Origin of the sequence: Pantoea sp. EKM103V (assembly GCF_011800365.1) — a bacterium.
Taxonomy (GTDB): Bacteria; Pseudomonadota; Gammaproteobacteria; order Enterobacterales; family Enterobacteriaceae; genus Pantoea; species Pantoea anthophila.
In genome coordinates this window covers 112652-169851 of the sequence record NZ_JAALFQ010000001.1, presented here as the reverse complement: position 1 = coordinate 169851, position 57200 = coordinate 112652, and the positions used below count along the sequence as shown (strand labels likewise).

Genomic DNA, 57200 nt, shown 5'->3' with positions numbered 1-57200 from the left:
GTCGATTCTCAAACTCCCGATCGAGCAATATCCCAATGTTGCGCCGCCGGCGATTGAGATTCAGGCCTCTTACCCTGGTGCGGATGCGAAAACGCTGCAGGACACGGTGACCCAGGTCATTGAGCAGAATATGAACGGTATCGATGGACTGATGTATATGTCCTCGAGCAGTGACTCATCCGGTACCCTGACCCTGACCATCTCCTTTGAGTCAGGCACGGATGCAGACATCGCGCAGGTTCAGGTGCAGAACAAACTGCAGCTGGCGATGCCACTGCTGCCGCAGGAAGTTCAGCAACAGGGGATTCAGGTTAAAAAATCCTCCAGCAGCTTCCTGATGGTCGCCGGCTTCATCAGCGACGATGACAATATGACTCAGAATGATATTTCTGATTATATTTCCTCGACCATTAAAGATCCGCTGAGCCGTACCAAAGGTGTCGGTGATACCCAGGTGTTTGGTGCGCAGTATGCGATGCGTATCTGGATGGACCCGCACAAGCTCAATAACTACAACCTGACGCCGGTTGACGTGATCAGCGCGCTGAACACGCAGAACGCCCAGGTTGCCGCCGGTCAGTTAGGCGGGACACCGCCGGTGCCGGGACAGCAGCTTAACGCCTCTATCATTGCGCAGACCCGCCTGACCTCGACCGATGAGTTCGGCAAAATCCTGCTGAAAGTGAATGAGGATGGTTCACAGGTTCGCCTGCGTGACGTGGCAAAAATCGAACTCGGTGCAGAAAACTACGAGATCATTGCCCGTTATAACGGCCGGCCCGCGTCCGGTATCGGTATCAAACTGGCAACCGGCGCCAACGCCCTGGATACCGCGAATGCGGTGAAAGCGGAACTGGCGAAGATGCAGTCTACCTTCCCGGCCGGAATGAAAGTGGTTTATCCGTATGACACCACCCCATTCGTTAAGATCTCTATTTTCGAAGTGGTGAAAACGCTGGCTGAAGCCATCGTGCTGGTGTTCCTGGTCATGTACCTGTTCCTGCAGAACTTCCGCGCGACGCTGATTCCGACTATCGCCGTGCCGGTGGTGTTGCTCGGCACCTTCGCCATCATCAGCATTTTTGGCTACTCGATAAACACCCTGACGCTGTTCGGGATGGTGCTGGCTATCGGCCTGCTGGTGGATGACGCCATCGTGGTAGTGGAGAACGTTGAGCGCGTAATGCAGGAAGAGGGCTTGCCGCCAAAAGAGGCGACCAGGCGTTCTATGGAGCAGATTCAGGGTGCGCTGGTCGGTATCGCGCTGGTGCTGGCCGCGGTATTTATCCCGATGGCGTTCTTTGGTGGTTCGACCGGTGTGATTTACCGCCAGTTCTCGATCACCATTGTGTCAGCCATGGCACTGTCGGTGCTGGTTGCCCTGATTCTGACCCCGGCACTCTGCGCCACCATACTTAAGCCGGTGAAAAAAGACGGTCACGGTAAAACGACCGGCTTCTTCGGCTGGTTTAACCGGATGTTCGACAAAAGTACCAATCACTATGTCGACAGCGTTGGCCACATCATTCGCAGCACCGGCCGTTATATGGTGATCTACCTGGTCATCGTGGTCGGCATGGCGTATCTGTTCATGCGTCTGCCCTCTTCATTCCTGCCGGAAGAGGACCAGGGATTACTGCTGGCTCAGGCGCAGCTGCCTGCGGGCGCTACGCAGGAACGTACCCAGAAAGTGCTGGATCAGGTCACCGACTACTTCCTGACGCAGGAGAAAGACACGGTTAAATCGGTGTTTACCGTTAACGGCTTCGGTTTTGCCGGTCGCGGACAGAACACCGGTATTGCTTTCGTCAGCCTCAAGCCGTGGGATGAGCGAACCAGCAGCGACATGAAGGTACCGGCGATTGCCGGGCGTGCGATGAAGGCGCTGGGTGCCATCAAAGATGCGATGGTCATCCCCTTCAACCTGCCAGCCATTATCGAACTGGGTAACGCCACCGGCTTCGACTTTGAGCTGATTGACCAGGCCAACCTGGGCCACGAAAAACTGACCGAAGCGCGTAATCAGCTGTTCGGCATGATTGCCCAGCATCCTGACACCCTGGTGGGTGTGCGTCCTAACGGTCTCGAAGATACGCCGCAGTACAAGCTGATCATCGATCAGGAAAAAGCACAGGCGCTGGGCGTATCGTTAAGCGATATCAACACCACGCTCGCGGCCTCCTGGGGTGGCTCCTACGTCAATGACTTCATCGACCGTGGTCGCGTGAAGAAAGTTTACGTCATGGGTAAAGCGGACTCCCGTATGCTGCCGGACGATATCGGCAAATGGTACGTGCGCAACAGCAACGGAACGATGGTGCCTTTCTCCGCCTTCTCGACGGCGAAGTGGCAGTATGGTTCACCGCGTCTTGAGCGTTACAACGGTCTGCCTGCGATGGAAATCCTGGGTCAGGCTGCGCCAGGTAAGAGCTCCGGTGCGGCCATGGATCTGATGGAGCAGCTGGCGGAGAAACTGCCTGCGGGTATCGGCTATGACTGGACGGGCATGTCTTACCAGGAACGTCTGTCGGGTAACCAGGCGCCTGCGCTCTATGCCATCTCGCTGATTGTGGTCTTCCTGTGTCTCGCCGCCCTGTATGAGAGCTGGTCGATTCCGTTCGCGGTTATGCTGGTGGTTCCGCTGGGGGTTATCGGTGCGCTGATCTTCACCACCCTGCGTGGCCTGAGTAACGACGTCTACTTTGTGGTGGGGTTACTGACAACCATTGGCCTCTCGGCGAAGAACGCCATCCTTATCGTCGAATTTGCTAAAGATTTGATGGATAAAGAGGGCAAAGGCCTGGTGGAATCGTCGCTGGAAGCCTGTCGTATGCGTCTGCGTCCGATCCTGATGACGTCACTGGCGTTTATTCTCGGGGTACTGCCGCTGGCGATCAGTACCGGTGCCGGTTCCGGTTCGCAGAACGCTGTAGGTACCGGCGTTATCGGCGGCATGGTTACCGCGACCGCGCTGGCTATCTTCTTTGTTCCGGTGTTCTTCGTGGTGGTTCGCCGCCGCTTCAGTAAGCACAAAGAGGAACCGCGCAGCGCTGAGCCGGTTGAGCACAACCAGACTCACTAAGCAGTAACACCTCTGAGGCCGCGCAAGCGGCCTTTTTTTTACCCTTCAGTTTCGCCCTCCTCTTCCCCTCGCCTTTCTGCCATCAGCAGACGTTGCATTCCGTTCCGCAGCGGCGCATAATATTGTTATATTATAACATTACATAGGTGTGCATTATGAAAGCTAATATCCATCCTCACTATCGCCCGGTGGTCTTCCATGACACCTCAGCTGACGTTTACTACAAGATCGGCTCAACCATTAAAACCGACCGCACCGTAGAGTTTGAAGGTGAAACGCTGCCCTACGTCACGCTGGATGTGTCGTCGGCTTCACACGTTTTCTACACCGGTAAACAGAAAGATTTCGCTAAAGAGGGCAGCACCGCGCGCTTTAACCAGCGCTTCGGGCGCTTCCTGGGTCGTAAATAGAGGAGAGGGTCATGCAGGTATTAAGCTCGCTGCGTTCCGCAAAAAATCGCCATCGGGATTGCAGGGTGGTTCGTCGCAAGGGGCGTATTTACGTCATCTGCAAAACGAATCCGCGCTTTAAAGCCGTACAGGGAAGAAAGAAGAAACGCTAGTGTGTGTCGTGATGACTGGCCGGGCTTGCCCGGCCTTTATGCTTACTGCATGCTCTTCAGCATGGCGTTCACGTTGTGCTTAAAGGCAGCCTGATAGGTCGGTGCCGGACCAGAAGCCGGAGACAACGCCTCCGGATAGAGCTCACCGCCCGGCTCCGCTCCCGTAGCGCTGGCGATCTGTTTAACCAGACGCGGATCGGTCTGGTTCTCAATGAAATAGCGGGTGATGTGCTGCTGTTTCAGCTGGGTGATCAGATCACCGACGTTGCTGGCACTCGCTTCTGCTTCGGTAGAGAACCCGACGGGCGCCAGGAACGTCACGCCATAGCGCTGGCCAAAGTAGCCAAAGGCATCATGGCTGGTCAGCACCTTCCGCTTCTCCACAGGAATTTTATCAAACGCCGTCTTTGCCCAGCTATCCAGCGCCTGTAACTGCTGAATGTAATTCTGTCCGCGCTGACGGATCGCCGCAGCATCCTCGGGGTCGGCTTTGACCAGCGCATTCATCACGTTGGTCGCATAGATCACGCCGTTCTGCATGCTGTTCCAGGCGTGCGGATCGGTGATGGTTTTGCCCTCCTCTTCCATGCTGCGCGTGGTGACACCCGCAGAGGCGACCACCGGCTGACCGTGATAACCGGAAGCGCTGACCAGGCGGTCCATCCACCCTTCCAGTCCCAGCCCGCTGACAAAGACCAGATCCGCTTTTGCCAGCGCCTGGCTGTCCTGCGGCGTCGGTTCAAACGTATGGGGATCGCCATCCGGCCCTACCAGACTTTTCACCTTCACATGATCACCTCCCACCTGGCTGACGATGTCTGCCAGCACGGTAAAGCTGGCGACAACGTCTACGGTTTTTGCCATCGCCAGCGGCGTGGCGAACAGCGCAGCGAGCGCCAGACTAACCGGTAATTTTTTCATAGATACCCCTTGAGATTAATGGCGGCGTAAAATTCCGCCGCACGGTCCTGTCAGAATCGAGAGAAAGAAGAGCATGGCGGCGCTCAGCACCACGGCGGGGCCGGCCGGCAGCGAAAAGTGCCAGGAAAGCATCAGGCCCGCCAGCGCAGAGAGGGTTGCCATGAAGATGGCGATGGCCAGCATCGCCGCAAGATGACGGCTCCAGAAACGGGCGCTGGCAGCGGGTAACATCATTAAACCCACCGACATCAGCGTGCCCAGCACCTGAAAGCCCGCGACCAGGTTCAGCACCACCAGCATTAAAAACAGGCCATGCACCAGCGGCGCGCTCCATTTCCCCTGCGCCCGCAGAAAGTCACCGTCAAAGGCATCGATGACCAGCGGGCGATAGATAACCGCCAGCATGATCAGCGTAAAGGCCGCGATGCCACCGACCAGCAACAGCGCCGCGTTGTCGACCGCCAGCAGTGAGCCAAACAGAACGTGCAGCAGATCCACGCTTGAGCCGCGCAATGAAACCAGCGTGACGCCCAGCGCCAGTGATCCAAGATAGAATCCGGCAAAGCTGGCATCCTCTTTCAATGGCGTGTAGCGACTGACTGCGCCAGAGAGCAGCGCGACCGCCAGCCCGGCAATCAGGCCGCCGATACCCATGGCCACCAGGGAGAGGCCGGAGATCAGATAGCCAATGGCCGCACCCGGCAGCACCGCATGGGATAAGGCGTCACCAATCAGGCTCATACGACGCAGCGAAAGGAACACACCGAGTGGCGTGGCACTGACGGCGAGCGCCAGGCAGGCCACCAGCGCTCGCCGCATAAAGCCAAATTCGATAAAAGGCTGAATCAGGGTCACGAGGCTCGACTCCGTGCCAGGACATCGGACCGGAAGGTATCGCTGAGATGATGTTCATCCATCGACAGGACGTTACTGAAGTAACGCGCCACCAGCGGGCGGTCATGCAGCACTACCAGCAGGGTGGTGCCTGCCTGCTGCTGCTGCTCCAGAATCGACATCAGCAGGGTAACCGTCTGGCTGTCTATGCCGTTAAAGGGTTCATCCAGCAGCCAGAGCGCGCTGCGCTGTAGCATCAGCCGGGCAAACAGGACGCGCTGAAGCTGCCCGCCCGAGAGGGTGGCCGGTTGCGCGTCCGCATAATCGCTCATCTGAACCGCCTCCAGCGCCTGCCCGATTTCACGCCGCAGTGACCGGTTAATGCCGCCAAACCAGCCGCAGCGTGGCCAGCACCCCATGGAGACCAGTTCGAAGACCGTCAGCGGAAAGCGGGTCTCAAGTTCGGTGCGCTGTGGCAGCCAGCCGATATCCCGGCGCGCCACCTGCAGTTCGCAGCGTCCGCTTACCGGCGGCAGTAAACCCGCAATGGTTTTCAGCAGGGTCGATTTCCCGCTGCCGTTTGCACCGACCAGTGCAGTCATGGAGCCTGCTGCGAGCTGACCCGTGATCGCCGGGGTGACCCCCTCTCCCTGGTAGCCTGCACGCAGTGCGTTAAATCGGATCATGCGCTGATCCCCCAATATATCGCGACAGCCAGCAGCGCGATGATCAGCAGGGCGACGCTCAGCCGTCCGCCCAGCGACATAAGTAATCCACTCTGACGCATCAGTTCACCAATATGTTATAACATAACAATAAGGATACCGGATGCAGCCTGCGGTTCAAGAGCGGAATGTGTTTCAAAAGGTATCGGGAATCCGGCCGCCCCGGGAGCGTTTAAGCCACACCCGCCGCACCGCTTTGCTGGCAAAACTCAGAAAATGGCAGTTTTGTGCTTTACTGGCTTGCAAACCTGTTGCGTAAAACCAATGATAGGTTTATTAACGGTTAGGAGTAGACAAGATATGCTGTCACGGATTGAATGTGATATTGCGATGGGTGAAACAGACTGCGCAAAAATAGCTGAAGTTGTTCAGCGGAATATTCTCAAAATATCAGATTTGCTGACAGGGGATTTACGCTGGTACGCTCAGAATGCGCAGTTAGTACCAGACAGTTTAAAAATAATTTCCGTTGAATACCTGGATCTGAATAGTTTTAAATTACTTTACGATTTTCAGTGGAATTTATTTAGTCCCTGTCAGGATCTGAATGAAACGGTGACCCAAACGGAGCGGGTAAACTTTTACATTAAGCCCGGCGCGCTTGAGTTTGATGTGATAGACAACCAGCAACCCTCTCCGGGTGATGAATTGTAATATTTAGTAATTGAGATGAGCAGAACTAATGGTTTTACACTATCTTTAACGTATCCCGTTTAATAACCACCTGAAAGATCGCTTCCTGGCCGCTTTATCCGAACTCGCCGCCCTGCGGCAACTGTGCAAGCTATGGAGGGGAAAAAGATGGACGAATACTCACCAAAACGGCATGATATTGCCCAGCTGAAATACCTGTGTGAGAGCCTGTTTGACGACAGCATGGCAACATTGACTGACAGCCATCATGGCTGGGTAAATGATCCCACTTCTGAAAGCAATCTGCACCTGAACGATCTGATTGAACATATCGCTTCGTTCACCATGAATTACAAAATTAAACACGTTGAAGATGAAGCGCTGATTTCGCAAATCGATGAATATCTTGATGATACTTTTATGTTATTCAGTAACTACGGTATCAATAATCCTGATCTTCAGCGGTGGCAACGTTCAGCAAAACGCTTATTTAATCTGTTCACTGAAGAGTGCGCTTTTCTCCAGCAACCGAGCCATTCATTATAGTACAGACGTGAGAACGCTTTATTTATGAACAAAACACTGACAAAAACTGATTATTTGATGCGACTGCGTCGCTGTCGCTCCCTGGATACCCTGGAGCGGGTGATCGAAAAGAATAAGTATGAATTACCGGAAGATGAATTAGCGGTATTCTATTCGGCAGCTGACCATCGTCTGGCCGAGCTGACGATGAATAAGCTTTACGATAAAGTACCGGGTTCGGTCTGGAAGTTTGTCCGCTAATCTGCTCACCTGCATCTGACGGCATTGTCCCCACATTAAGTACCGGATATTCCTGCCTGCCGGCAAAGGATCGGCCCAGGCGGGTTTTGCCTGTCTGTCAGACTGGGGAAGAAGTTCAGGGGGGGGAAAGTGGTGGGGGCCCTGCCAGCTACATCCCGGCACACGCATCACCTGCTACGGCTGCTTCCTTCCGGATCTGACCGAGTTCACAAGCTAGCATTGCGGGAGAACCAACAGGGCCCCCATTGACAAGCCCTCTTTACGAGAGCGGGGGCATTATCTGGGAAGGGGCTGGCAATTGCAAGCGTCGTCGGGACAACCGTTGTTTTCTTGAACAACCGCCGCGTTGATGCTTTCACCATCGCCTCTGCATGATAAAGTTAACCCTCTTTTTCCTGACGAAATAAGCACATGAATCAGCCTGACACTTTCCAGCAACGCATCTGGCAAATTGTTGCCGCGATTCCATCCGGGTGTGTCACGACCTATGGCGATGTGGCACGACTGGCCGGTTCGCCGCGTGCGGCACGTCAGGTCGGCGGTGTGCTGAGCCGGTTACCCGAGGGAACCACCCTCCCCTGGCATCGTGTCGTCAATCGTCACGGCATGATTTCGCTTCAGGGCGACCAGCTGATACGACAGCGGGATGCACTGGAAGCAGAAGGGATTGTGGTGAGTGATGCCGGTGAGCTGGATCTTGAAACGTATCGCTGGCGATTTGATGGCTGAAAAACGGGGCGGCTCTGCCGCCCCGTTTGCACATTACAGACGGGTGGGTGCAGGCACCGCCGCAGAAGGCGTGACCTGAGTCGGTGATGTCGAAGGCACGGTGGTCGCTGCGCCTGGCTGGGTTGGCATCGCCATTGAAGGCACCGGTACCAGCAGCAGTTCAGCTTTGGTGCCGCCCTGATTGATGACCGGTTTTACGCTGTCAGTGACAAAGGCCAGCTTGCCGTCGATCGCGATGGCGGCGCTTAACAGAATGCGTGCATTTGGCTGGATGTCAGCCGGGTTAAACGGCAGCACAAACTGGAACGGCGCCTGTTTGCCTTCCGTCCGCACCACGCGTTGTGACAGCACTTTTGACGGGGCGTCGGCAACAGACGCATCCGACAGCGTCACGGTTAACACCGCATCCGGCGGCAGCGCGATGCGCTGGCGAATAAAGACTGAACCGCTGACGTTAGGCTGCGCAATCGCCGCCGTCTGTCCGGCTACCGCAGAACCCAACGTTGGTGTTGGCACAGGTTTACTCTTGTCGGCACAGCCCGCAACAGCAACCGCCATAACTACCCCACTGAACACATGCCACAGTTTCATTGATGTCGTCTCCATTTGATCAAAATGATTGTCGGCAGCGAATCCTGCTTACAGCGTTTCACTCGCCGTATGTCCTTAATGTTGGCACAAAAATGAAATTTTGCCTGGCACAGGCAAAGCGGAAAGTCTGATTGACGTCAACTGGTCCGATCTTTCACACTGAGCAGGTCACTATATTGAGGAACGCGCCATGAGTCAGGCACTGCAAAATCTGCTGAATTTATTAAATCTGGAAAAACTGGAAGAAGGTTTATATCGCGGCCAGAGTGAAGATCTTGGCCTGCGCCAGGTGTTTGGCGGTCAGGTGGTGGGTCAGGCGCTCTATGCCGCAAAGCAAACCGTCGCGACCGATCGGACGATTCACTCCTTTCACAGCTACTTTCTGCGGCCCGGCGACAGCCAGAAAGCGATTATCTACGACGTCGAAACCCTGCGTGACGGCAAAAGTTTCAGCGCCCGCCGGGTCAGTGCCATACAGAATGGTCAGCCCATTTTTTATATGACCGCCTCATTCCAGTCACCGGAAAGTGGCTTTGAGCATCAGAATGTGATGCCACAGGTGGCAGGACCGGAAAATCTGGTCACGGAACAGGCGATGGCGCAGAAGATGGCGCACATGCTGCCGGAAAAACTGCGGGAGATATTTATCGCGGAACGTCCGCTGGAGATCCGCCCGGTGCAGATTCACAATCCGCTGCGCGGGCATGTGGACAAGCCTGAGCGCCAGGTCTGGATCCGGGCCAACGGTCCGCTGCCTGACGATCTGCGCATCCATCAGTATCTGCTCGGCTATGCGTCGGATCTCAATTTCCTGCCGGTTGCGCTGCAGCCACACGGCAAAGGCTTTTTAGAGGCGGATATGCAGGTCGCCACGATCGATCACTCGATGTGGTTCCATCGTCCGTTCGACTTCAGCGAGTGGCTGCTCTACAGCGTGGTAAGTACTTCAGCGTCAGGTGCCAGGGGGTTCGTACGGGGTGAGTTCTACAATCAGCAGGGGGTGCTGGTCGCCTCTACGGTGCAGGAAGGGGTGATGCGCCAGCGAAGCGAATAAAAAAAGGGGCGATAGCTCGCCCCTTTTTCACTGCTTATACTCTCACGCATTACTGGTTGTAAGCGTTCTCGCCGTGGCTGTTAACATCCAGACCTTCGCGTTCGTGCTCTTCCGGTACGCGCAGACCGACAATCAGATCGGCCAGTTTAAAGCCGATGAAGGCCACCACGCCAGACCAGACGATTGTGACGCCGACGCTGAAGAGCTGAACCCAGACCTGATGGCCCATGGTCACACCCTGCGCATATCCGACGCCGCCCAGTGAAGAGGAGGCAAACACGCCCGTCAGGATACAGCCAACAATGCCGCAGACGCCGTGCACACCAAACACATCGCAGGGGTCGTCCACACGCAGCCATTTCTTCAGAGAGGTCACACCCCACAGACCCGCCAGTCCGCCAACCAGTCCGATAATCAGTGCACCGCCGACGCCAACATAACCACAGGCTGGGGTAATCGCGACCAGTCCGGCGATAAAGCCTGAACAGGCGCCCAGCAGAGAAGGCTTACCGCGCACCGCCCATTCACCAAAGGTCCATGAGAGTACGGCACCCGCCGTTGCCACAACGGTGTTCAGGAACGCCAGTGCGGCAATTTCGTTTGCAGCTGAGGCAGAACCGGCGTTGAAGCCGAACCAGCCTACATAGAGGATCGCGGTGCCGGTGAAGACCATCGGCAGATTATGAGGTTTGAAAGCTTCTTTACCAAAGCCGGCACGTTTGCCAACCAGATACGCGCCCACCAGACCCGCTACCGCGGCGTTGATATGCACGACGGTACCGCCGGCAAAGTCCAGCGCGCCATCCTGCGCCAGGAAACCGCCTGCCCATACCATATGCGCGATAGGCAGGTAAGCCAGCGTCAGCCAGACACCGACGAAGATCAGTACGGCTGAGAAACGGATACGCTCTGCAATGGCACCCACAATCAGGCCCACGGTGATGCAGGCAAATGAGGCCTGGAATGCAACGTGGATATACTGATAGAAGCTGCCCATTACCGCGGTCAGCTGGATATTCTTCAGCATGGCCCAGCCAAATCCGCCAAAGAAGGCGTTACCTTCGCTGAACGCCAGTGAATAGCCGTAGACCATCCACAGGACGCACACCAGCGAGAAAGTGACGGCCACCTGCGTCAGCATCGACAGCACGTTCTTACCGCGAATCAGACCGCCGTAAAACAGCGCAATCCCTGGAATTGACATAAACAGCACCAGCGCGGTGCAAATCATCATAAATGCGTTGTCAGCCTTGTCCGCAACGGCAGGCGCAGCCATCGCGAGCGATGGTAACAGTGCCAGGCTGGTCAGGCCCAGCTTAGTCAGAACTTTATTCATTTTTATTCCATCCCATCACAATACTGAGTCGTAATTACAGAGCGGCTTCGTCGGTCTCGCCGGTACGAATACGAATGACGCGCTGCAGTTCAGCCACGAAAATTTTACCGTCGCCAATTTTTCCGGTGTAAGCCGCTTTACTGATGACATCCACAACTTCGTCCAGCTGATCGTCGGCAATAGCGATATCAATTTTGACTTTCGGCAGGAAGTTCACGCTGTACTCTGCGCCCCGATAGAGCTCGGCGTGCCCCTTCTGGCGGCCAAACCCTTTCACTTCGGAGACGGTCAGTCCCTGAATGCCGATAGAGGACAAAGCTTCACGCACATCCTCCAGCTTGAATGGCTTAATTACGACGGTAACCAGCTTCATTGGATCCCCTCCAGCGAGTAAATAGGTAACGTTTACGGACACACAGGGAGATAAGCAAAGGCTGTGCCAGTTAGTAAAAGCGGTGATAATCAGTGGGTCAGGCGGGATGGAGCAAGGAGAGGCTCTGCAGTGGCTCTGAAAAGGGGGAAAAGGAGAAAGCCGGTCAGCGCATCGGGATGCACTCCTTTGGTGCTTCAGGCGTCAAAGGAGTGCATTTATACAGATTAGTCCGATAAAACTGCGCAAAAAAGGTGCAGGTCAGGCTTCCGCGGTGGCAGGCACGCCCGACGCGAGATCATCCCCGGCCTGCTGAAGCTGATACATCTGCCAGTAGCGGCCCTGCATCGCCAGCAGTTGCTGGTGCGTGCCCTGCTCGACCACCCGGCCGCGATGGAGGACCAGGATTTTGTCGGCGTCGATAATGGTGGAGAGACGGTGAGCAATTACCACCAGCGTGCTGTGCTGACGCAGTCTGGCCAGCGTCTGCTGAATCGCCTGTTCCGTGCCGGAGTCAATATTGGCCGTTGCTTCGTCCAGAATAAGTATCTGCGGCAGATCGACCAGCACCCGCGCCAGCGCCAGCAGCTGCTTCTGCCCGACAGACAGGTTATTCCCCTGCTCACCCAGCCGGGTGTGAATCCCCTCCGGCAGAGCCTGCGCCAGGGGCGCCAGCCGGACCTGTTCCAGCACCGTCCAGACCGCCTCTTCGCTGATATCACGGCCCAGCCGGACATTGGCCAGCAGCGTATCCGCCAGCACCACCGGGTCCTGCTGCACCATGGCGATCCCGTGTCGCAGCACGCTATGGCTCAGATCCCCAATCGGCCGGTCATCAATGCGGATCTCACCGCGCGTCACCGGGTAGTAGCCCATTAGCAGGTTTGCCAGCGTGCTTTTGCCGCTGCCGGTATGTCCGACCAGCGCCACAAATTCGCGCGGCGCCACCTCAAGATTAATGTCACTGAGTACATCGCGGTTTTCACGGTAGGCGAAGCTCAGATTGTTCAGCGAAATGCGGCCGGAAGCCAGTGGCTGCTGACTGTCGCCATACTGCTGCTGCGCGGCATCCATGAGTTCGAAGATGCGCTCACCGGAGACCACCGCCTGCTGCAACATCGACTGCTGTGTGGTCAGCTCAATCAGCGGCTCATTCAGGCGTCCCAGATAGGTGATGAAGGCATAAAGCACACCGACTTCAAAAACGCCGGGCACAGAGAAGCTGAACAGGACCAGCAGGCCGCACAGCACCATTGCGGAAAAGAGGCTCAGCAACGGGCGCAGCAGAAAGCCGTCGAGACGCAGCGTTTCCATCCGCGCCAGGTAGTGAGAGCGACTGGCCTCGCCCATCCGCTCGCCGAAGCGGGCCTGCTGACGAAACTGCTGGATCACGCTCATGCCGCTGATCACTTCGTTAAAGCCGTTGTTGATGTCGGCCAGATAACCGCGAACCCGGCGGGCAATTGGTGTACTGAAGCGCTGATAGATCACCATCACCATCAGCACCAGCGGGAAGATCATCATCGCCACCAGCGCCATGCGCCAGTCAAGGCTGAACATCGCCACCATCATGGCCCCAACCAGCGCGGCACTGCGCAGCACGGTTGAGACCACCGTGACGTAGAGATCGCGGATGACTTCGGTGTCATTCGTCACGCGTGAAATAATCTGACCGACCGGCTGGGTATCAAAGGCGCTCAGCGGCTGGCAGAGCGCGGCATTCATCACATCGCTGCGTAACCGCTGCACCACGCCGATCGCCGCCCGGTTGAATAACAGCGCCTGCCAGTAGTGGAGCGCGGCGGCCAGTAGCTGAAGCAGAATGAAACTGACCAGCAGGCCAGCGACCAGCCCCCAGGGCATCTGATGTTTCGCCACCAGATTGTCGATAAAGTAGCTGACCAGCACCGGTCCGGTCACTTCAGCAGCGGCCGCGATCCAGAGCAGGCCGACGGCCAGCGACAGGGATTTACGCCAGGGCTTACCGTAGCTCAGCAGGCGCTTCAGGGTAGGCCACAAGCGGGCAGACTTAGCCATGCGGCACTCCTTTCTCATTTTCATCATCATCCAGTGCGGCTTCCAGCTGCTGATAACGGAACATATCCCGATACCAGCCGGGCGTTCCGCTCAGCGTATCGTGGTCGCCGCGCTGAGCGACGCTGCCCTGCTGCATCACCAGAATTTCGCTGGCTTCCGTCAGCGCCGATAAGCGGTGCGCGCTGATAATCAGCGTGCGTCCCTCTCCCCAGATGCGCAGGTTATGCAGAATTTCATGTTCGGTTCGGCCATCCACCGCAGAAAGCGCGTCATCCAGAATCAGGATTTCGGCATTCAGCAGCAGAGCCCGGGCAATGGAAAGGCGCTGCTTCTGTCCCCCGGAGAGCATCACACCCCGCTCCCCGACTTCCGTTTCATAACCCTGTGGCAGACGCAGGATATCGTCATGTACGCAGGCGAGCCTGGCGGCCTGTTCGATCTCCAGCCGGGACGCGCCCGGTTTCCCCAGCGCAATGTTACTGGCCACGCTGTCAGAGAAGAGGAACGGCGTCTGGCTGACCACCGCCAGACGGCTGCGCCAGCTGTCGAGCCGCAGCTGCGGCAGCGGGATCTGGTGGTAGCGGATATCCCCCTGCTGAATGTCAAAGTGGCGCTGAATCAGGCTGAGCAGCGTGCTTTTGCCGCTGCCGGTCGGGCCGCACAGTCCCAGCATCTCACCGGGTTTCAGCTGAAAGTAGACATCGCTTAACACCGGCGCCGTGCTGGCCGGATAGTGAAAGGCTCGAATCGCCACCTGAAGCGTTCCGGGGTCAGGCGGCAGCGTTTTGTCACCATCTTCCACCGCCGGTGCTTCCGCCAGCAGCGCGCCGATGCGGCTCCACGCGGCACTGCCGCGTTCGACAATATTAAACATCCAGGCCAGCGCCAGCATGGGCCAGATCATCAGGCCGAGATACATCACGAAACTGGTGAGCTGACCCAGCGTCATCTGATCATGCCACACCAGCCAGCTGCCGCCGCCAATCGCCAGCAGGTTTGAAAAGCCGATGGCGATATAGATAGTGGGATCGAAACGGGCATCAACCCGCGCTACGCGCAGGTTTTTCTCACCGGTGTCGCGGGCGATAGCGGAAAACTGCTGTGACTGATGCTGCTCAAGCCCAAAGGCTTTGATCATGCGGATGCTGGTCAGGCTCTCCTGCGTCTGATCGTTAAGGCTGGAAAAGGCTGCCTGAGCCAGCTTAAAGCGATCGTGCAGTTGATTACCGTAACGATGGATGACGATCGCCATCACCGGCATCGGCACCAGCGAGAGCAGCGTCAGCTGCCAGCTGATCTGGGTACTCATCACCAGCAGCACGCCACAGCCCATAACCAGCGAGTCCACCAGCGTCAGCACCCCTTCCCCGGCAGCAAACACCACCCGATCCACGTCGTTAGTGGCGCGCGCAATCAGGTCACCCGTGCGATGGCGCAGATAAAATGCCGGTTGCTGACGACTCAGCTGACGATAAAAATCTTCACGCAGCTCAACCGCCAGCTGGTAGGAGGCGCCAAACAGCAGCACGCGCCAGACATAGCGCAGCAGATAGACCACGACCGCCGTTGCCAGCATGATCCCAATCCACATCATGATGCGACCGGTACTCATGGTGTCGCCTGTCACGCCGTCAACAATGATCCCCACCACATGCGGCGGCAGCAACTGCAGAACAGCAATAACAATCAGCAGGATGACCGCTCCCAGATAGCGTCGCCACTCCCGCAAAAAATACCAACTTAACTGACTGAATAATCGCACAGCGCTGTTCTCAATCTCAGGCCCCCAGAGGGGCAACGGGTAAAGCCGTGGTGTATTTAATCTCTTCCATGGCGAAGCTGGAGGTCACATCGATCAGGCCGGGCACGCCGTTGACTAATCGCTTATAGAAAGCATCATAGCTTTTCATGTCGGCCACCTGAATGCGCAGCAGGTAGTCATACTCGCCTGCCATGCGGTAAAAGGCCATCACCTCCGGCATGCTATTGACCACCGAGACAAAGGCCTGATACCAGTCACGGCTGTGCTGCTGGGTTTTAACAAACATAAACGCCGTCAGTGACAGGCCGATTTTGTCACCGTCCAGTAACGCCACCCGCGCGCGAATAATGCCATCATCTTCCAGTTTTTTCAGTCGCTTCCAGCAGGGGGTGGTCGTGAGATTGACGGCATCTGCCAGTGCCTGCAGCGACAGCGTGCAGTCCTGCTGCAGCAGCGCAAGCAGCTTAAGGTCAGTTTTGTCTAACATTCGCGCCTCCGGGAGAATCATTTTCTCCATTAACGCGATTTTAGCGGTAATTTTGCAATCTCTTTTTCCTGCACGTGCCATAAAATAGCCGGACTGTTTATAACCGGATGACTGAGATGCAGACCTGCTGGATTCGCCACGCTATCAACGAAATTACCGCCGATTTTCAGCGATCGGCCGAGACGCATCTGATCCGTTTCGATCTGGCGGATTTTCCCGGCATCTGGTTCTACCTGAAAGATGAGAGTACCCATCCCAGCGGCAGCCTGAAGCATCGCCTGGCGCGCTCCCTGTTTCTTTATGGCCTCTCTAACGGCTGGATTAAACAGGATACGCCGATTATTGAAGCCTCGTCAGGCAGCACGGCTGTTTCTGAGGCCTACTTCGCACGGCTGCTGGGACTGCCCTTCATTGCGGTGATGCCAGCCAGTACGGCAAAACGGAAAATTGAGCAGATCGCCTTTTATGGCGGGCGGTGTCATTTTGTCGAGGATCCCTGCCAGCTCTACGCGGAATCTGAGCGGCTGGCGCGTGAACTGAACGGCCACTTTATGGATCAGTTTACCTATGCTGAGCGTGCAACGGACTGGCGCGGCAATAATAACATCGCGGAGAGCATTTTCCGTCAGATGCAGCATGAACCCTATCCGATCCCTCATACGGTGATTATGAGTGCGGGCACCGGCGGCACCTCCGCCACGCTGGGGCGCTATATCCGCTATCAGGGACTCGAAACGAAACTGCTGGTGGTCGATCCCCAGCACTCGGTGTTTTTCGATTACTGGCAGCAGCGTGATGCCACCCTGACCAGCACCCGTGGCAGCCTGATCGAGGGGATTGGCCGTCCGCGGGTCGAGCCATCATTTATGCCCGATGTGATTGACGAAATGATCAAAGTGCCGGACGGCGCAACGCTGGCCGCGATGCTGAAACTGGAAAAGATTCTGGGACGCAAGCCGGGTGCCTCTACCGGCACCAACTTCTGGGGCATGATGCAGGTGGCGAAACGCTTACGGGCGGCAAATCAGTCGGGCGCGCTGGTCACGCTGTTATGTGACAGTGGTGAACGCTATCCCGACAGCTACTATCAGCCGGAATGGGTGGCAAAACATATCGGTGATATCACGCCGTGGCAGCGCGAGCTGGCGTAAAAAACCGGACTTCCAGTCCGGTTCACGGCAATCCTCAGCATTCGGGGGAATACGCGAGGTGGGGTGTCGCCAGCCAGTGATTCAAATAATGGGACACCGCCTGTGTCCCGCAATGCCCTAACACCGGCAGATGCGGAAGCGCCCTCTTTAACTGCGCCATCGCATTGCCCATGATGAAACCCTGCCCGGCCTGAGCCAGCATCTCGCGATCGTTCATCGCATCCCCGAATGCCATACACTCCGCCATGGTCAGGGAGAGGTGGTCACACAGCAGCGCCAGCGCGCTGCCCTTGTTGCAGTTTGCGGGCAACACTTCCAGACAATCCTCCGCAGAGAAACAGATGTTGACCTGATCGCCCAGCACGGCATCCAGCTGCGTTTTAAGCTGACACAGGTGCTGATGCCGATCGATGAAGCAGATTTTTGTTACCTGATGCGCGGGCAGCGTTTTAAGGTCGCACAGCTGATAACCAAATCCGCTCATCTGATGCGCCACCAGCAGTTCAGGCTGCGGCCGGTCGGTAAACCAGCCCTGGTCGTTAAAGATGTGCATCGTGGCAGTCGTCTCCCAGTGACGATGGATTACCTCTTCGGCGACGGCAGAAGGCAGATCGCATCCAAACAGCCGCGTACCCTGCCGGTCATGTATGCGGGTGCCATTCCCCGTGATAAGCCAGGCGGGCAGAATCATTTTTTCCCGCAGAATCTGCATCTCCAGCAGGTGGCGGCCCGTCGCCAGCGCGAGATGAAGACCCCGTAAATGTAACGCCTGAAGACTCTCCAGTGTCTGCTGTCCCAGCTGGTGATTCGGCAACAGCAATGTGCCATCCATATCGAACGCGGCTAAACGCATCATGACTCTCCTCCTGCTGAAAAGATGAGTCCCACTATTGCCTGTTAATTACGGAACTAATAGTGAATACTTTTAAAAAATTGTTCCGGGTTTATGATGCGCGAACTTCACCGTATTCATCAGTTTCAGCGCCTGTGGCAGCAGAGTCAGGGGGCGCCTCAGCAGACCTGCGTGGCGGAGATGGCCCGTCACTGCATCTGCAGCGAGCGTCATCTGCGCACGCTGCTGTCACACTGGCAGCAGGCGGGCTGGCTCAGCTGGCGGGGTGAAGCGGGCCGGGGTAAGCAGGGCCACGTCACTTTTCTGCGCACGCCTGAAGCGTTACGCCAGCAGCTGCTGCAACGGCAGCTCGATACCGGCGCGGCGGCAGACGCCTTGCAGCTGCTGGATCTGCCGCCGGAGCGGCTGATGACTCTGCTGCGGCCGATGATGGGGGGACAGTGGCAGAACGATACGCCGGTGCTGCGCATCCCCTACTATCGCCCGATGGAGAGCACAGCGCCGCATCAGATTACCGGTCGGGCTGAACAGCATCTGGTACGCCAGATCTACTCCGGCCTGACCCGCTTTGAGCAGGATGCACCGGTCGGCGATCTGGCTCATCACTGGCAGCACGATGAAACGGGATGTCACTGGCTATTCTGGTTACGGCCTCAGCTGAGGTGGCACAACGACGAGCCGGTTCAGGCGGAACAACTGGTGTCGCAGTTTCGTCAGCTGTTGCAGGAACCGCGCGTCGCACTGCTGCTGGCCGACGTGGAGAGCGTGGAAGCGCAGCATCCGCTGGCCCTGCGTTTTGTGCTGCGGCAACCTGATTTCTGGCTACCGCACCGGCTGGCACATCTGCTGTGCCTGCTGCCCCATCCCGATCATCCCGCCATCGGCAGCGGTCCGTGGAAACTGCGTCACTTCAGCCCTGAACTGGTCAGGATGGAGAGTCATGCGCAGTGGCACCTGCAGCGTCCACTGTTGCAGGCCGTGGAGTACTGGATTACGCCACAACTGTTCGACCCCCGCCTGGGCAGCAGCTGTCGTCATCCGGTGCAGATCGCCATCGGCGATGCCGCCGAGCTTAAGACGCTGCAACCGGTCAGCAACAGCATCAGTCTCGGTTTCTGCTATCTGCTCTGCCGCCCGCGTGACGGATTTACTGCCGAACAGGCGCGCTGCGTTTTCCATCTGATCCAGCAAAGCGGCATCGTCAGCCAGCTGCCTCTTGATGAAGGCTTAATTACGCCCAGCAACGAGCTGCTGCCTGGCTGGCCGGTGCCGCCGATCGAGGCAGTGCCTGGCCCCCTGCCCGCCACGCTGACACTCCACTATCAGCTGCCGGTTGAGCTGCATCAGATGGCGCAGGCGTTATGTGAATTACTCAGGCAGCATGGCTGTCACCTCCAGGTGTTTTTTCATCCGGTCAAAAGCTGGCAAACCATTCATCAGCTTGATGAGGCCGACCTGGTGATGGGCGATCGACTGATTGGCGATGCCCCGGTGTTTACACTGGCGAACTGGCTGGCACTGGACCCGCTGTGGCGGCCTCTGTCAGCGACCCTGCAGGGCAAAGCGGTACAGAGACAGCTGCTGGCTATCCAGCAGATTGCTGACGGTGAGGCCCGCTCCCGCGCGCTGCATCAGCTTTATCATCAGCTGATGACGGACGGCATTCTGCTGCCGCTGTTTAACTATCGCTACCAAATCTACGCGCCGCCCGGCGTCGAAGGGATTGAACTCAATGCGCTGGGCTGGTTCGATTTCAGCCGCGCATGGATTCCACCGCCGATTGATCCGCCGTGCAGCTGTTCAGCGGCGGAATGAGGCATTACCATAAGCGCAAAATTACTTATCAGGGAAATGCCATGAAACGCGCTGTTGTTGTTTTCAGCGGTGGACAAGATTCCACGACCTGCCTGGTTCAGGCTTTAGCACTTTATGATGAGGTGCACTGCGTCACCTTCGATTACGGACAACGCCATCGGGAAGAGATTGAGGTGGCCCGGGATCTGGCTATCAGGCTGGGTGCGCGCGCACATAAAGTGCTGGATGTCACCATGCTGAACGAACTCGCCGTCAGCAGCCTGACGCGCGATAGCATTCCGGTACCCGCCTACAATCCTGATGCCACCGGATTACCGAGTACTTTTGTGCCGGGTCGCAATATTCTCTTTCTGACGCTGGCCTCGGTTTATGCCTATCAGGTAGAGGCCGAAGCGGTGATCACGGGCGTCTGCGAAACCGATTTTTCCGGCTATCCCGATTGCCGCGATGAGTTTGTCAAAGCCATGAACCAGGCGGTCACGCTGGGCATGGCGCGCTCTCTCCGCTTCGAGACGCCGCTGATGTGGCTCAATAAGGCGGAAACCTGGGCGCTGGCGGACTACTGGCAGCAACTGCCGCTGATTCGCGAAGAGACGCTGACCTGCTATAACGGCGTGAAAGGAGACGGCTGCGGTGAGTGTGCAGCCTGTCATTTACGGGCCAACGGCTTGCAGGGTTATCTCAGCGATCGTGCGGGCGTGATGGCCGCAATGAAAGCAAAGAGCGGCCTTAACTGAGGCCGACAGTGATGGCGGCAGCGATCGGATTTGCCGCCTTTTTTCTCTCATGCCATCAGACGCATCAGTCGCTCCCGCAACGCCCCTTCCAGGGTGACCGCCTTCTGGGTGCGCAAATCGATGCAGACAAAGGTCAGCGCAGCATCGGCAACCACTGTTTCCTGGCCTGCCAGCAGCACCCGCTGCGCGATGACGCCACTCCTGCCATTTAACTGCGTAATCTCACTGTCGATGGTGAGTACGTCGCCCAGTACGGCCGGGCGACGGTAGTTGATGTTAATATTGACCACCACAAACGCCAGTTTCTGCTCCTGCAGCCAGTGGAATGCTTCAGCCTCTTCCAGCCATTGCCAGCGCGCCTCCTCAAGAAATTCAAGATAACGCGCATTGTTAACGTGCTGATAGACATCCAGATGGTAGCCGCGCACTTTTATCGTGGTCTGCATGGTCATGCTCTCCTGCTTTGGGTGAACTGGTTGGACCTGTTCACTTTAGCAGAGCCGCCGGTTCAGCGCGGGTTATGCATCACAGATGCGTACTGCCTCACAATTTCAGCCGGTCTGCATTACGTTCTATCAGCGCATTCCCGATCCCCGGCACTTCGCTGAGTTGCTGGATCGCGCTGAACGGTCCGTACTGTTCGCGATAGCTGACAATGGCCTGGGCCTTTTTCAGCCCCACGCCGTTCATCACGGCAGAGAGCTGTTCCGCCGTCGCATTGTTGATGCTGACCTGACCCGGCTGAGCAACGTCGCTGATCGCTTTTTCCGGCGCAGGCAATGCGTTCTGGCTGATGGACGTGCTGGCAGGATCGGGGGCCGCAGCGACGCTGCTGTGGCAGAACGCGCCGCCCAGCGCGAGTGAGAGATAGAGGGCAACGACTTCATGTTTAGCCATGCTGTGTTTCTCCTTGTGTGTAAACAGCAGCGACAGCGTGTCACGACGGTGCACAAGGCACAAAAGCGGGATTTCAGAAATGGAAAAGGCCGCGAATGCGGCCTTGGGTTATTACAGTGATTTCGCGGTTTCTGCGAGGCTTACTGCATTTGTGCGGCTGCGCCGTACTTGATTTTTGCCTCTTTGCGCAGATTTTGCAGTAACGCTTCAAAGGTCAGTTGGGCATTGTTCTGCGTGACACCTTTGACCATTTCATCAATCTGCGCCTGTGGCATGGTGCCGGTTTTCACCTTATCCACTGCCACCAGCACCACGTTGCCCTGCATATCTTCGCTCACGCCCCATGATGGTTTGTTATCCGCAGGCTGAGGCAGATTAAAGGCAGCCTGTGCCACCGGATCCTGCACGTTGCGATCGACCGTTTTACTGGCGCTCAGCGTCAGGCCTGCTGCGGTCAGCGCATCCTGCTTACCGGCTTTAAGCGCATCCAGCAGTTTGTCCGCCTGGGCTTTCGCCTGCTGCGTCGCTTTATCATGCTTCAGCGTGTCGGTGATCTGTGCCTTAACCTGATCCAGCGGTTTTACCGCTTCCGGTTTGTGATCGCTGATACGCAGCACAAAAGCGCGGTCGCCATCCACTGTGATGATATCGGAGTTATTACCCGGCGCACCGTTCTGTCCCACCAGGCCACCGTTGAAGATAGCCTGCTTCACCGGATCAAAGTTAAGCGCGTCTGGCAGTGAATCCTGACTGAACCAGCCGGTCTCCTGCGCCTTCAGACCGGAAGCCTGTTCGGCACCTGCCAGTGACTCATTATCGTTGCTCGCCGCTTCGCTGACTTTCTGCTGCAGTTTGTAGAAGGCATCAACGCCCTTCTCCTGCTTCACTTTCGCGGCAATCGCACTGTGAACGTCAGCCAGCGGCTTAACCTGCTCTGCCTGGATATCGTCAAGACGCACGACCAGGAAGCCTACTGACGATTTGATCACGCCCGACATCTGGCCTTTCTCTGTCAGGCCCGCATTTTTCAGCTCATCCGGCGTGGTTGACGGTTCCAGCCAGCCCATGTCGCCGCCCTTACGCGCGGAGATAGGGTCAATGGATTTTGCTTTTGCCACGTCCGCGAAAGAGGCGCCCGCTTTCAGCTGAGCCAGAACGGCATTAGCATCCGCTTCCGTTTTCGTCTGGATAACGCTGTAGCGGGTACGCTGTGGCTGCGTGTAGTCCGCTTTATGCTGATCGTACCAGGCCTGAATATCCGCCTCGCTGGCATCCTGCTGCATGCTGGCGGCATCCATCAGGATGTAGCTGACGCGGAACTGCTCTGGTGCCATAAAGCTGCTTTTATGCTGCTGATAATACTGGCTGATTTCGTCATCGGTGACGGTCTGTTTCGCCGCCAGCGCGTTCACATCCAGCGTCGCCTGACGGATATCACGCTGCTGTGACACCAGGTCCACCAGCCGGCTCGCTTCGCCTTTCAGCGTGAAGTCGGTATTGGCAACGGCATTGATCAGCTGTTGATTGGAGAGCTGTTTACGCAGCGCTTCAGCATACTGGTCAGCACTGAAACCCATGCTGCCGATCAGATTGAGGTATTTCGCATTATCGAATTTACCGTTGGTCTGAAAAGCCTGCTGGTTGAAGATAGCCTGTTTGACCTGATCGTCACTGATGCTGAGGTGGAGATCTTTGATATAGCTGTCAAGCAGCGCCCGGTCGATTAACTGAGACAGCGCCTGCTGACGCATCTGCTGCATGTAACCGTCGTTGCTGGCCAGCTGCGAGAACTGGTCACCCAGCATCTGCTGCTGACGGCTGCGTTCGCTGTTGAACGCCTGCTCCAGCTGCGCGCGGCTAATCTCCTGACCGTTTACTTTGGCCGCATAGTCGTTATTGCCGCCAATCAGATAGTTGCCAACGCCCGTCAGCACAAAGGAGAGGATAATCAGCCCCAAAATAATCTTGAGCACGACATGGTTCGACGCCGCGCGTAAATTGTCCATCATGGTATGGCAACACTCCGCTGTAGTGTGAATGTAAAGCCCGGTCGCCCTTCGCCTCTGGCTGGCGACTCACGCAACTGCTGGCTTAGCTGGCAGTATCAATCCGGTCCAGGTCCATCTAACGGCCCGATTTTCACCGATTAAAACAAAAAAGGCACATCTCATTGATGTGCCCGTATGTTACATGAGAACGCGTTCATCGTCCTCTCATCCACTGAAGAAAATGCGTCAATGAATCTGTTCGTTATTCTTAATTGACTGCGTCTTTCAAGGCTTTACCGGCACGGAAACCTGGTACTTTACCGGCCGGGATCGTGATCTCTTTACCGGTTTGCGGGTTGCGGCCAGTACGCGCAGCACGGTCACGTACAGAGAAAGTACCGAAACCGACCAGAGCCACTTCATCACCGTCTTTCAGCGCATCAGAAACAGAGCCCATAAATGCATCTAAAACACGTCCCGCTGCCGCTTTAGAAATGTCAGCATCAGCAGCAATTTTGTCGATCAATTGTGACTTATTCACTCTCTTCATCCCCTCTTTTATTATTTCACATCGTACCCCGGCTTCCCGCCAGGTACGAACGCGCAGCAAGTTATATCAAGCCTGTGGAGCCGAAACAACGGAATTTCTCTGAGAACGTCATGCCGGCAGCCACCTAAATTAGCGGCACAAAAAAAAGCTGGCAAGCGTCAATTGCCTTGCCAGCTTCGCTTTTTAACGGTTTATGCCGCTAATCACTATTTTGCTGTTGCGACCTGCATACCGTATGGCGCATTTTCCAGTGCCAGATTCAGCACCTCTTCAATGCGTTTCACCGGATGAATCGCCAGATCGGCAATCACGTTCTGAGGAATATCTTCCAGATCACGCTTGTTGTCGTCCGGGATCAGCACGGTTTTGATGCCACCACGGTGCGCGGCCAGCAGTTTCTCTTTCAGGCCGCCAATCGGCAGCACCTGACCACGCAGGGTGATCTCACCGGTCATCGCCACATCGGCGCGCACCGGGTTACCGGTCAGACAGGAGACCAGCGCGGTGCACATCGCGATACCGGCGCTTGGGCCATCTTTTGGCGTCGCGCCTTCTGGAACGTGAACGTGAATATCACGTTTTTCGTAGAAGTCACCATTGATGCCCAGCTTCTCGGCACGGGCACGCACCACGGTCAGCGCAGCCTGAATCGACTCCTGCATCACTTCACCCAGCGACCCCGTATAAGTCAGCTTGCCTTTACCCGGCACACAGGCGGTTTCGATGGTCAGCAGATCGCCGCCCACTTCGGTCCACGCCAGTCCGGTCACCTGACCGACGCGGTTTTCGCTGTCAGCACGGCCATAGTCGAAGCGCTGAACGCCCAGGAAATCCTTAAGGTTCTCGCCATCGATGGTGATGTGCTTTTTCGTCTTGTCCATCAGCAGTGACTTCACCGCTTTACGGCACAATTTCGACAGCTCACGCTCAAGGCTACGCACCCCGGCTTCGCGGGTGTAGTAGCGAATGATGCCGATGATGGCGCTGTCTTCAACCGTAATCTCACTGGCTTTCAGGGCGTTACGCTCAATCTGCTTCGGCAGCAGATGCTGCTTAGCGATGTTCAGTTTTTCATCTTCGGTGTAACCCGACAGACGAATCACTTCCATACGGTCAAGCAGCGGAGCCGGAATGTTCATGGAGTTCGACGTGGCCACGAACATCACATCGGAGAGGTCATAGTCGACTTCCAGATAGTGATCGTTGAACGCAATGTTCTGTTCCGGATCGAGGACTTCCAGCAGCGCCGACGCCGGATCGCCACGCATGTCAGAGGACATCTTGTCGATTTCATCCAGAAGGAACAGCGGGTTTTTCACCCCGACTTTTGCCATTTTCTGAATGAGTTTACCCGGCATTGAGCCGATGTAAGTCCGACGGTGACCACGGATTTCCGCTTCGTCACGCACGCCACCCAGTGCCATACGCACATATTTACGTCCGGTCGCTTTGGCGATCGACTGACCGAGGGACGTTTTACCTACCCCTGGCGGTCCGACCAGGCAGAGAATCGGCCCTTTGATTTTGCTGACGCGACTCTGAACCGCAAGATACTCGAGAATACGATCCTTCACGCGCTCCAGGCCGTAGTGATCGGTATCCAGTGTCTCCTGCGCTTTACGCAGGTCTTTCTTCACTTTGCTGCGTGCGTTCCACGGAACCTGCACCATCCAATCGATGTAGCCACGCACCACGGTCGCTTCCGCCGACATCGGAGACATCATTTTCAGCTTCTGCAGCTCAGCTTCGGCTTTCTCACGCGCCTCTTCCGGCATTTTTGCCGCGTCGATTTTGCGTTTTAACGCTTCATATTCGTCCGGCGCGTCATCCATCTCGCCCAGCTCTTTCTGAATCGCCTTCATCTGCTCGTTCAGATAGTACTCGCGCTGGCTCTTCTCCATCTGCTTTTTAACACGGTTGCGAATACGCTTCTCAACCTGCAGCAGATCGATTTCAGATTCCATCATCGCCATCAGATATTCCAGACGTTCGTTAACGTCGGACATCTCCAGCACAGACTGTTTGTCTGCCAGTTTCAGTGGCATATGTGCAGCAACGGTGTCGGCAAGGCGCGCCGCATCGTCAATATTGTTCAGTGAGGTCAGGACCTCAGGTGGGATCTTTTTATTCAGTTTGATGTAGCCTTCAAACTGGTTGATCGCCGTGCGCACCAGCACTTCCTGCTCGCGCTCTTCAATTTCCGGCGAAACCAGGTATTCAGCTTGTGCCACAAAATGGTCACCGTTATCGGCCAGCGTCGTGATATGGGCGCGCTGTAAACCTTCGACCAGAACTTTGACGGTGCCATCCGGCAGTTTCAGCATTTGCAACACTGATGCCACGGTCCCTACTGAAAAGAGATCGTTAATGCCAGGTTCATCCGTTGAAGCCTCTTTCTGTGCGACCAGCATGATTTTTTTATCATGATCCATTGCGGCTTCAAGGCACCGAATTGATTTTTCCCGGCCAACAAACAACGGAATTACCATGTGCGGATAAACCACCACGTCGCGCAGCGGCAACACGGGGATTTCAATGCGTTCAGAACGCTCAGGATTCATAGAGCTCTCTCTTTGTTTAATGTCCGCCAGGTGATGGGAACCGCATCAGGCAGGTATGCAGTTAAACCCACAGGTATCTGAGTATATGGGGATGATTGTCTGACATTCAACGTCACAGAGGCGAGAAAAGCAAAAGGGGAAACATTTTCCCCTTTTTTAAGATAACAATGTGGACGATCTGTTTAATTATTCGCCAGATGCCTGCGCTTCGTGCTTACCGTAAATCAGCATCGGTTCAGACTGACCGTCAATAACTGACTCATCAATCACTACTTTTTCGACGTCATCCATAGAAGGCAGGTCATACATCGTTTCCAGTAACGCACCTTCAACAATCGAACGCAGACCACGTGCACCGGTTTTACGTGACATCGCTTTTTTCGCGATAGCGGTTAATGCCTCGTCACGGAACTCCAGCTCAACGCCTTCCAGGTTGAACAGCGCCTGGTACTGTTTGGTCAGGGCGTTCTTCGGCTCACGCAGAATCTGAATCAGGGCTTCTTCACTCAGCTCGCTCAGGGTCGCCACAACAGGCAGACGGCCGATGAACTCAGGGATCAGACCAAATTTGATTAAATCTTCAGGTTCACACTGTGAAAGCAGTTCGCCTTCGCTGGCTTTCTGCGATTTCCCTTTCACGGTTGCGCCGAAGCCGATACCGGATCCGGTTTCAACACGCTGCGAGATCACTTTGTCCAGACCGGCGAATGCGCCGCCACAGATAAAGAGAATTTTAGAGGTATCAACCTGCAAAAATTCCTGCTGAGGATGCTTACGTCCGCCCTGCGGTGGAACCGCAGCCACAGTACCTTCAATCAGCTTCAGCAGCGCCTGCTGAACACCTTCGCCTGACACGTCACGGGTAATCGACGGGTTATCAGACTTACGTGAAATTTTATCGATTTCATCGATGTAGACGATGCCGCGCTGCGCTTTCTGCACGTCATAGTCACACTTCTGCAGCAGCTTCTGGATGATGTTTTCGACATCTTCCCCCACATAACCCGCTTCAGTCAGCGTGGTGGCGTCAGCCATGGTAAACGGCACATCCAGCAGGCGCGCCAGCGTCTCAGCCAGCAGCGTTTTACCACTACCGGTCGGACCAATCAGCAGAATGTTACTTTTGCCCAGCTCAATACCGTTGCTGGTATCGCCATTGCGCAGACGTTTGTAGTGGTTGTAAACCGCAACCGCCAGCACTTTCTTCGCTCTCTCCTGACCGATGACATAATCATCAAGGTGATGGCGAATTTCATGTGGGGTTGGCAACGCACTGCGTTCACGATGCGGGGCAACTTCTTTGATCTCTTCGCGAATGATGTCGTTGCACAGGTCAACACACTCATCGCAGATATACACTGACGGCCCGGCAATCAGCTTTCGCACTTCATGCTGGCTTTTGCCGCAAAAAGAGCAGTACAGCAACTTTCCTGAACCGTCTTTGCGCTTATCTGTCATCAGTTAACCTCTTCTTGTTCTCAGGCCGTACCTGCGTACGGCGCAGGCCGTGCAGTGACGGCCGAAATTCATTCAACCCATAATAGTACCGTTGTCCTGTTAACTATAGACCAGGGACAAGGGTAAGTCGGGTCTTATTGGCGATGAGTCAGAATTGAATCGACTAAGCCATACTCTACCGCTTCACTGGCAGAGAGGAAACGGTCACGCTCGGTGTCGCGCTCAATTTCTTCCAGCGATTTACCGGTGTGCTCAGCCATCAGCTCATTCATACGCTGTTTCACCTTCAGGATCTCGCGCGCATGGATTTCAATGTCTGACGCCTGGCCCTGATAGCCGCCCAGCGGCTGGTGGATCATGACGCGTGAGTTTGGCAGGCAGAAACGTTTACCTTTGGTCCCCGCGGTCAGCAGGAAAGCGCCCATGGAACAGGCCTGGCCCATGCAGATGGTGCTGACGTCCGGCTTGATGAACTTCATGGTGTCGTAAATCGACATGCCAGCCGTGATCACGCCGCCCGGTGAGTTAATGTAGAGATAGATATCTTTTTCCGGGTTTTCCGCTTCCAGAAACAGCATCTGCGCGACGATCAGATTCGCCATATGGTCTTCGACCTGGCCGGTCAGGAAGATCACACGCTCTTTCAGCAGACGGGAGTAAATGTCGTAAGAACGCTCACCACGCGAAGTCTGTTCAACAACCATTGGCACCAGCGCATTGTGCGGTGCAGTATATTCACGATCGCCACTGTATGACATTACCGTCTCCTGGATAAATTTCATTGGCAACATTCTGTACCGATTCTACGAAAGACGCGCGGGAAACTCCACGTCACGTCTCTTTCCGACACCTTCAGGACGGTTAATCAGCCAGCCTCACTCTTCTTCCTGCATACTCCCTATATCTGGGGATAGTGCACGCCTGTTTCAAGCATAACAATCTTTTCCCTGTTCGCTAACCCGGAAAAAGCGATGCGTGAATAATTTGCTGGTTAATTAAGCAAATAGAGGGGAAGAATCGCGTGCTGCGCGTCAAAACAAAAAAGCCCGCGACTTTTCAGTCGCGGGCTTAGCACATACCGTTAAAGGTCTGATCAGGCCTGAGCGGTCTGGTTCATCAGATCCTGGAAGTTGGTCTCTTTCTCGGTCACTTTCGCTTTCGCCAGGACCGCTTCAACCGCCTGCTCTTCCAGCGCAACGTTGCGCATGTTGTTCATCAGCTCGTTATTCTTGCTGTAGAACTCGATCACTTCCTGCGGATCTTCATACGCAGAAGCCATCTCTTCGATCATGGTGTTAACGCGTGCTTCATCCGCTTTCAGCTCATGGGTACGAATCACTTCGCCCAGCAGCAGGCCGACAACAACACGGCGTTTCGCCTGCTCTTCGAACAGTTCGCGAGGCAGTTCCAGCGCCTGCTGCTCGTTGCCACCAAAACGCTGTGCAGCCTGACGACGCAGAACGTCGATTTCGCTATCAACCAGCGCAGCAGGAACGTCGATTTCGTTAGCCGCAACCAGACCGTCGATCGCCTGTGATTTGATGCGGTTACGGATAGCGCCTTTCAGCTCACGATCCATGTTCTTACGGACTTCAGTGCGCAGACCGGCAACAGAACCATCTTCAACGCCGAAACGTTTGATGAACTCTTCAGTCAGTTCTGGCAGCTCGCGCGTTTCAACTTTCTTCAGCACGATCTCGAACTTCGCGTCTTTCCCTTTCAGGGTTTCTGCGTGGTAGTCGTCCGGGAATTTCACGTCAATGGTGAACGTCTCGCCCGCTTTATGACCCACGATGCCTTCTTCAAAGCCTGGGATCATGCGGCCCTGGCCCATGGCCAGAACGAAATCAGAGGCTTTGCCGCCTTCGAACTCTTCGCCGTCAACGGAACCGTTGAAGTCGAGGGTCGCGCGATCTTCTGCACCGGCCGCTGCGTCGCTTTCAATCCAGTTAGCCTGCTGCTTGCGCAGGGTATCCAGCATGGTGTCAACGTCAGCATCGGTAACTTCAACCAGAGGTTTTTCGACTTCGATGTTTTCCAGGCCTTTCAGCTCAACTTCCGGATACACTTCGAACTCAACCGCGTAGGTGAAATCCTGACCTTCTTTGTACTCGCCTGGCACGTAGTTAGGTGCGCCAGCCGGGTTGATTTTTTCTTTGATGATGGCGTCAACGAAGTTGCGCGTCATCAACTCGCCCAGCACGTCCTGGCGGACAGAAGCGCCGTAACGCTGTGCGACGATGTTCATCGGCACTTTGCCTTTACGGAAACCATCGATGCGAACTTTCCTGGCAACGTCAACCAGTTCTTTTTTTACTGCGCTTTCGATGCTGTCAGCAGCGACAGTAATCGTAATGCGACGGCCCAGGCCCTGAGTGGTTTCTACAGAAACTTGCATCTTGTTACCTCAAAAAATCACGTGCTCGGTCAACTTCAGACACCACACATCGTGAAATGCGCCGTATCCAACAACCGGGACGGCTTCCGTGAAGAGAACCTGATCCCTGTTACCAGAAGCGTCCCGAAGACATTCCGGAAAAATAGACGCAGCATTATAGCGGCATCGCTGGAATGAGTCGAGGATGGTAACTCACCACTTTTCAGCAGCTTTGCTGCTTTTTTGAGCCAGGGATCGCGTTTTTCGCTAAATAAACGAAAAAACGGCCCGCAGGCCGTTTCAGAGAAGGGAGATCAGGCGAGGGTTCCGGCCCCACGACAGTTCGGCGAAGCCAGCACGGTATCCTGCAATCCTTCCCACTCTTTCAGTGTGTAGGTGTGCAGGGCTAAGGCATGGACGCTGCCGGCGAGTTCTGCCGCCAGTTCGCCATAAATCAGACGGTGACGCGCCAGAAAGCGCTGGCCTGCAAAGCAGTCGCTGACAATGACCACTTTGAAGTGACTTTCGGAACCGGCAGGCACATTATGCCGGTAACTTTCGTCATGCACTTCCAGATGAGCTGGCTGAAATGCCACACGCAGCTTTTCTTCTATTTGTTCGCGGATCATGGCTATTACTCCTCAATGGCGAGCGCGGTGCCCCATCTCATTCAATCTTAGTCGCTTTTACTGCGCTTACCCGTCAGCCGACACGAAATATTCGCTCAGGCGTCGGCCAGCTTCCGGCGCGCATCATAACGCAGCTGAAACGAACAGCAAACAGACCCACCAGTGACCCCGCGCAAAACATCTTCAGAGACAATTTCCCCTGGCGCAGGGCTTTTTTCACTGCCGGGCAATGCTATGATGAACGCCATTTTTGCAAACCAACCCCCTGACACCAACGAGAAAAAGTATGTTGAAAAAACTGTTATTCCCCCTGTTGGCTGCGTTCATTTTAGCCGGCTGTGCAACCAGCAATAATACCCTTACCATTCAGCCTAAGATTGAGCTGCCACAGCGCGATCCGGGCCTGATGGCGGTCACCGTCAGCATCAACGGAGCCGATCAGCGTCAGGATCAGGCGCTGGCAAAAGTGAACCGTGACGGTCAGCTGGTGACCCTGACACCATCGCGCGACCTGCGTTTCCTGCTGCAGGAAGTGCTGGAGAAACAGATGACGGCACGTGGCTACATGGTGGGACCGAATGGCGCGGTCGATCTGCAGATCGTAGTGAACAACCTCTATGCTGACGTTACCCAGGGCAACGTGCGCTACAGCATCACCACCAAAGCGGACATCTCTATCATTGCTACCGCCAAAAACGGCAGCAAACAGGTTAAAAATTACCGCCAGACTTACAGCGTAGAAGGCGCGTTCAGCGCAACGAACCAGAAGATTACTAACGCGGTCAACGCCACCATGAGCGATGTCATCGCAGACATGGCACAGGACACCAGCGTCAACGACTTCATCAAACAGAACGCGCGTTAATTTCGCCTCTCCTCTGCCCGGCATGATGCCGGGCATCGTGTTTGTTACCGGCAGGATCCGCATGAACCACTATCTTCGCCTCTTCAGCCAGAAAAATGCCGCCGTACTGCTGCTGCTCGGTTTCGCCTCCGGCCTGCCGCTAGCCCTGACATCCGGCACGTTGCAGGCGTGGATGACGGTGGACAATGTCGATCTGAAAACCATCGGTTTCTTTTCGCTGGTCGGCCAGGCCTATGTCTTTAAGTTTCTCTGGTCGCCGATGATGGACCGCTACACGCCGCCGTTTCTGGGCCGGCGTCGCGGCTGGTTGTTGCTCAGCCAGCTGGCGCTGGTCGGGGGCATTGCGGCGATGGGGTTTCTGCAACCCAGCCGGGATCTGACCCTGATGGCGGCTCTGGCGGTGCTGATTGCCTTCTGCTCCGCCTCACAGGACATTGTCTTTGACGCCTGGAAAACCGATATTCTGCCACCTGAAGAGCGCGGCAGCGGCGCGGCGATAACCGTGCTGGGTTACCGGCTGGCGATGCTGATTTCAGGCGGGCTGGCGCTGTGGCTGGCTGACCGTTATCTCGGCTGGCAGGCGACCTACTGGCTGATGGCGCTGATGATGGTGCCAGGCATTATCGCCACGCTGATGGCGAGCGAGCCGGACACCCATATTTCCACGCCCCACTCTCTGCGTCAGGCTGTCGTCGACCCGCTGAAAGATTTCTTTCAGCGCAATAACGCCTGGCTGCTGATTACCCTGATTATTCTCTACAAGCTGGGCGATGCTTTTGCCGCCTCACTGACCACCACCTTTCTGATTCGCGGCGTCGGCTTTAATGCTGGCGATGTCGGTCTGGTTAACAAGACGCTGGGCCTGCTGGCGACCATCATTGGTGCGCTCTATGGAGGTGTCGTCATGCAGCGCCTGAGTCTGTTCCGGGCACTGATGATTTTCGGCCTGCTGCAGGCTGTCTCAAACTTCGGTTACTGGCTGCTGGCGGTGACGGATAAACAGCTGTGGAGCATGGCCAGCGCGGTTTTTGTGGAAAACCTCTGTGGCGGCATGGGCACCGCCGCCTTTGTGGCGCTGTTGATGACCCTCTGCAACAAATCGTTCTCCGCGACCCAGTTTGCCCTGCTGTCAGCGCTTTCTGCGGTGGGCCGGGTTTACGTCGGTCCGGCTGCGGGCTGGCTGGTTGAACTCTGGGGCTGGCCAGCCTTTTATGCCTTCACCGTCGTGGCGGGCGTGCCGGGTCTGTTGCTGCTGGCATTTTGCCGTCAGACGCTAAATCAGGTCGAGCAGAGTGGCAAATTCCTGACACGAAGCTACTATCCTCTTGGCTATCGCTGGACGAATCGTCTGTTTGCAGCAGGCTGTGGCGTGCTGGGACTCTGGCTGGTGGCGCTGGCGCTGGATGCGCTGGGGCTCACTGTGCTGGCTGCCCTGCTGTCACCTCTGTTTGGTACTGGCATGGTACTCGCGTTGCTGGCCGTATTGTCGGGTCTGCTGCTCGACTACCGGGCACTGAAACGAGCGCCTGCCCTGCCCGCGTCAGATGCTTAAGTGAAATCGATGGGTTAACGGCTGCGGCTTATTTTTTTGTCAACGGACCAGGCCGCCGTCATTTATCATCGCCTGTTATTTTTTGAAAATAAGAATATGGCCTGAGGAGGGGGAGCGGAAATACTAAAAACCGGTGAGCAATTACTTTAGTTAAATTTCATCACATAAATGATGCAGACTTGTTAAATATTTGGGCGTTAAAAGTAAGGGTTATTCCTTTCCCTGATTTTTTTGCGGTTACTTCCATTGGTTTTTGTTATATTGGTGCCAACTGCTTGTCTGCGTTAACTATTTGTCACCTGACGCAACATCTGTGACACCCTTAGCAAAAGGTGTCAACACGCATCTGACACATCCTTAAGCTGGTTTACACTGCATAAACCTTCCCGTAAAATGCGCGCACACTTAAACGACAATAGAGCCCTTTGTCATTGAGGTCGTTAAATGAGACTCAGTAAATACAATAAAAGTTTGGGGATTTTGTCATTAATTGCAGGCACTTTATTAATGAGTGGCTGCGATAGTGCATTGTTAAATCCCAAAGGACAGATTGCACTGGAGCAACGTTCGCTGATACTGACTGCCTTTGGCCTGATGTTGATCGTCGTTATCCCCGCAGTCCTGATGGCCGTGGTGTTTGCCTGGAAATATCGGGCATCCAACACGAATGCGAAGTACAGCCCTAACTGGTCACACTCTAACAAAGTGGAAGCCGTGGTCTGGACCATTCCGATCCTGATCATTCTCTTCCTCAGCGTGCTGACCTGGAAATCGACCCATGCACTGGAGCCCAGCAAACCGCTGCAATCTGATGTAAAACCGGTTGAGATCGATGTGGTTGCACTGGACTGGAAATGGCTGTTCATTTACCCGGAACAGGGTATTGCAACCGTGAACCAGATTGCCTTCCCGGCAAACACGCCAGTGAACTTCAAAATCACGTCTAACTCCGTCATGAACTCTTTCTTCATTCCAACGCTCGGCAGCCAGATTTATGCGATGGCCGGTATGCAGACCAAGCTGCATCTGATTGCGAATGAGCCAGGGACTTTCGACGGTATCTCTGCGAACTTCAGTGGTCGCGGTTTCTCTGGCATGAAGTTCAAAGCCATTGCAACCAAAGACGATGCGGAATTCCAGCAGTGGGTAGCAAAAGTTAAAGCAGCACCTAACACGCTGACCACCATGGAAGATTTCGAGAAAGTTGCTGTACCAAGCGAAAACCACCCGGTGGAATATTTCTCTTCAGCGAATCCTGAACTGTTCAAGCAAGTTATCGCTAAGTTCATGACCAGCCACGGGAAGATGGACATGCCTGAACATGAAGGTATGGACATGAGTCACGCCGCTTCCGCGGGAGCCGAGGAATAATACGATGTTCGGAAAATTAACACTGGATGCAGTGCCGTACCATGAGCCGATTATCATGGTCACGGTCGCCGGTATCATTTTAGGTGGTCTGGCACTGGTTGCCGCCATCACCTATTTTGGTAAATGGCAATATCTGTGGTCTGAATGGCTAACGTCTGTCGACCATAAAAAACTGGGTATCATGTACGTCATCATGGCATTCGTCATGCTGCTGCGTGGTTTTGCTGATGCCATCATGATGCGTACCCAACAGGTAATGGCGTCGGCCGGTGAAGCGGGCATTCTGCCACCGCATCACTACGACCAGATCTTTACGGCGCACGGCGTCATTATGATCTTCTTCGTGGCGATGCCTTTCGTGGTTGGCCTGATGAACATCGCCGTTCCGCTGCAGATTGGTGCACGTGACGTTGCGTTCCCGTTCCTGAACAACCTGAGCTTCTGGTTTACCGCGGTCGGTGTGATCCTGGTTAACCTGTCGCTGGGTGTGGGCGAGTTCGCGCAGACCGGCTGGCTGGCTTATCCGCCACTGTCCGGCGCGGAGTACAGTCCCGGTGTCGGGGTCGACTACTGGATCTGGAGTCTTCAGCTCTCCGGTATCGGTACGACCTTAACCGGTATTAACTTCTTCGTGACCATCCTGAAGATGCGTGCACCGGGCATGAGCCTGTTCAAAATGCCTGTCTTTACCTGGACTGCGCTGTGCACCAACGTCCTGATCATCGCTGCGTTCCCGGTTCTGACCGTGACCCTGGCGCTGTTGACCCTTGATCGTTATCTCGGCTTCCATTTCTTCACCAATGAAATGGGCGGGAACATGATGATGTACGTCAACCTGATCTGGGTCTGGGGTCATCCGGAAGTGTATATTCTGGTTCTGCCGGTCTTTGGTGTGTTCGCAGAAATTACCGCGACCTTCTCCAAAAAACGTCTGTTTGGCTACACCTCACTGGTGTGGGCGACCATCGCGATCACCGTACTGTCGTTCATCGTCTGGCTCCACCACTTCTTCACCATGGGTGCGGGTGCGAACGTTAACGCCTTCTTCGGTATCATGACGATGATCATCGCGATTCCGACCGGGGTTAAAATCTTTAACTGGCTGTTCACTATGTACCAGGGTCGCATCCAGATGCACTCTGCGATGCTGTGGACCGTTGGCTTCCTGGTAACCTTCTCTGTGGGGGGTATGACCGGCGTACTGCTGGCCGTTCCGGGTGCTGACTTCATTCTGCACAACAGCCTGTTCCTGATTGCACACTTCCATAACGTTATCATCGGTGGTGTTGTCTTCGGTTGTATGGCGGGCGTGACCTACTGGTTCCCGAAAGCCTTTGGCTTTACCCTGAACGAAACCTGGGGCAAACGCGCCTTCTGGTTCTGGATCATTGGCTTCTTCGTTGCCTTTATGCCGCTGTACGCGCTGGGCTTCATGGGTATGACCCGTCGTCTGAGCCAGGATATCGATCCACAGTTCCACCCTCTGCTGGTGGTCGCTGCGGTCGGTGCAGGTCTGATTGCAATGGGTATCCTGTGTCAGCTGACCATGTTCTACGTTTCGGTCCGTGACCGCGACCAGAACCGTGATCTGACCGGTGACCCGTGGGGCGGTCGTACGCTGGAGTGGGCAACCTCTTCACCACCACCGTTCTATAACTTTGCTGTCATCCCGCATGTGCATGAGCGTGACGCTTTCTGGGAAATGAAAGAGAAAGGCGAAGCGTACAAGCAGCCGGAGTCGTATGAAGAGATTCATATGCCGAAAAACAGCGGTGCTGCACTGGTTATCTGTGCGTTCGCGACGGTAATGGGCTTCGCGCTGATCTGGCATATCTGGTGGCTGGCAGGTCTTTCATTCCTCGGCATGATCGTTACCTGGATCGTGAAGAGCTTCGACGAAGACGTGGATTACTACGTTCCGGTTGCTGAAGTTCAGAAGATTGAAAACCAGCACTTTGACGAAATCAGCAAAGCAGGTCTGAAATAATGTCAACTGAAACTCTGATTAAACATCACCACGACGCCCATGCGGAGCATGGGCATCACGATGCAGGAGCCAATAAAGTCTTTGGCTTCTGGATCTACCTGATGAGTGACTGCATTATCTTCGCAACCCTGTTTGCGACCTATGCCGTCATGGTTAACAACACTGCCGGTGGCCCGGCAGGTAAAGATATCTTTGAGCTGCCGTTTGTTCTGGTAGAAACCGCCCTGCTGCTGCTGAGCTCCATCACGTACGGCATGGCTGTTATCTCCATGAACAAGGAGCAAAAAGGTGCCGTTATCGGCTGGCTGGCGCTGACCTTCCTGTTTGGTCTGGGCTTCATCGGCATGGAAATCTATGAATTCCATCACCTGATTGCGGAAGGCTTTGGTCCGGATCGCAGTGGCTTCCTGTCTGGCTTCTTTACGCTGGTCGGTACCCACGGTCTGCACGTGACCTCGGGTCTGATCTGGATGCTGGTGCTGATGTTCCAGATTTCTAAACGTGGCCTGAACGCGACTAACCGCACCCGTATCATGTGTCTGAGCCTGTTCTGGCACTTCCTGGACGTGGTCTGGATTTGCGTCTTCACCGTTGTTTACCTGATGGGAGCCATGTAATGAGTCATTCTGTTAACGAACATGGCGCTTCACACGGTAGCGTGAAGTCCTACATGATCGGCTTCATCCTCTCTATCATCCTGACGGCGATCCCGTTCTGGATGGTCATGGATGGCAGTGCATCTCACGGTACTATCCTCGGTGTTGTTCTGGTCTGTGCGGTCATCCAGGTGCTGGTTCACCTGGTTTACTTCCTGCACTTAGACAGCAAATCTGAGGGTGGCTGGAACATGGTAGCCATTGTTTTCTCGGCCATCATCATCCTGATTGTCGTAGTAGGCTCACTGTGGATCATGTGGAACCTCAACTACAACATGATGCCTCACTAAAGAGTCACGCGTAATGTTTAAGCAATACCTGCAAGTTACAAAACCAGGAATTATTTTCGGGAATTTAATTTCTGTGATCGGCGGATTCCTGCTGGCCTCTAAAGGCAACACGGATTACGCCCTGTTTCTCATCACCCTGGTGGGCGTGTCACTGGTGGTTGCATCGGGTTGTGTTTTCAACAACGTGATCGACCGCGACATCGACATCAAGATGGAGAGAACCAGGAATCGGGTGCTGGTAAAAGGCCTTATCTCCGCGAAAGTAAGCCTGGTTTATGCCACTGTGCTGGGTATTGCTGGCTTTGCGTTGCTCTACTTCGGTGCAAATCCGCTGGCCATGTGGCTGGCGGTGATGGGCTTCGTGGTTTACGTGGGCATCTACAGTCTCTACATGAAGCGTCACTCCGTTTACGGTACGCTGATTGGCAGTCTGTCGGGTGCTGCACCGCCGGTTATCGGCTACTGTGCGGTATCCAATGAGTTTGATGCCGGTGCCTTAATCCTGCTGGCGATCTTCAGCCTGTGGCAGATGCCGCACTCGTACGCGATTGCCATCTTCCGCTTTAAAGATTACCAGGCGGCGAATATCCCGGTACTGCCGGTGGTGAAAGGGATCTCCGTAGCAAAAAATCATATTACGCTCTATATCCTGGCGTTTATGATTGCCACGCTGATGCTGACGCTGGGTGGCTATGCCGGCTACAAATATCTGGTGGTGGCCGCTGCGGTCAGCGTCTGGTGGCTGGGCATGGCGTTATCCGGTTATAAAACCGCTGACGATCGTGTCTGGGCACGTAAACTGTTTGTCTTCTCTATCGTGACGATCACCGCGCTGAGCGTGATGATGTCGGTAGATTCGATGGCTCCGGCCTCGAAGGACCTGCTGACTTACGTCTGGTAACGGACACCGTAAGAGCATGAAAAGGGCGCGATTTTCGCGCCCTTTCTTTTTGTTACGACTGCTTAAAAACTATTGTTTTACCCGCCCTGCCCCGCCCCCTAGAATAAATGCAGCACATTAACAGAGGTTGGAATGAACGATAATAAAATGACTCCGGTGGAGCTGCGTGCCACATGGGGCCTCGGTACGGTCTTTTCCCTGCGCATGCTGGGAATGTTTATGGTCCTGCCGGTACTGACCACTTATGGCATGGCATTACAGGGCGCGAGTGAAACGCTGATCGGCCTGGCGATTGGTATCTATGGCCTGACCCAGGCGATTTTTCAGATTCCTTTTGGTCTGCTTTCCGATCGCATCGGGCGAAAGCCGTTGATCGTGGGCGGACTGCTTCTGTTTGTTCTGGGTAGCGTTATTGCTGCCTGCACGGACTCTATCTGGGGCATTATTCTGGGCCGTGCGCTGCAGGGCTCCGGCGCAATTGCCGCGGCCGTGATGGCGCTGCTCTCCGATTTGACGCGAGAGCAGAACCGCACCAAAGCGATGGCCTTTATCGGCATCAGTTTTGGTGTCACCTTCGCGATTGCGATGGTCGTCGGTCCGGTCGTTACGCACGCGTTAGGGCTGCAGGCACTGTTCTGGATGATTGCGATCCTGGCCTCGCTGGGTATCGTCATCACGCTGCTGGTGGTGCCATCCACTCCGCATCATGTGCTGAATCGTGAATCAGGCATGGTCAAAGGCAGCTTTCGCAAGGTGCTGGCGAATCCGCGCCTGGTGAAGCTGAATATCGGTATTTTCTGTCTGCATATCCTGCTGATGTCGAGCTTTGTTGCCTTACCGGGGCAGTTTGAGCAGGCGGGTTTCCCGGCTCCGGAACACTGGAAAGTCTATCTCTCGACCATGCTGATCGCCTTTGCGGGCGTGGTGCCGTTCATCATTTATGCCGAAGTGAAGCGTCGCATGAAGCGCGTCTTTGTGGGCTGCGTCGGGATGATCGTTATTGCTGAGATCGTGCTGTGGGGTGCGGAAGGCCATTTCTGGACGCTGGTCGTTGGGGTTCAGCTCTTCTTCTTCGCTTTCAATCTGATGGAAGCCATTCTCCCTTCGCTGATCAGTAAAGAGTCGCCTGCCGGTTACAAAGGAACGGCGATGGGCATTTACTCTACCAGCCAGTTCCTTGGCGTGGCCGTTGGCGGCAGCATGGGCGGCTGGGTGTTTGGTCATTTCGATGCACAGACCGTGTTTATGGTCGGCGCAATGGTGGCTGCGGCCTGGCTGTTTGTCAGTATGACGATGCAGGAACCCCCTTATGTGAGCAGCCTGCGCATTGTGCTGAGTGACGCGGCACTGGCTTTGCCGAATCTGGAGCAGCGCCTGAAAGCGCAGAAAGGGGTGAACTCCGTGTTTATCGTGCCGGAAGAGAAAAGCGCGTATATCAAAATTGACAGCAAGGTCACCAGTCGGCCAGAGCTGGAAGCGCTGCTGGGGAGTTGCTGATAAAAGGCCGGTTTGCCGTGGTAGTGTTGAGATCGGGCTGGCTCAGGGAACAGGGTCAGATCGGAAAGTCGCAAAAGCCGCACCCCTCTTACAGACGACTCATAAATTCAAAGGCTTAGGGAACCAGAACGTAATCATCCAGACGACATCCGGTTCGATAACAAAAAACCCGGCCTGAGCCGGGTTTTTCATAACTGCCTTCAGGCCCAAAAAACAGCCTGTCCCGCTTAATCGCGGAAGTTTTTAAACTGGAACGGCTGTCCAAGATTGCTGCCGCGCACAATCGCCATTGCGCTCTGCAGATCATCGCGCGCTTTGCCGGTCACTCGTAACGCTTCACCCTGAATCTGGGTCTGTACTTTCAGCTTACTGTCTTTGATCAGCTTCACCAGCTTCTTCGCTACGTCGCTCTCAATGCCCTTCTTCAGTTTGGCATCGACCGCCCAGCTTTTACCGCTGTGCTCAATCTCTTCCGGCACCTCTAAGGCACCGCCTTCAATCCCGCGCTTCAGTAACTTCTCACGCAAAATATCGACCAGCTGTTTAACCTGGAAATCAGACTCGCTGGTGATTTTAATGGTTTCATTCTTTTCGTTGAGCTCAAACTCGGCGCTCACGTTGCGGAAATCGAAGCGGGTAGACACCTCACGGTTGGCATTCTCCACCGCATTGCGAATTTCCTGCAGATCGACTTCTGAAACGATATCGAAAGATGGCATCTCTTCTTCTCCTGACGCTAAAGTGACATGCATAATACGCGTCTTACGGTGCTAAATAAAATCAGGCTGTGCACGACGCTATACTCATGGTGTGACAGTAAATAATAAATGGATAGCCCGCCAGCGGGAGGCAGTATGAAAATTACCGTGTTAGGGTGCGGTGCTCTGGGTCAGGTCTGGCTGACAGCGCTCGCCCGTCAGGGACACGAGGTGCAGGGATGGTTGCGGGTGCCGCAGCCCTATTGCTCGGCCAATGTCGTCGACCCGGAAGGCAACATAGCCAACCGCACCTTCATCGCTAACGATCCGCTGTTTCTGGCGGAAAGCCAGCTGCTGCTGGTTACGCTAAAAGCGCCACAGGTATCGCCCGCCGTGAAAAATCTGGAAAGCGTTCTGCCGGAAAACTGCCCGGTGCTGCTGCTGCATAACGGCATGGGCACGCTGGAGGAGCTTAAAGGGTTAACTCAGCCGCTACTGCGCGGCGTCACGACGCACGCCGCGATGCGTGATGGCACCGTCATCAGACATATCGCCAGCGGCATCACCCACATCGGCCCCGGTAACCGCAAAAGCGCTGCTTACAGCGATCTGGCCGACATCCTGCACCATGCTCTGCCCGATGTCGCCTGGCATGACAACATCCGTGCGGCCTGCTGGCGCAAGCTAGCGGTGAACTGCGTGATCAACCCGCTCAGCGTGGAATATGAGTGCCAGAACGGCGCGCTGCGTGCGTATCCGGAACAGATTGCGCAGTTATGCGAAGAGATCAGCTGGGTCATGGAGCGTGAAGGTCAGAACGTAGCCAGCGAAAGCCTGCAGGATATTATCTTCGACGTGATTGAAAGCACGGCGGCGAACACCTCTTCCATGCTGCAGGATATCCGTGCGCAGCGGCTCACCGAAATCGACTACATCAGCGGCTTTTTACTGCGCCGCGCCCGGACGCACGGCCTGGTGCTGTCGGAGAACACCCGTCTGTATGACATTGTAAAACGCAAGGAGTCCCATTATGACCGCGAACGCATCGGTGCTGGTTTGCCTGGCACATGGCAGTGAAGAGATCGAAGCCGTCACCACCATCGACCTGCTGGTTCGTGCCGGGCTGAACGTCGTCACCGCCAGCGTCGAAAGCGATGGCAGCCGGGAGATCGTCTGCTCACGCGGTGTCCGCCTGCTGGCTGACGCCCCGCTGGTCGAGGTCGCCGACAACGATTTCGCCGCCATCGTCCTGCCCGGTGGCCTGAAAGGCGCGGAGACCTTCCGTGACAGCCCGCTGCTGGTCGAAACGGTGCGTCAGTTTCATCTCAGTGATAAAATCGTTGCGGCGATTTGCGCGGCGGCAGGTACGGTGCTGGTTCCCCACGATCTGTTCCCTGTCGGAAACATGACCGGCTTTCCCGGCTTAAAAGAGACCATTCCGGCGGAAAAATGGATGGAGCGCCGCGTCGTCTGGGACCCGCGGGTAAAACTGCTCACCAGCCAGGCACCCGGCACGGCCATGGATTTTGCGCTGAAGCTGATCGATCTGCTGGTGGGAAAAGAAATGGCGCGCGACGTTGCCGCCCAGCTGGTGCTGGCACCCGGCATTTATGACTATCAGGCGTGATCAGGTTCATCAGTCAGACCCCGACAGGGTCTGACTGACCGTAAGCCAGCACTACGGGCGGTAGACTTTCACGTTCTTAAAGCCCTGCTCATGCAGATAGAGGGCCTGCAGACGGCTCATCACGCCGCGATCGCAGTAAAGCAGCCAGGTGCGGTTCTGATCGAGATCGCCAAACTGCGTGCTGAGTTTGTAGAACGGCAGTGATTTCACCTCCGTGGCCTTCAGCTCAAGCGGATTCTCTTCCTGCTCGTCGATGGCGCGGATATCCAGCACCACGTCGTTTTCACTCAGCAGCGCGACGGTTTCAACTTCCACCACCTCCTCTTCTGTCTGCTCAGCGATGGTGCGGATATCGACATTGGTCGCCTCTTCCACCACGCGATCCAGAATCGTGAAGTCGAAATTCTGCTCTTCTGCCTCGATCTTCGCTTTCACCGCCTTCACTGTCGGGCTTTTGGAAATCACCCCACAATATTCCGGCATGGTACTGGCAAAATCTTCGGTGCCGATCTCCCGGGCGACTTTGATGATGTGCTCTTTGTCGTGAGAGATCAGCGGACGCAGAATCAGCGTATCGGAGGCGTTATCAATCAGACGCAGGTTGGTCAGCGTCTGGCTCGATACCTGCCCGACCGCTTCACCGGTGACCAGCGCCTGTACGCCGTAACGCTCAGCCACGCGGGAAGCGGCACGCACCATCATGCGCTTCAGCACCACGCCCATCTGACCGTCATCCACTTTTTCCAGGATCTCACCGACGACCGGCTCAAAATTGATCGCCACAAAACGCACCCGGTGCGAACGGCCAAAGCGGTTCCAGAGATAGTGCGCGACCTGACGGACGCCAATCTCATGGGCGGCGCCGCCAAGATTAAAGAAGCAGTAGTGTACGCGGCTGCCGCGGCGCAGCAGCATGTAGCTGGAGACGCCGGAGTCAAAGCCACCGGAAATCAGCGACAGCACATCTTCCTGTGTGCCGATTGGGAAACCGCCCAGCCCCTCATAGCGTGCGGTCACCAGCGTCAGCTGATTCTCGTCCACTTCGAGATTAACCGTTACCTCCGGGTTTTTAAGCTGCACACGGGCGCTTTCGATGTGCTGGTTCAGCCCGCCGCCCACATAGCGCTCCACATCCTGCGAACTGAAGCTATGCTTACCACGACGTTTAACCCGAACGCAGAAGCTCTTTCCTTCGAGGCTGTCGCGATACTGCGCTAAGGTCTGTTCGAAGATGTGATGAATATCGGTGTACTCGCGATCTTCAACCGCTAAAACGTGATGAATCCCCGGAATGCGCGTCAGTTCATCGGGAATAATGTCCCGCAGCGCGTCGTTTTTTGAGCGCACTTCAATGTGATCCCAGTAACGCACAACGGCGATGTCGTCGCTGACGGTTTTCAGGACGTTACGGATATTGCTGGCAAGAATCTTGATAAAGCGCAAACGCACCGACTGACTCTTGATGGTGATTTCAGGAAATAACTTGATGATAAACTTCATGGCGACACAGCTTCGTTGGGCAAATAAGTGCTAAAAGAGGCAGCACTTAGCTGGTAAAATCACAAAATTGCGGGCTGCAAGGCGCAACCGCATCCGAGGCGCGGGAGTATATCACCTTTGTCAGGTGACTGCTTCTTCATCAGCTGCCGCATTGATTATTTTGCTAATCATAGGGTCTCAGCTACCATGACCGATTGCGAGATAATGTCCCAACCGTGAGTCGACACGAAATATGCCGAAAAAAGCCGAACAGCCAGCCAGCTTCGAAACGTCATTGCAGCAGCTGGAGCAGATTGTCAGCCGTCTGGAAAGTGGTGAACTGCCGCTGGAAGAAGCCCTGAACGAGTTTGAGCGCGGCGTGCAGCTGGCGCGGACAGGCCAGCAGACGCTGCAGCAGGCTGAACAGCGTGTCCGTATTCTGCTGAACGACGATAAAAACGCCGACCTCACTGCTTTCACGCCGGAAAATGACTAATGGATTTTGTCCGATTACTCGACGCGTATCAGCAGCAGGTCAACGCCGCGCTGACGCGTTTTATAGCGCCACTTCCTTTTCAGAGTTCTCCTCTGGTTAATGCCATGCATTATGGGGCATTATTGGGCGGTAAACGCCTGCGCCCTTTTCTGGTCTACGCGACCGGTGAGATGCTCCGCGCCGACCCGGCGAGTCTGGATGCGCCCGCCGCCGCGGTTGAATGCATTCATGCGTACTCTCTGATTCATGACGATCTCCCTGCGATGGATGACGATGCACTGCGTCGCGGGCAGCCGACCTGTCACATTAAATATGGCGAAGATACGGCGATACTGGCAGGCGATGCCCTGCAGACGCTGGCCTTCTCAATTCTGACTGACGCAGCCATGCCGGGTGTCAGCGCGGAGTACCGGCTGCGGATGATCTCTGAACTGGCAAACGCCAGCGGCGTGGCCGGCATGTGCGGCGGTCAGGCGCTTGATCTGGCGGCAGAGGGTAAATCGGTGGATCTCGATCAGCTGGAGCAGATCCATCGCCACAAAACGGGCGCGCTGATCCGCTCAGCCGTCCGCTTAGGTGCTTTTACCGCAGGCGATGCGGGCCGTGAAGCCCTGCCGCTGCTCGACCGCTATGCTGAGGCTATCGGTCTCGCGTTTCAGGTGCAGGACGACATCCTGGACGTGGTGGGTGACACCGCCGTTATCGGAAAACGTCAGGGTGCCGATCAGCAACTGGGCAAAAGCACCTATCCTTCACTGTTAGGCTTAGAAAATGCCCGTGCCAAAGCGCGGGATTTGTATCAGGAAGCCCTTGATGCTCTGGAATTGCTCGCTGCGCACTCCTATAACACCACAGCACTGCAGGCGCTGGCGAGCTTCATAATTGAACGCGACAAATAACTTCCATAATGAGTCTCTGATGAGTTTTGATATTGCTAAATACCCGACACTGGCGCTGGCAAACACGGTTCAGGAGCTGCGTGCCCTGCCGAAAGAGAAGCTGCCTGCACTGTGTGATGAACTGCGTCAGTATCTGTTAGACAGCGTGAGCCGCTCCAGCGGCCATTTTGCATCGGGTCTGGGCGTTGTCGAACTGACTGTCGCGCTGCATTATGTCTACAACACTCCTTTTGACCATCTGGTGTGGGATGTGGGTCATCAGGCTTATCCGCATAAAATTCTGACCGGTCGCCGCGATCGCATCGGCACCATCCGTCAGAAAAACGGCGTGCATCCGTTCCCGTGGCGCGGCGAAAGTGAATATGACGTGCTGAGCGTCGGTCACTCGTCGACCTCCATCAGTGCCGGTCTGGGCATGGCCGCGGCGGCAGAACGCGAAGGTCAGGGTCGTCGCACCGCCTGTATTATCGGCGATGGGGCTATCACCGCAGGCATGGCGTTTGAAGCGATGAACCATGCCGGTGATATCAAACCGGACATGCTGGTGATCCTCAATGACAATGAGATGTCGATTTCCGAAAACGTCGGCGCGCTGAATAACCGTCTGGCGCAGATCCTGTCAGGTAAAACCTACGCGCGACTGCGTGAAGGCAGTAAGCGCGTACTGACTAACCTGCCCCCGATTAAAGAGCTGGTTAAGCGTACGGAAGAGCACCTCAAAGGCATGGTGGTGCCGGGAACGCTGTTTGAAGAGTTAGGCTTCAACTACATCGGTCCGGTTGATGGCCACGATGTCCTGACGCTGGTCAATACGCTGAGTAACATGCGCAACCTGAAAGGGCCGCAGTTCCTGCATATCATGACGAAGAAAGGGAAAGGCTACGCCCCGGCAGAGGAAGATCCGATTGCCTGGCACGCCGTCCCTAAATTCGATCCGGCCATTGGCGAACTGCCGAAAAGTGCCGAAGGTCTGCCGAGCTACTCTAAAATCTTCGGCAACTGGCTGTGCGAAATGGCCGCCGACGATCCGAAGCTGATGGCGATTACCCCGGCGATGCGTGAAGGCTCCGGCATGGTGACCTTCTCCCGTGAGTTCCCGCAGCAATATTTTGATGTGGCGATCGCCGAGCAGCACGCGGTGACCTTCGCCGCCGGTATGGCGATTGGCGGTTATAAGCCGATCGTGGCCATCTATTCCACCTTCCTGCAGCGCGCCTACGATCAGCTGATCCATGACGTCGCTATCCAGAAACTGCCGGTCCTGTTTGCTATCGATCGCGGTGGTATAGTCGGCGCGGACGGTCAGACTCACCAGGGCGCATTTGATCTCGCCTATCTGCGCTGTGTGCCGGAGATGGTGATCATGACGCCCAGCGACGAAAATGAGTGCCGTCAGATGCTCTACACCGGCTATCACTATCAGGACGGGCCGAGCGCCGTGCGTTATCCGCGCGGCACCGGCGTTGGCACCCCACTGGCACCGCTACAGAGCCTGCCGCTGGGCAAAGCCGTGGTGAAACGTCAGGGTGAAGAACTGGCGATTCTGAACTTCGGTACGCTGCTGCCGGAAGCGGCCGCTGCGGCGGAAGCGCTGAATGCGACCCTGGTCGATATGCGCTTTGTGAAGCCGCTGGATGAGGCGCTGATTGCTGAACTGGCCGCCACCCACACGTCACTGATTACGCTGGAAGAAGGCGCAATCAAGGGCGGTGCAGGCAGCGGCGTCAATGAGTTCGTCATGGCGAAACGCCTGGCTGTGCCGGTTCTCAATATCGGTCTGCCCGATGAATTTATCCCGCAGGGCACACAGGAAGAAGTGCGCCATGACTACCTGCTGGACGCCGAAGGTATCCAGCAGCAGATCACCCGCTGGCTGGCGCAGTAACCTCTCCTCTCTGCGCTCCCTCCGGGGAGCGCAACGCCCTGCTATGCTGAAACCTTTGCACTTTCGCAGGAGCCTCCACCATGAAACTGATTCAACTGGGAACCACCGACCTTCAGGTTTCGCGCCTCTGTCTGGGCTGCATGACCTATGGCGAGCCGACGCGCGGCAACCACGCCTGGACGCTGCCTGAAGCGAGCAGCCGTCCGCTGATCCAGCAGGCGCTGAACGCAGGGATCAACTTCTTCGACACGGCCAACAGCTATTCGGACGGCAGCAGTGAAGAGATTCTGGGACGGGCGCTGAAAGATTTTGCGCGCCGTGAAGAGATTGTGGTCGCCACCAAAGTCTATTTCCCCCTGAGCAACCTCTCACAGGGTCTGTCGCGCAAAAATATCCTGCAATCCATTGATGACAGCCTGCAGCGCCTCGGCATGGAGTATGTCGATCTGCTGCAGATTCACCGCTGGGATTACGAGACGCCGCTGGAAGAGACGCTGGAAGCGCTGCATGATGTCGTACAGTCGGGCAAAGCGCGCTACATCGGGGCTTCATCCATGCACGCCAGCCAGTTTGCACAGGCGTTGCAGATGCAGTCGCAACAGGGCTGGCATCGCTTTGTCAGCATGCAGGATCAGTACAATCTGATTCAGCGTGAAGAGGAGCGTGAAATGCATCCGCTCTGTCAGAAAGAGCAGATCGCCGTGCTGCCCTGGAGCCCGCTGGCGCGCGGTAAGCTGACCCGCCCATGGGGTGAAAACACCGCTCGCTCCACCTCTGATCAGGTCATGGCGAAGCTCTATGCCACCACCGAAGAGAATGATGCCGCCATTGCGCAGCGTCTGGCGCAGGTGGCAGAGAGTAAAGGCGTGACGCGGGCACAGGTCGCCCTGGCCTGGCTGCTGAGCAAACCTGCCGTCACGGCGCCAATCATCGGCGCGTCGCGTGCTGAGCAGTTTGCGGATCTGGTGAAGGCGGTGGATGTCACACTGAGTGACGACGAGATTACCCTGCTGGAAGAGGTCTATCAGCCGCATCAGGCGGTGGGATTCGAATAACCCCATCAGATGACGCCCGGCAAGGGCGTCATCTTATCGCGGGTGAGCGGATCAGCCCGCCAGCCAGACTCCGATGCCATACAGCATGGCAGCCGAAATGACCCCGGCAATGATGTCATCGACCATAATGCCCATGCCACCGTGCACGTTGCGGTCAAACCAGCGAATCGGCCAGGGTTTCCACATATCCAGAATACGGAACAGTACAAATCCCCCGAGCACCCACTGCCAGCTGTTGACCGGAATCGCCATCAGCGTAATCCACATGCCGATAAACTCATCCCAGACAATACTGCCATGATCGTGAACGCCCATATCTTTGGCGGTGCGATGACAGAGGTAAACGCCGACGCAGATGCCGACCAGCACGACCAGCGAATAGAGGTCCTGCGGCAGAAACGTCATCAGCCACCAGAACGGGATCGCCGCCAGCGATCCCATGGTGCCAGGCACCACCGGGCTTAACCCGCTGCCAAAACCGGTCGCCAGCAGATGCCAGGGATTGCTCATCCGCAGGCGGCCTTTGGCCACATCGTTATTTCGTATCAAAGTGATCAAATCCTTTATGGCGGAAGGTGGCGGGCTTGCCATTATCCAGCAGCGTTAAGCCTTCCGACTCCGGTGCTATCTGACCGATGCAGGTGTAGGGCACGCCCAGATGACCCAGCGCCACATCCAGCGCGCCGCGATTCACCTCCGGCACGGTGAAGCAGAGCTCATAATCCTCTCCCCCACTCAGCGCCCAGCGCAGAACCTGCTCGGGGTCGAAATGGTCACGCAGCGCGCCAGAAAGCGGCAGAGCATCAAGATTAAGCCGTGCGCCACAGCCGCTGGCTTTCAGCACGTGACCGAGATCGGAAATCAGGCCGTCAGAGAGGTCTACCGCAGAGGAGGCCAGCGCACGCAGGGCCTGTCCCTGCAGAATGCGCGGCATGGGGCGCAGATGGCGTTTGATCAGCGCCTCATGCACCGCCGGATCGCTGATGCGGCAGTGATGCTGCAGCAGCGCCAGGCCCGCCGCGCTGTCACCCAGCGTGCCGGTCACGTAGATCCAGTCACCCGGCTTCGCGCCGGAGCGTTTCAGTGCCCGGCCCTGCGGCACCAGACCGTGAATCGCCAGCGTCAGGCTCAGCGGGCCGCGCGTGGTGTCACCGCCCACCAGCTGCATATCGTAATACTCCAGCAGCTCAAACAGGCTCTCACTGAACGCCGACAGCCAGCTCTCATCGACCTGCGGCAGCGTCAGGGCCAGCGTCAGCCACGCGGGATCGGCGCCCATAGCGGCGAGGTCGCTGAGATTAACAGCCAGGGCTTTGTAGCCAAGATCGGCGGGATGGATATCCCGTAAGAAGTGCACACCGGCAACCAGGGTATCGGTGCTGATCGCCAGCGTCTGTTTTTCCGGCACGCTCAGTAACGCACAATCGTCACCGATGCCGAGTTCGACATCACGGCGGCTGCGTGTTCTGCGGTTGAAGTAGCGTGCGATGAGTTCAAATTCACCACAAGACATAATTACGTTCCGCTTAACCCTCTATGAAAAAAGGCCGGCAAGCCGGCCTTTTTGTTTATTTGCGATGGGGTCGAATCTGTGGACCGGCTTTATCCAGCACGCCGTTAACAAATTTATGACTGTCTTCAGCGCCGAAGACTTTCGCCAGCTCAATCCCTTCGTTGATGGCCACTTTATAGGGCACATCATCACGTTTGCTCAGCTCATACAGTGAGATGCGCAGGATCGCTTTTTCTACCTGGCCCAGCTCTTCAAGCTGACGCGACAGGTAGGGCTTCATCAGTCCATCCAGATACGCACTGTTGGTCGCCACACCGGACAGCAGTTCGCGGAAATAGGTAATGTCGACGTCTTTGACGTCCTGTTCCGCCAGAAACTGGTATTCCACATCGGCAATGTCGTTATTCGACAACTGCCAGGAGTAAAGCGCCTGAACAGCGCACTCACGGGCGCGACGACGAGCAGCAGGTTTCACAAAATTCCCCTTACAAAAATCAGGCTTTAATGGCTTTCAATACGTTGATCATTTCGAGCGCGGTCAGTGCGGCTTCCGCACCTTTGTTACCGGCTTTGGTACCGGCACGTTCAATGGCCTGCTCGATGCTTTCGGTTGTCAGCACGCCAAACGCGACAGGAATATCGCTGTTAATGGCGACGCTGGCGATACCGGAGCTGGCTTCACCCGCCACATATTCGAAGTGGGCAGTGCCACCACGAATCACGGTGCCGAGGGCGATAATCGCATCATATTTGCCGGCGTTAGCCAGCGCGCGAGCTGCCAGAGGCAGTTCGTAGGCGCCGGGAACCCAGACTACGGTGATATTGTCATCTTTGACCTGGCCGATACGTTTCAGGGCATCAATTGCACCCTCCAGCAGGCTGTCATTAATGAAGTTGTTAAAACGCGCGATAACGATGGCAACACTGGCCTCAGGCGTTGCAACAGCAGCTTCGATAACTTTCATACTTATCCTTTCAGGGGTTTATTTAGCCCCGCGCAGGGGGGCGGATTCTATCATACTCTTCGGCGGCGTGCTCTCGCTTTTCCGCCCGTGTTATTGCGGCGTCAGGGTCAGGCGTAAATCGTCTCCGACCTGACGGACATCGCTGAAACGAAAGGCAGGCGCGTCAGCCAGCTGACTGAGTCCGGGCAGGTGACACAGGCCGCGGCCTTCATCACCTAACAGCTTAGGTGCCACGTAGACGATCAGCTCATCGGCCAGTCCCGCCTGCAGCAGCGCACCCGCCAGTGTGGCGCCCGCTTCAACCCAGACGCTGTTGATCTGGCGCTGACCCAGCAGCATCATCATCGCCACCAGATCCAGCTGATGCTCGCGCTGCGGAACGGCAATTTGCGTTACGCCTGCGGGCCAGCTCTGCTGATCCGGCTGATGGCGCATCAGCCAGGTTTCTCCCGGCTGCGAAATCAGGCGATGCCCGGACGTAACGCGATTCTGGCTGTCGATAATCACCCGCACCGGCTGACGCAGCTGCTGCTCATCCAGCAACGCCTGGCTGTCCGCACTGAGTTCGGACCAGCGCACCGTCAGGGAGGGATCGTCCGCCAGCACGGTTGCGCTACTGCTCAGGATAGCCGCACTTTGCGCCCGCAGACGCTGCACATCACGACGTGCAGCCGCAGAGGTAATCCACTGACTTTCGCCGCTGGCCATGGCGGTCCGGCCATCCAGTGACGCGCCCAGTTTGAGCTGAATCCAGGGAAACCCGGTGCGCATCCGCTTGAGGAAGCCGCGATTCAGCGCCTCCGCTTCCGGCATCATCAGACCGTGGCTGACCTCAATGCCCGCCTGCTGCAGGCGGTGCAGCCCGCGACCGGCGACCTGTGGATTCGGGTCCTGCATCGCGGCCACGACCCGCTTCACACCGGCGGCGATCAGGGCATCACAGCAGGGAGGCGTACGGCCATGATGACTGCACGGCTCCAGCGTCACATAGGCGGTAGCACCGCGCGCTTTTTCGCCTGCCATACGCAGCGCGTGGACTTCCGCATGGGGTTCTCCGGCGCGCTGGTGCCACCCCTCCCCCACGACCTCACCATCGCGTACGATAACGCAGCCGACGTTGGGGTTGGGCATGGTGGTAAAACGGCCGCGTCGCGCCAGCTCCAGCGCGCGCGCCATATAGCGTTCATCCATACTTTAATCCTGTAAACGGGCGATCTCTTCGCCAAAATCCCGGATATCTTCAAAGCTGCGGTAAACCGAGGCGAAGCGGATGTAGGCCACCTTATCGAGTTTTTTCAGCTCATCCATCACCAGGTTGCCAATCAGCTTACTGGGGATCTCCCGTTCACCCGTGGCACGCAACTGGGTTTTGATATGGTTCACGGCGCTTTCCACCGCGTCGGCGCTGACCGGACGCTTTTCCAGCGCCTTCATCATCCCGCTGGCCATTTTGTCTTCATTGAAGGGTTCGCGCACGTCATTGCTTTTCACCACGCGAGGCATCACCAGTTCTGCCACCTCAAAGGTGGTAAAGCGCTCATGGCACATCAGACACTGGCGGCGGCGGCGCACCGAAGAGCCTTCACTAACCAGACGAGAATCAATCACTTTGGTGTCCACAGCGGAGCAGAATGGGCAATGCATGACGTTTCCTGACGCGAGAGTGATGGGTCAGACAGTGTAGCGCGAACTGCGAATCAACAAAATCTCTTCGTGCCTTTCAGAGGATTCACCTCTCAGGATAAACGATGCTAAATTTCGTCTGCAGCAAAAGGGACTACGCTTTAAGGGCTGCAATTGAAATTTTCCACTAACACACTGGAGGTTGTATGGGTCTGTTTAACTTTGTGAAAGAAGCGGGTGAAAAATTGTGGGATGCCGTGCATGGCGGTGATGACCAGAATAAAAAGCTGCAGGAGCACATCAACAAACTGGGATTACCCGACAGCGACAAGGTTGATGTCAAAGTGAATGGCGATACCGTCACGGTGACCGGCGATGGCCTCTCTCAGGAGCTGAAAGAGAAGATTCTGATCGCAGCGGGCAACGTCGCGGGCATCACCAAAGTGGAAGACAAGGTTACCGTCACCGACAGCGCAGCGGAGTCCGAACTCTACACGGTGAAAAAAGGCGATACGCTGAGCGCTATCTCGAAACAGGTCTACGGCAACGCCAATGAGTACAATAAGATTTTCGAAGCGAACAAACCGATGCTGTCACACCCTGATAAGATCTACCCTGGTCAGGTGTTACGCATCCCGAAATAACGGACAAGGATAACTTATGAACAGGATGGTTTGGGTTCCGGTGGCGCTCTCTCTGGTAACGCTGAGCGGATGCAGCAGCACCGCCAGCACACCGCAGGTCAGAGAGCTGCATCAGGAAGTGAATCAGCTTAATCATCAGATGCAGCACCTGACCTCGCAAGCCAGTGCGCTGGAGATTCAGGGGCAGCTGAACAGCCAGTCGCAGCAGGGAGCATGGCTGCTGCCACAGGCCAATACGCCCGTGGCGTTACAGACCCGGCTCGGTACGCTGCGACTGACGCTGTCGCCCGTCACGGCTGAAGCGAGCGGCTCGCGGGCTACCCTCACGGTGCGTTCGATGGATGAACAGCCGTTGCCTGCGCTGAACGCCACGGTAATCTGGGGTGAGCTCGATCCCGCCAGCGGCAAACCGCTCGGCAATGACACGCTGAGTCAGACCATCACCGTGCCTGCCTCCCTGCTGCCGCAGCATTCGGTCACCGTCCCGCTGCGCCTCAGCGGTCTGACACCGGAGCAGATTGGCTACGTCCGCGTGCATAACGTGACCGGCAACGTGCCGACCCAGACCCCACCTGCTGCACCGGCATTACCCTGACGGCCGGCGCAAAAAAAACGGGCAGCCCCAGGGCTGCCCGTTTTCATTTCTGTCTTGCGATTACGGCAGGATAGAAGGCTGATCTGCGCCCTCTTTCTCAACCTTCTGCACCAGCATATGTTCACGCTTCATGCCCAGCTTCAGCGCCAGCGCCGAAGAGACATAAATGGATGAAATCGTACCGATCGTCACACCAATCAGCATGGTCAGTGAGAAGCCTTTCAGCAGCGCACCACCAAAGATGAAGAGGATGAGGATCATCGCCAGTGTGGTCAGCGAGGTAATCAGCGTACGGCTTAAGGTCTGGGTCAGGGACACGTTGGTAATATCGTAAGCGCTGCCGCGACGGATCTTGCGGAAGTTTTCACGAATACGGTCAGAGACCACGATTTTGTCGTTAAGCGAGTAGCCAATCACTGACATCAGTGAGGCAACAATCGTCAGGTCGATTTCAATACGGAACAGCGCCAGCAGACCGCAGGTGATGATAACGTCATGCGCCAGTGCCAGCACGGTGCCCAGTGCCAGACGCCACTCAAAGCGGAAACCGATATAGATCAGAATCGCAATCAGTGCAGACAACAGCGCCATCGCCCCCGCCTGCGCCAGGTCGCTGCCCACGCTCGGGCCTACGAACTCAATGCGCTTAACGGTCGCGTTCTGCTGGGTGGTCTGGTTAATCACCGACACCACTTTATTGCCTATTTCGGTGCCTGCCGGACCGGTAACCGGTGCCATACGCACCATGACGTCACGGCTGCTGCCAAAGTTCTGCACCAGCGGCTCGTCAAAGCCCGCTTTCACCAGATCGCTGCGCAGCGTGTCGAGGTCGGCAGGTTTTTCCAGCGCAATCTCAATCACGGTACCGCCGGTGAAATCGAGGCCCCAGTTAAAACCGCGCACGCCCACGATCGCAATCGCAGCGACGATCAGCAGTCCCGAAATGATGAAGGCCAGCGTATCCCAGCGCATAAAGTCGACGACTTTACGCCCGTGGTTCAACTGCTCAATGTTATATTCCTGTGCCACAACGCACTCCTCAGATAGACAGCTTGTTGATGCGTTTGCCACCGTAAACCAGGTTAACAATGGCACGGGTACCGATAATCGCGGTGAACATTGAGGTCGCGATACCGATAGCGGTGGTAATCGCAAAGCCTTTGATCGAACCGGTGCCGACCGCGTAAAGAATGATCACTTTGATCAGGGTGGTCACGTTCGCATCGACAATACTGGAGAAGGCGCCTTTGTAGCCCTCATGGATTGCCTGCTGAACCGAGCGCCCGTTGCGCAGCTCTTCTTTAATACGTTCGTTAATCAGTACGTTGGCATCAACTGCCACCGCCAGGGTTAACACGATACCGGCAATACCCGGCATGGTCAGGGTCGCGCCCGGCAGCAGGGACATGATGCCGACAATCAGCACCAGGTTTACCAGCAGCGCACTGGTCGCAATCAGACCAAACTTCTTGTAGAACACCACCATGAACAGGATCGACGCGAGCAGACCCCAGAGGCAGGCTTCCAGACCCTGAGTAATGTTTTGCTGACCCATGGTCGGTCCGATAGTGCGCTCTTCCACGATCTGGATTGGCGCAATCAACGCACCGGCACGCAGCAGCAGCGACAGCTGACGCGCTTCGTTCGGATTGTTGATACCGGTAATGCGGAAGCTGTTCCCCAGGCGAGACTGGATATTGGCGACGTTAATCACCTCTTCCTGCTTCACCAGAATGGAACGGCCATTGGCATCTTTCTTACCGCTGTCTTTGTACTCCACAAACAGGGTCGCCATCGGTTTACCGATGTTGTCCTTGGTGAAGTTCGACATGATGTTTCCGCCTGCGCCATCCAGTGAAATGTTCACCTGAGGCTGGTTGTACTCATCCATGCTGGAGGTCGAGTCGGTGATGTGGTCACCGGTCAGAATCACCCGCTTGTAGAGCACGACCGGCTGGCCGTCACGCATCTTTTTGACTTCGGAGTCACCCGGCACACGGCCACTGGCGGCTGCGCTCGGATCCACGGTGGTGTTCACCAGACGGAATTCCAGGGTTGCGGTCGCACCCAGAATCTCTTTGGCACGCGCCGTGTCCTGAATCCCTGGCAGTTCCACCACGATGCGATCGGAACCCTGACGCTGAACCAGCGGTTCCGCCACGCCCAGCTGGTTCACACGGTTACGCAGAATCGTGATGTTCTGCTGAACCGCATATTCACGCGCTTCGCTGAGACGGGCATCGCTCATGGTGGCACGCAGCGCATCGCTGCCGCTGCTGTTGATCACCAGATCCTGATGACGGGAAGAGAGCCAGGAAATCGCCGCATCGCGGCTGGCGGCGTCACGGAAACGAATTTCCACACCGTAGTTCGCGATTTTATTGACGTTGGTATAGGGGATATTTTTGGCGCGCAGGTCGCTACGCAGCGTATCAGCATTCTGCTCCTGCAGTTTGCTGAGTGCGGTGTCCATGTCCACTTCCATCAGGAAATGCACGCCGCCACGCAGGTCGAGACCGAGTTTCATCGGTTCTGCTGACAGCATGGTCAGCCAGCGAGGCGTGGCAGGCGCGAGGTTCAGCGCCACGACGTAGTCTTCACCCAGCGCTTTCATGATCGCTTCACGGGCGCGTAACTGCACATCCGTATTGGCGAAGCGCGCGGTAATCGCACCATTTTCCAGCGCAACAGATTTGCTCTGGATATTGTCCTGTTTTAATGCGGACTGAATCTGATCCAGCGTCTGCTCACTGGCGGCGCTTCCGCGCGCACCAGTGATTTGAACGGCCGGATCCTCACCATAGAGGTTGGGAAGCGCATAGAGCAGGCCGACGATAATCACGACGACCAGCATCACATACTTCCACAAAGGATAACGGTTTAACACGGCAGTTCCCTTAGGGAAGAAAGAATTACAGCGCCTTAATGGTGCCTTTAGGCAGCACGGCGGCAACGAAATCACGTTTAATGACCACTTCGTTGGTGTCATTCAGCGCGATAGCGACGTAGCCCGTGTCAGAGACTTTTGTGACGCGACCGACCAGGCCACCGCTGGTCAACACTTCATCGCCCTTTGAGATGGAATCCATCAGCTTCTTGTGCTCTTTCGCACGTTTCTGCTGCGGACGCAGGATCATGAAATAGAAAATCAGACCAAACACCACCAGCATGATCACCAGAGAATACGGACTTCCCTGAGACGGTGCGCCTGCTGCGGCCACGGCGTCAGAAATGAATAAGCTCATTAAATTTCCCTCATTGATGAATTGTCAGACGTTAAAGGCGGAACTTCTTTACCCGTCCGTTGGTAAAACTCAGTTACAAAGCGCTCTAATCTACCCTCTTCGATAGCCTGGCGTAAACCAGCCATCAGACGCTGGTAGTAGCGCAAATTGTGGATAGTATTCAGACGCGCGCCCAGTATTTCGTTACAACGGTCGAGATGATACAAGTAGGCCCGGCTATAATTGCGACAGGTGTAACAGTCACACTCCGCATCCAGTGGCGCAGTGTCATCTTTGTAGCGGGCGTTGCGGATCTTCACCACGCCCTCGGTCACAAACAGATGACCATTGCGCGCATTACGGGTTGGCATCACGCAGTCGAACATATCGACGCCGCGACGGACGCCCTCAACCAGATCTTCAGGTTTGCCAACGCCCATCAGATAACGGGGT

Annotated in this window: 58 protein-coding genes and 1 other RNA gene (2 of these 59 running past the window's edge); 27 read left to right on the top strand and 32 right to left on the bottom strand. The window is 55.9% G+C overall.

The genetic code is table 11. From position 1 onward, the window contains the following. The 3 genes from HFD97_RS00845 to ykgO form a co-directional block, all read left to right on the top strand. Positions 1–3082, top strand: partial view of an efflux RND transporter permease subunit gene (locus HFD97_RS00845; protein ID WP_150029368.1) — the 3' portion only. Its footprint begins 74 nt before the window's first position; 3082 of the gene's 3156 nt are visible here — the last part of the coding sequence; its start codon lies beyond the left edge, outside the window; it ends in the stop codon at positions 3080–3082. Positions 3083–3237: 155 nt separating this feature from the next. Continuing rightward, entirely contained in the window at positions 3238–3492 is a 255-nt protein-coding gene (locus HFD97_RS00840; RefSeq protein WP_009091662.1) for a type B 50S ribosomal protein L31, read from the top strand. An 11-nt stretch (positions 3493–3503) separates the two neighbouring features. Next, entirely contained in the window at positions 3504–3644 is a 141-nt protein-coding gene (gene ykgO / locus HFD97_RS00835) for a type B 50S ribosomal protein L36 (RefSeq protein WP_009091664.1), read from the top strand. A 42-nt stretch (positions 3645–3686) separates the two neighbouring features. On the opposite strand, the gene HFD97_RS00830 is transcribed toward ykgO, so the two are convergent. Genes HFD97_RS00830 through HFD97_RS00820 form a run of 3 tightly spaced genes read right to left on the bottom strand, consistent with a single transcriptional unit; the run spans position 3687 to position 6085 of the window. Beyond that, a complete protein-coding gene (locus HFD97_RS00830) occupies positions 3687–4565 on the bottom strand; it encodes a metal ABC transporter substrate-binding protein (protein WP_009091665.1) in 879 nt (292 codons plus the stop codon). Positions 4566–4580: 15 nt separating this feature from the next. Beyond that, entirely contained in the window at positions 4581–5420 is an 840-nt protein-coding gene (locus HFD97_RS00825) for a metal ABC transporter permease (protein WP_009091667.1), read from the bottom strand. Further along, entirely contained in the window at positions 5417–6085 is a 669-nt protein-coding gene (locus tag HFD97_RS00820) for a metal ABC transporter ATP-binding protein (RefSeq protein ID WP_167431160.1), read from the bottom strand. Before HFD97_RS00820 ends, HFD97_RS00825 begins: the two co-directional genes overlap by 4 nt. Positions 6086–6424: 339 nt before the next feature. Between HFD97_RS00820 and HFD97_RS00815 the strand changes: the two genes are divergently transcribed. The 3 genes from HFD97_RS00815 (at position 6425) to HFD97_RS00805 (ending at position 7543) form a co-directional block, all read left to right on the top strand. Next, a complete protein-coding gene (locus HFD97_RS00815; protein WP_150029366.1) occupies positions 6425–6778 on the top strand; it encodes a hypothetical protein in 354 nt (117 codons plus the stop codon). Positions 6779–6925: 147 nt separating this feature from the next. Next, positions 6926–7303 carry an Hha toxicity modulator TomB gene (gene tomB, locus HFD97_RS00810; RefSeq protein ID WP_046101364.1) on the top strand — a complete coding sequence of 126 codons (378 nt, stop codon included), beginning with the start codon at positions 6926–6928 and terminating at the stop codon, positions 7301–7303. A 24-nt stretch (positions 7304–7327) separates the two neighbouring features. Beyond that, the gene (locus HFD97_RS00805) at positions 7328–7543 is read left to right on the top strand and encodes an HHA domain-containing protein (protein ID WP_003850458.1); all 216 of its coding nucleotides are present in this window, start codon (positions 7328–7330) and stop codon (positions 7541–7543) included. Positions 7544–7682: 139 nt separating this feature from the next. Here the strand turns inward: HFD97_RS00805 and ffs are convergent. After that, positions 7683–7779: signal recognition particle sRNA small type (gene ffs / locus HFD97_RS00800), an RNA gene on the bottom strand. A 175-nt stretch (positions 7780–7954) separates the two neighbouring features. Here ffs and HFD97_RS00795 point away from each other — a divergent pair. After that, on the top strand, positions 7955–8272 hold the full coding sequence (locus tag HFD97_RS00795; protein WP_111207332.1) for an MGMT family protein: 318 nt from the start codon (positions 7955–7957) through the stop codon (positions 8270–8272). Between the two features lie 33 nt (positions 8273–8305). Here the strand turns inward: HFD97_RS00795 and HFD97_RS00790 are convergent, their stop codons facing one another. Continuing rightward, positions 8306–8863 carry a YbaY family lipoprotein gene (locus HFD97_RS00790; RefSeq protein WP_058956361.1) on the bottom strand — a complete coding sequence of 186 codons (558 nt, stop codon included), beginning with the start codon at positions 8861–8863 and terminating at the stop codon, positions 8306–8308. Between the two features lie 190 nt (positions 8864–9053). Between HFD97_RS00790 and tesB the strand changes: the two genes are divergently transcribed. Next, complete coding sequence (tesB, locus tag HFD97_RS00785; protein WP_009091678.1) at positions 9054–9917, top strand: acyl-CoA thioesterase II; 864 nt, start codon at positions 9054–9056, stop codon at positions 9915–9917. Between the two features lie 49 nt (positions 9918–9966). Here tesB and amtB read toward each other — a convergent pair whose 3' ends face one another. The 5 genes from amtB to HFD97_RS00760 form a co-directional block, all read right to left on the bottom strand. Beyond that, positions 9967–11253 (bottom strand): ammonium transporter AmtB, encoded by a 1287-nt coding sequence (amtB, locus tag HFD97_RS00780; protein ID WP_009091680.1) that lies wholly within the window; start codon positions 11251–11253, stop codon positions 9967–9969. Positions 11254–11287: 34 nt separating this feature from the next. Next, complete coding sequence (gene glnK / locus HFD97_RS00775) at positions 11288–11626, bottom strand: P-II family nitrogen regulator (protein WP_003850469.1); 339 nt, start codon at positions 11624–11626, stop codon at positions 11288–11290. A 258-nt stretch (positions 11627–11884) separates the two neighbouring features. Further along, positions 11885–13660, bottom strand: a complete 1776-nt coding sequence (locus HFD97_RS00770; RefSeq protein ID WP_009091682.1) for a SmdB family multidrug efflux ABC transporter permease/ATP-binding protein — start codon at positions 13658–13660, stop codon at positions 11885–11887. After that, on the bottom strand, positions 13653–15422 hold the full coding sequence (locus HFD97_RS00765; protein ID WP_167431161.1) for a SmdA family multidrug ABC transporter permease/ATP-binding protein: 1770 nt from the start codon (positions 15420–15422) through the stop codon (positions 13653–13655). The genes HFD97_RS00770 and HFD97_RS00765 overlap by 8 nt, the downstream gene beginning before the upstream one ends. 16 nt (positions 15423–15438) lie before the next feature. Next, a complete protein-coding gene (locus HFD97_RS00760; RefSeq protein ID WP_154928011.1) occupies positions 15439–15909 on the bottom strand; it encodes an Lrp/AsnC family transcriptional regulator in 471 nt (156 codons plus the stop codon). Between the two features lie 116 nt (positions 15910–16025). On the opposite strand from HFD97_RS00760, the gene HFD97_RS00755 reads away from it, so the two are divergent. Beyond that, positions 16026–17060 (top strand): PLP-dependent cysteine synthase family protein, encoded by a 1035-nt coding sequence (locus tag HFD97_RS00755; protein WP_167431162.1) that lies wholly within the window; start codon positions 16026–16028, stop codon positions 17058–17060. A gap of 34 nt (positions 17061–17094) precedes the next feature. On the opposite strand, the gene cof is transcribed toward HFD97_RS00755, so the two are convergent. Then, complete coding sequence (gene cof / locus HFD97_RS00750; protein WP_167431163.1) at positions 17095–17916, bottom strand: HMP-PP phosphatase; 822 nt, start codon at positions 17914–17916, stop codon at positions 17095–17097. Positions 17917–18009: 93 nt separating this feature from the next. Here cof and HFD97_RS00745 point away from each other — a divergent pair, with 93 nt between their 5' ends. Together HFD97_RS00745 and queC are read left to right on the top strand one after the other, a co-directional pair. Next, a complete protein-coding gene (locus HFD97_RS00745) occupies positions 18010–19728 on the top strand; it encodes an SgrR family transcriptional regulator (protein ID WP_167431164.1) in 1719 nt (572 codons plus the stop codon). A 41-nt stretch (positions 19729–19769) separates the two neighbouring features. Beyond that, positions 19770–20465 (top strand): 7-cyano-7-deazaguanine synthase QueC, encoded by a 696-nt coding sequence (queC, locus tag HFD97_RS00740; RefSeq protein ID WP_167431165.1) that lies wholly within the window; start codon positions 19770–19772, stop codon positions 20463–20465. A gap of 47 nt (positions 20466–20512) precedes the next feature. On the opposite strand, the gene HFD97_RS00735 is transcribed toward queC, so the two are convergent. From HFD97_RS00735 to bolA, 9 genes are all read right to left on the bottom strand, one after another. Further along, entirely contained in the window at positions 20513–20911 is a 399-nt protein-coding gene (locus HFD97_RS00735; protein WP_009091695.1) for a thioesterase family protein, read from the bottom strand. 97 nt (positions 20912–21008) lie between these two features. Further along, the gene (locus HFD97_RS00730) at positions 21009–21362 is read right to left on the bottom strand and encodes a helix-hairpin-helix domain-containing protein (RefSeq protein ID WP_167431166.1); all 354 of its coding nucleotides are present in this window, start codon (positions 21360–21362) and stop codon (positions 21009–21011) included. Between the two features lie 140 nt (positions 21363–21502). After that, entirely contained in the window at positions 21503–23371 is a 1869-nt protein-coding gene (ppiD, locus tag HFD97_RS00725; protein WP_046101356.1) for a peptidylprolyl isomerase, read from the bottom strand. A gap of 247 nt (positions 23372–23618) precedes the next feature. Next, the gene (gene hupB, locus HFD97_RS00720) at positions 23619–23891 is read right to left on the bottom strand and encodes a nucleoid-associated protein HU-beta (RefSeq protein WP_009091701.1); all 273 of its coding nucleotides are present in this window, start codon (positions 23889–23891) and stop codon (positions 23619–23621) included. Positions 23892–24106: 215 nt separating this feature from the next. Next, on the bottom strand, positions 24107–26461 hold the full coding sequence (gene lon, locus HFD97_RS00715) for an endopeptidase La (protein WP_046101355.1): 2355 nt from the start codon (positions 26459–26461) through the stop codon (positions 24107–24109). A 186-nt stretch (positions 26462–26647) separates the two neighbouring features. Continuing rightward, positions 26648–27919 carry an ATP-dependent protease ATP-binding subunit ClpX gene (gene clpX, locus HFD97_RS00710; RefSeq protein ID WP_009091705.1) on the bottom strand — a complete coding sequence of 424 codons (1272 nt, stop codon included), beginning with the start codon at positions 27917–27919 and terminating at the stop codon, positions 26648–26650. Positions 27920–28053: 134 nt separating this feature from the next. After that, positions 28054–28677: an ATP-dependent Clp endopeptidase proteolytic subunit ClpP gene (clpP, locus tag HFD97_RS00705; protein ID WP_009091707.1), complete on the bottom strand. Its 624-nt coding sequence runs from the start codon at positions 28675–28677 to the stop codon at positions 28054–28056. Between the two features lie 335 nt (positions 28678–29012). Then, positions 29013–30317, bottom strand: coding sequence for a trigger factor (tig, locus tag HFD97_RS00700; RefSeq protein WP_009091709.1), 1305 nt, complete (start codon positions 30315–30317; stop codon positions 29013–29015). A gap of 293 nt (positions 30318–30610) precedes the next feature. Further along, a complete protein-coding gene (bolA, locus tag HFD97_RS00695; RefSeq protein ID WP_008924895.1) occupies positions 30611–30925 on the bottom strand; it encodes a transcriptional regulator BolA in 315 nt (104 codons plus the stop codon). Between the two features lie 286 nt (positions 30926–31211). On the opposite strand from bolA, the gene HFD97_RS00690 reads away from it, so the two are divergent. The 8 genes from HFD97_RS00690 to HFD97_RS00655 all read left to right on the top strand — a co-directional run bounded on the left by HFD97_RS00690 (position 31212) and on the right by HFD97_RS00655 (position 40044). Next, complete coding sequence (locus tag HFD97_RS00690) at positions 31212–31790, top strand: lipoprotein (RefSeq protein ID WP_009091711.1); 579 nt, start codon at positions 31212–31214, stop codon at positions 31788–31790. A 61-nt stretch (positions 31791–31851) separates the two neighbouring features. Next, positions 31852–33342: a muropeptide MFS transporter AmpG gene (ampG, locus tag HFD97_RS00685; protein WP_140923312.1), complete on the top strand. Its 1491-nt coding sequence runs from the start codon at positions 31852–31854 to the stop codon at positions 33340–33342. 444 nt (positions 33343–33786) lie between these two features. Further along, complete coding sequence (gene cyoA, locus HFD97_RS00680) at positions 33787–34713, top strand: cytochrome o ubiquinol oxidase subunit II (protein WP_046101354.1); 927 nt, start codon at positions 33787–33789, stop codon at positions 34711–34713. Positions 34714–34717: 4 nt separating this feature from the next. Beyond that, positions 34718–36700 (top strand): cytochrome o ubiquinol oxidase subunit I, encoded by a 1983-nt coding sequence (gene cyoB, locus HFD97_RS00675; protein ID WP_167431167.1) that lies wholly within the window; start codon positions 34718–34720, stop codon positions 36698–36700. Further along, positions 36700–37317 (top strand): cytochrome o ubiquinol oxidase subunit III, encoded by a 618-nt coding sequence (locus HFD97_RS00670; protein ID WP_009091720.1) that lies wholly within the window; start codon positions 36700–36702, stop codon positions 37315–37317. The genes cyoB and HFD97_RS00670 overlap by 1 nt, the downstream gene beginning before the upstream one ends. After that, complete coding sequence (locus tag HFD97_RS00665) at positions 37317–37646, top strand: cytochrome o ubiquinol oxidase subunit IV (protein WP_008924889.1); 330 nt, start codon at positions 37317–37319, stop codon at positions 37644–37646. Before HFD97_RS00670 ends, HFD97_RS00665 begins: the two co-directional genes overlap by 1 nt. A gap of 13 nt (positions 37647–37659) precedes the next feature. Then, on the top strand, positions 37660–38547 hold the full coding sequence (gene cyoE, locus HFD97_RS00660; protein ID WP_009091722.1) for a heme o synthase: 888 nt from the start codon (positions 37660–37662) through the stop codon (positions 38545–38547). Positions 38548–38679: 132 nt separating this feature from the next. Continuing rightward, on the top strand, positions 38680–40044 hold the full coding sequence (locus HFD97_RS00655) for an MFS transporter (RefSeq protein ID WP_167431168.1): 1365 nt from the start codon (positions 38680–38682) through the stop codon (positions 40042–40044). A 227-nt stretch (positions 40045–40271) separates the two neighbouring features. On the opposite strand, the gene HFD97_RS00650 is transcribed toward HFD97_RS00655, so the two are convergent. Beyond that, positions 40272–40763, bottom strand: coding sequence for a YajQ family cyclic di-GMP-binding protein (locus HFD97_RS00650; RefSeq protein WP_009091726.1), 492 nt, complete (start codon positions 40761–40763; stop codon positions 40272–40274). Between the two features lie 135 nt (positions 40764–40898). Here HFD97_RS00650 and panE point away from each other — a divergent pair, with 135 nt between their 5' ends. Together panE and yajL are read left to right on the top strand one after the other, a co-directional pair. Beyond that, entirely contained in the window at positions 40899–41819 is a 921-nt protein-coding gene (panE, locus tag HFD97_RS00645; RefSeq protein WP_167431169.1) for a 2-dehydropantoate 2-reductase, read from the top strand. After that, positions 41773–42369 (top strand): protein deglycase YajL, encoded by a 597-nt coding sequence (gene yajL, locus HFD97_RS00640; protein WP_167431170.1) that lies wholly within the window; start codon positions 41773–41775, stop codon positions 42367–42369. Before panE ends, yajL begins: the two co-directional genes overlap by 47 nt. A gap of 51 nt (positions 42370–42420) precedes the next feature. On the opposite strand, the gene thiI is transcribed toward yajL, so the two are convergent. Then, positions 42421–43869 (bottom strand): tRNA uracil 4-sulfurtransferase ThiI, encoded by a 1449-nt coding sequence (gene thiI / locus HFD97_RS00635; RefSeq protein ID WP_009091733.1) that lies wholly within the window; start codon positions 43867–43869, stop codon positions 42421–42423. A gap of 232 nt (positions 43870–44101) precedes the next feature. Here thiI and xseB point away from each other — a divergent pair, with 232 nt between their 5' ends. The 4 genes from xseB (at position 44102) to HFD97_RS00615 (ending at position 48183) form a co-directional block, all read left to right on the top strand. Beyond that, positions 44102–44344 (top strand): exodeoxyribonuclease VII small subunit, encoded by a 243-nt coding sequence (gene xseB / locus HFD97_RS00630; protein ID WP_009091735.1) that lies wholly within the window; start codon positions 44102–44104, stop codon positions 44342–44344. Next, on the top strand, positions 44344–45243 hold the full coding sequence (ispA, locus tag HFD97_RS00625) for a (2E,6E)-farnesyl diphosphate synthase (protein ID WP_140028171.1): 900 nt from the start codon (positions 44344–44346) through the stop codon (positions 45241–45243). Before xseB ends, ispA begins: the two co-directional genes overlap by 1 nt. A 19-nt stretch (positions 45244–45262) precedes the next feature. Continuing rightward, on the top strand, positions 45263–47128 hold the full coding sequence (gene dxs / locus HFD97_RS00620) for a 1-deoxy-D-xylulose-5-phosphate synthase (RefSeq protein WP_167431171.1): 1866 nt from the start codon (positions 45263–45265) through the stop codon (positions 47126–47128). An 80-nt stretch (positions 47129–47208) separates the two neighbouring features. After that, the gene (locus HFD97_RS00615; protein WP_009091739.1) at positions 47209–48183 is read left to right on the top strand and encodes an aldo/keto reductase; all 975 of its coding nucleotides are present in this window, start codon (positions 47209–47211) and stop codon (positions 48181–48183) included. Positions 48184–48234: 51 nt separating this feature from the next. Here HFD97_RS00615 and pgpA read toward each other — a convergent pair whose 3' ends face one another. The 6 genes from pgpA to nrdR all read right to left on the bottom strand — a co-directional run bounded on the left by pgpA (position 48235) and on the right by nrdR (position 52305). After that, positions 48235–48774, bottom strand: a complete 540-nt coding sequence (pgpA, locus tag HFD97_RS00610; RefSeq protein ID WP_072052699.1) for a phosphatidylglycerophosphatase A — start codon at positions 48772–48774, stop codon at positions 48235–48237. After that, positions 48719–49696, bottom strand: a complete 978-nt coding sequence (thiL, locus tag HFD97_RS00605) for a thiamine-phosphate kinase (protein WP_046101351.1) — start codon at positions 49694–49696, stop codon at positions 48719–48721. The genes pgpA and thiL overlap by 56 nt, the downstream gene beginning before the upstream one ends. Before the next feature lie 55 nt (positions 49697–49751). Next, a complete protein-coding gene (gene nusB / locus HFD97_RS00600) occupies positions 49752–50171 on the bottom strand; it encodes a transcription antitermination factor NusB (protein ID WP_009091744.1) in 420 nt (139 codons plus the stop codon). Positions 50172–50190: 19 nt separating this feature from the next. Then, positions 50191–50661: a 6,7-dimethyl-8-ribityllumazine synthase gene (gene ribE, locus HFD97_RS00595; RefSeq protein WP_009091746.1), complete on the bottom strand. Its 471-nt coding sequence runs from the start codon at positions 50659–50661 to the stop codon at positions 50191–50193. Between the two features lie 90 nt (positions 50662–50751). Next, a complete protein-coding gene (gene ribD, locus HFD97_RS00590) occupies positions 50752–51852 on the bottom strand; it encodes a bifunctional diaminohydroxyphosphoribosylaminopyrimidine deaminase/5-amino-6-(5-phosphoribosylamino)uracil reductase RibD (RefSeq protein ID WP_154928018.1) in 1101 nt (366 codons plus the stop codon). Positions 51853–51855: 3 nt separating this feature from the next. Continuing rightward, entirely contained in the window at positions 51856–52305 is a 450-nt protein-coding gene (gene nrdR, locus HFD97_RS00585; protein WP_009091750.1) for a transcriptional regulator NrdR, read from the bottom strand. 185 nt (positions 52306–52490) lie between these two features. On the opposite strand from nrdR, the gene lysM reads away from it, so the two are divergent. Both lysM and HFD97_RS00575 read left to right on the top strand, forming a co-directional pair. Beyond that, complete coding sequence (lysM, locus tag HFD97_RS00580; RefSeq protein WP_009091752.1) at positions 52491–52928, top strand: peptidoglycan-binding protein LysM; 438 nt, start codon at positions 52491–52493, stop codon at positions 52926–52928. 16 nt (positions 52929–52944) lie between these two features. Then, the gene (locus tag HFD97_RS00575; protein ID WP_167431172.1) at positions 52945–53523 is read left to right on the top strand and encodes a DUF3251 domain-containing protein; all 579 of its coding nucleotides are present in this window, start codon (positions 52945–52947) and stop codon (positions 53521–53523) included. Between the two features lie 60 nt (positions 53524–53583). Here HFD97_RS00575 and secF read toward each other — a convergent pair whose 3' ends face one another. The 4 genes in view from secF to tgt are tightly spaced (at most 25 nt apart) and all read right to left on the bottom strand, a layout consistent with a single transcriptional unit that may run on beyond the window. After that, complete coding sequence (secF, locus tag HFD97_RS00570; RefSeq protein ID WP_009091756.1) at positions 53584–54552, bottom strand: protein translocase subunit SecF; 969 nt, start codon at positions 54550–54552, stop codon at positions 53584–53586. A gap of 10 nt (positions 54553–54562) precedes the next feature. Further along, the gene (gene secD / locus HFD97_RS00565) at positions 54563–56410 is read right to left on the bottom strand and encodes a protein translocase subunit SecD (RefSeq protein ID WP_009091758.1); all 1848 of its coding nucleotides are present in this window, start codon (positions 56408–56410) and stop codon (positions 54563–54565) included. A 25-nt stretch (positions 56411–56435) separates the two neighbouring features. Beyond that, complete coding sequence (gene yajC, locus HFD97_RS00560) at positions 56436–56768, bottom strand: preprotein translocase subunit YajC (protein WP_009091760.1); 333 nt, start codon at positions 56766–56768, stop codon at positions 56436–56438. Further along, positions 56768–57200, bottom strand: partial view of a tRNA guanosine(34) transglycosylase Tgt gene (gene tgt, locus HFD97_RS00555; RefSeq protein WP_009091761.1) — the final stretch only. Its footprint extends 716 nt past the window's final position; only the last 433 of its 1149 coding nucleotides appear in the window; its start codon lies off the right edge, out of view; it ends in the stop codon at positions 56768–56770. Before tgt ends, yajC begins: the two co-directional genes overlap by 1 nt.

Coding starts and splice junctions, on each gene's coding strand:
- thiI (WP_009091733.1), bottom strand. CDS start 43,869: ATGAAGTTTATCATCAAGTTATTTCCTGAAATCACCATCAAGAGTCAG.
- HFD97_RS00575 (WP_167431172.1), top strand. CDS start 52,945: ATGAACAGGATGGTTTGGGTTCCGGTGGCGCTCTCTCTGGTAACGCTG.
- tomB (WP_046101364.1), top strand. CDS start 6,926: ATGGACGAATACTCACCAAAACGGCATGATATTGCCCAGCTGAAATAC.
- queC (WP_167431165.1), top strand. CDS start 19,770: ATGAAACGCGCTGTTGTTGTTTTCAGCGGTGGACAAGATTCCACGACC.
- ampG (WP_140923312.1), top strand. CDS start 31,852: ATGAACCACTATCTTCGCCTCTTCAGCCAGAAAAATGCCGCCGTACTG.
- cyoB (WP_167431167.1), top strand. CDS start 34,718: ATGTTCGGAAAATTAACACTGGATGCAGTGCCGTACCATGAGCCGATT.
- HFD97_RS00745 (WP_167431164.1), top strand. CDS start 18,010: ATGCGCGAACTTCACCGTATTCATCAGTTTCAGCGCCTGTGGCAGCAG.
- HFD97_RS00665 (WP_008924889.1), top strand. CDS start 37,317: ATGAGTCATTCTGTTAACGAACATGGCGCTTCACACGGTAGCGTGAAG.
- HFD97_RS00650 (WP_009091726.1), bottom strand. CDS start 40,763: ATGCCATCTTTCGATATCGTTTCAGAAGTCGATCTGCAGGAAATTCGC.
- HFD97_RS00840 (WP_009091662.1), top strand. CDS start 3,238: ATGAAAGCTAATATCCATCCTCACTATCGCCCGGTGGTCTTCCATGAC.
- cyoE (WP_009091722.1), top strand. CDS start 37,660: ATGTTTAAGCAATACCTGCAAGTTACAAAACCAGGAATTATTTTCGGG.
- panE (WP_167431169.1), top strand. CDS start 40,899: ATGAAAATTACCGTGTTAGGGTGCGGTGCTCTGGGTCAGGTCTGGCTG.
- thiL (WP_046101351.1), bottom strand. CDS start 49,696: ATGTCTTGTGGTGAATTTGAACTCATCGCACGCTACTTCAACCGCAGA.
- yajL (WP_167431170.1), top strand. CDS start 41,773: ATGACCGCGAACGCATCGGTGCTGGTTTGCCTGGCACATGGCAGTGAA.
- HFD97_RS00755 (WP_167431162.1), top strand. CDS start 16,026: ATGCAGACCTGCTGGATTCGCCACGCTATCAACGAAATTACCGCCGAT.
- ppiD (WP_046101356.1), bottom strand. CDS start 23,371: ATGATGGACAATTTACGCGCGGCGTCGAACCATGTCGTGCTCAAGATT.
- nrdR (WP_009091750.1), bottom strand. CDS start 52,305: ATGCATTGCCCATTCTGCTCCGCTGTGGACACCAAAGTGATTGATTCT.
- HFD97_RS00820 (WP_167431160.1), bottom strand. CDS start 6,085: ATGATCCGATTTAACGCACTGCGTGCAGGCTACCAGGGAGAGGGGGTC.
- glnK (WP_003850469.1), bottom strand. CDS start 11,626: ATGAAGCTGGTTACCGTCGTAATTAAGCCATTCAAGCTGGAGGATGTG.
- HFD97_RS00830 (WP_009091665.1), bottom strand. CDS start 4,565: ATGAAAAAATTACCGGTTAGTCTGGCGCTCGCTGCGCTGTTCGCCACG.
- ribE (WP_009091746.1), bottom strand. CDS start 50,661: ATGAAAGTTATCGAAGCTGCTGTTGCAACGCCTGAGGCCAGTGTTGCC.
- tig (WP_009091709.1), bottom strand. CDS start 30,317: ATGCAAGTTTCTGTAGAAACCACTCAGGGCCTGGGCCGTCGCATTACG.
- HFD97_RS00735 (WP_009091695.1), bottom strand. CDS start 20,911: ATGCAGACCACGATAAAAGTGCGCGGCTACCATCTGGATGTCTATCAG.
- HFD97_RS00805 (WP_003850458.1), top strand. CDS start 7,328: ATGAACAAAACACTGACAAAAACTGATTATTTGATGCGACTGCGTCGC.
- HFD97_RS00690 (WP_009091711.1), top strand. CDS start 31,212: ATGTTGAAAAAACTGTTATTCCCCCTGTTGGCTGCGTTCATTTTAGCC.
- HFD97_RS00790 (WP_058956361.1), bottom strand. CDS start 8,863: ATGAAACTGTGGCATGTGTTCAGTGGGGTAGTTATGGCGGTTGCTGTT.
- yajC (WP_009091760.1), bottom strand. CDS start 56,768: ATGAGCTTATTCATTTCTGACGCCGTGGCCGCAGCAGGCGCACCGTCT.
- ykgO (WP_009091664.1), top strand. CDS start 3,504: ATGCAGGTATTAAGCTCGCTGCGTTCCGCAAAAAATCGCCATCGGGAT.
- cof (WP_167431163.1), bottom strand. CDS start 17,916: ATGATGCGTTTAGCCGCGTTCGATATGGATGGCACATTGCTGTTGCCG.
- HFD97_RS00760 (WP_154928011.1), bottom strand. CDS start 15,909: ATGTTAGACAAAACTGACCTTAAGCTGCTTGCGCTGCTGCAGCAGGAC.
- HFD97_RS00770 (WP_009091682.1), bottom strand. CDS start 13,660: ATGGCTAAGTCTGCCCGCTTGTGGCCTACCCTGAAGCGCCTGCTGAGC.
- amtB (WP_009091680.1), bottom strand. CDS start 11,253: ATGAATAAAGTTCTGACTAAGCTGGGCCTGACCAGCCTGGCACTGTTA.
- HFD97_RS00795 (WP_111207332.1), top strand. CDS start 7,955: ATGAATCAGCCTGACACTTTCCAGCAACGCATCTGGCAAATTGTTGCC.
- HFD97_RS00655 (WP_167431168.1), top strand. CDS start 38,680: ATGAACGATAATAAAATGACTCCGGTGGAGCTGCGTGCCACATGGGGC.
- clpX (WP_009091705.1), bottom strand. CDS start 27,919: ATGACAGATAAGCGCAAAGACGGTTCAGGAAAGTTGCTGTACTGCTCT.
- lon (WP_046101355.1), bottom strand. CDS start 26,461: ATGAATCCTGAGCGTTCTGAACGCATTGAAATCCCCGTGTTGCCGCTG.
- ribD (WP_154928018.1), bottom strand. CDS start 51,852: ATGGATGAACGCTATATGGCGCGCGCGCTGGAGCTGGCGCGACGCGGC.
- ispA (WP_140028171.1), top strand. CDS start 44,344: ATGGATTTTGTCCGATTACTCGACGCGTATCAGCAGCAGGTCAACGCC.
- lysM (WP_009091752.1), top strand. CDS start 52,491: ATGGGTCTGTTTAACTTTGTGAAAGAAGCGGGTGAAAAATTGTGGGAT.
- HFD97_RS00615 (WP_009091739.1), top strand. CDS start 47,209: ATGAAACTGATTCAACTGGGAACCACCGACCTTCAGGTTTCGCGCCTC.
- xseB (WP_009091735.1), top strand. CDS start 44,102: ATGCCGAAAAAAGCCGAACAGCCAGCCAGCTTCGAAACGTCATTGCAG.
- HFD97_RS00670 (WP_009091720.1), top strand. CDS start 36,700: ATGTCAACTGAAACTCTGATTAAACATCACCACGACGCCCATGCGGAG.
- HFD97_RS00815 (WP_150029366.1), top strand. CDS start 6,425: ATGCTGTCACGGATTGAATGTGATATTGCGATGGGTGAAACAGACTGC.
- dxs (WP_167431171.1), top strand. CDS start 45,263: ATGAGTTTTGATATTGCTAAATACCCGACACTGGCGCTGGCAAACACG.
- HFD97_RS00730 (WP_167431166.1), bottom strand. CDS start 21,362: ATGGCTAAACATGAAGTCGTTGCCCTCTATCTCTCACTCGCGCTGGGC.
- bolA (WP_008924895.1), bottom strand. CDS start 30,925: ATGATCCGCGAACAAATAGAAGAAAAGCTGCGTGTGGCATTTCAGCCA.
- clpP (WP_009091707.1), bottom strand. CDS start 28,677: ATGTCATACAGTGGCGATCGTGAATATACTGCACCGCACAATGCGCTG.
- pgpA (WP_072052699.1), bottom strand. CDS start 48,774: ATGGCAAGCCCGCCACCTTCCGCCATAAAGGATTTGATCACTTTGATA.
- cyoA (WP_046101354.1), top strand. CDS start 33,787: ATGAGACTCAGTAAATACAATAAAAGTTTGGGGATTTTGTCATTAATT.
- tesB (WP_009091678.1), top strand. CDS start 9,054: ATGAGTCAGGCACTGCAAAATCTGCTGAATTTATTAAATCTGGAAAAA.